Origin of the sequence: Actinomycetospora callitridis (assembly GCF_028737265.1) — a bacterium.
GTDB lineage: Bacteria > Actinomycetota > Actinomycetes > Mycobacteriales > Pseudonocardiaceae > Actinomycetospora > Actinomycetospora callitridis.
The window spans coordinates 501,572-558,405 of the sequence record NZ_JAQZAK010000004.1; the positions used below are offsets into that span (position 1 = coordinate 501,572).

Consider the following 56,834-nt stretch of genomic DNA (forward strand, 5'->3'; position numbering starts at 1 on the left):
GTTCTTGCGCCCGACGACGTCCGAGGCCGACGACCAGATGAACCGGCCGAGCATGTTGGACAGCGAGAGGATCGACACGAACGCCCCGGCCGCCGCGGCGATGACCGGCGCCGGGCCGGAGGTGGCGAAGAAGTCCTGGTAGATCGGCTGGGCCTTCTCCAGGATGCCGATGCCCGCGGTGACGTTGAAGCACAACACGACCCACAGCAACCAGAACTGCGGGAGCTTGATCGCCTGCGCGGCCGAGACGGCGGGACCGGAGCCGGTGGCGCCGGGCGAGGCCTGCGGCGGGTTCGGGGGCTGCCAGTCGTCGGCCGGGACGCGCACGAGCAGCCAGCCGACCGACATGAAGATCGCGTAGCCGATCCCCATCACGAGGAACGTCTGCGACAGGCCCATCTGGGTCGTGCCGAAGGCCGCGAGGAGCGCCTTCTCGATCGGCTGCGCGATGAGCGCGCCGCCGCCGAAGCCCATGATCGCGATGCCGGTGGCCATGCCCGGGCGGTCGGCGAACCACTTGATCAGCGTCGAGACCGGCGAGATGTAGCCGATGCCCAGCCCGATGCCGCCGACGAAGCCGTAGCCCACGACGACCAGCCAGAACTGACCGATCGCGATGCCGCCCGCGGAGATCAGGAAGCCCGCGGAGAAGCACACGGTGGACACGAACATGGCCCAGCGCGGCCCGCGCCGCTCGACCATCGTGCCGCCGAACGCCGCCGAGAGACCGAGCATCACGATCGCGAGCTGGAAGGGCAGCGCCGTGGCGGTGCCCGAGAGGCCCAGCCCCGTACCCAGCCCCGCCTTGAGCACGCTCCACGCGTACGCCTGCCCGATCGCGAGGTGGACCGCGAGGGCGGCGGGGGGAACGAGCCAGCGACTCCATCCCGGTGGTGCGACGATGGAGGAGCGGTCGAAGAATCCGCCGGCCATGGGTGGCTCCTTTTCAACGACACCGTCCGGTCACGGGCCGATACCCGATCGGGCGATGAGCCACACACCGAACACACACAGCCACGAAGTGGGAGGATCCGGGCATGGGACGCGTGACGGTGCGACGCCCGGTGATGCGGATCGTGGACGGGGAGACCCGTCGCCGTCCTGACGTGCTGGCCGCCGAGGAGCCGCTGGAGATCCGGGTCGACGGGCAGTCGCTGGCGGTGACCATGCGGACCCCGGGCCACGACGTCGAGCTCGCCCACGGCTTCCTGCTCACCGAGGGCGTGATCGGCGCCCGCGAGGACATCTCGACCGCCCGCTACTGCGACTCGGTGGACGACAGCGGACGCAACACCTACAACGTCCTCGACATGGCGCTCGCCCCCGGCGTGCCGCCACCCGACGACTCGGTGGAGCGGCGCTTCTACACCACGTCCTCCTGCGGGGTGTGCGGCAAGGCGTCGTTGGACGCCGTGCGCACCCGCACCCGCTTCGCGCCCGCCGACGACACGCTGCGCCTCACCACCGAGGTCCTCGCCGGTCTCCCGGACACCCTGCGCGCCGCCCAGGCCGTCTTCGACAGCACCGGCGGGCTGCACGCCGCGGGCCTCTTCCGTGCCGACGGGACGCTGCTGGTGGCCCGCGAGGACGTCGGGCGCCACAACGCCGTCGACAAGGTCGTCGGGCACATGCTGCTCGAGGGCGGGGTGCCCGCGCGCGGCACCGTCCTCATGGTCTCGGGGCGCGCGTCGTTCGAGCTGACCCAGAAGGCCGTCATGGCCGGCATCCCTGCCCTCGCCGCCGTGTCGGCCCCGTCGTCGCTGGCCGTCGAGATGGCCCGCGAGTCCGGGATGACGCTCGTGGGCTTCCTGCGCGGCACCTCGATGAACGTCTACGCCGGCACCGAGCGGATCGTCACGCCGGACGCCTCGCCCGTGCCGGGCTGACGTTCCCACCCTCCCCCGGCACCGGCCCGTACCGTGGCTCTGCGCAGCCGCCGTCCGAGTCCCGCTGAGCCGAGCCGAGGGGAGAACGCCCGACCATGCCGACCCGACGGCAGTTCCTCGTCGGCGCCGCGGGAGCCGCCGGGGTCGCCGGCGCCGTCGGGCTGGGTGGGCTGCTCGTCAACCAGGACAGCCCGGCCCCGCCGCCCCAGCGCATCCCGGACCCACCGCGCCTGCCCGCGCCGACCGACGCCGTCGCCACCGTCGACTGGGTCTTCTCCCCCGCCCGCGGGCGCAGGGTCCGGCTGGTCACCGTCCTCCCGCCGGGCGCCGACAGGGTGGGTCTGCCGATCTGCGTGGGGCTGCACGGGCTGCGGGGCAACGCGCTGTGGTGGTCCGAGGCCGGCAACCGCGGCCTGCTCGGCGATGCCTGGGCGCGCGGCGTGCCGACGTTCGGGCTGGTCGGCGTCGACGGCGGGGACAACTACTGGCACGCCTACAACGACGGCGACGACCCCCTGCGCATGCTGCTCGAGGAGCTCCCCGGCTGGCTGCGGCAGCGGGAGCTCGCCACCCGGCCCGCGCCCGGCGACCTGCCCGGCGAGCCGGCGCTGGTCACGGGCATCTCGATGGGCGGGGCCGGCGCGTTCGTCTACGCCCGCGAGCGGATGCGCCTGCTCCGGCCGGTGCGCGCGGTGTCGGCGGTCAGCCCCGGCCTGTTCACCGACTGGCGGGTGGCCTCGCGCCGCCCGTTCGCGGGACGGCGCGACTGGGAGGCCCACGACCCGCTGCGCTTCTTCCCCGAGCTCGCGGGCGTGCCCACCGGTGTGTGGTGCGGCGACCGCGACCCGTTCGTCGACGCGACCCGCCGCTACATCGCGCTCGCCCGGCCCGAGGTCGGGGCGGTGAGCCCGGGACGGCACGACGGCGTCTACTACGCCCGCGTGCTGCCGGACATGGCGACGTTCCTGGGCCGCCACGCCCGCGACAGGGTCGCCGGCGCGGCCGATCGCGGCGTGGGCTAGACCGGCCTGTCAGGCCGACTTGTCGCGGCGCTCCCGGCGCGAGGGCTGGCGCGGGACGATCGTGGGGTTCACGTTCTCCTTGACCGTCTGCTCGGTCACCACGACCTTGGCGACGTCGTCACGACCCGGGATGTCGTACATGACCGGGTTGAGGACCTCTTCCATGATCGCGCGGAGCCCACGGGCGCCCGTGCCGCGCAGGATCGCGAGATCGGCGATGGCCTCGAGCGCCTCGGGGGCGAACTCGAGCTCGACGCCGTCCATCTCGAAGAGCTTCTGGTATTGCTTCACCAACGCGTTGCGCGGCTCGGTGAGGATCTGGACGAGGCTCGGCTGGTCGAGGTTCGACACCGACGCCACGATCGGCACGCGGCCGATGAACTCGGGGATGAGCCCGAACTTGATGAGGTCCTCGGGCAGCGTGTCACCGAACGACTCCGCCGACTCCATCTCGGCCTTCGAGCGGATGTCGGCGCCGAAGCCGAGGCCGCCCTTGCCGACGCGCTCGGCGATGATCTTCTCGAGACCCGCGAACGCGCCCGCCACGATGAACAGCACGTTCGTCGTGTCGATCTGGATGAACTCCTGGTGCGGGTGCTTGCGCCCGCCCTGCGGCGGCACCGAGGCGGTGGTGCCCTCGAGGATCTTCAGCAGGGCCTGCTGGACGCCCTCGCCGGAGACGTCGCGCGTGATCGACGGGTTCTCCGACTTCCGCGCGATCTTGTCGACCTCGTCGATGTAGATGATGCCGGTCTCGGCGCGCTTCACGTCGTAGTCGGCGGCCTGGATCAGCTTGAGGAGGATGTTCTCGACGTCCTCGCCGACGTAGCCGGCCTCCGTCAGTGCAGTGGCGTCGGCGATGGCGAACGGGACGTTCAGCAGCTTCGCCAGCGTCTGCGCGAGGTAGGTCTTGCCACAGCCGGTGGGGCCGAGCATGAGGATGTTCGACTTCGCGAGCTCGACGACGTCCTCGTTGCGGGAGCCCTCGCGGTTCTTCTCGCCGGCCTGCACGCGCTTGTAGTGGTTGTAGACCGCGACGGAGAGCGTCTTCTTGGTGTCGTCCTGGCCGATCACGTACTGATCGAGGAACTCGTGGATCTCGGTCGGCTTCGGCAGCTCGTCGAGCTTGACCTCACCGGCCTCGGCGAGCTCCTCCTCGATGATCTCGTTGCAGAGGTCGATGCACTCATCGCAGATGTACACACCGGGGCCGGCGATGAGCTTCTTGACCTGCTTCTGGCTCTTCCCGCAGAAGGAGCACTTCAGCAGGTCCCCGCCGTCACCGATGCGTGCCATCGCAGCAGACCTGTTCCCTCCGGCACACCCGGTCGGTGCGCTCCGTCGTGGTTGACCGTACCTGCCCGCCCGGTCGGACGGGGAGGTTCGGGCCCGGTGGATCGTGCTGGTCGCGGGCCCGGATCCCGGTCCGCGGCTCGCGCCACGCGACGCTCCCGCGACGGGCGGTCGGCCCGCTGCGCTCGCGTGCGTCGGGGGCCGCCGGACCGCCCCGGGCGCCCCGCCGCCGAGGCGGCGGGACGGGCCCGGGAGGGGCGTCGTGCCGGCGGCCTACGAGCGGGTCGCGGAGAGCTTCCGGCTCGCGACGACGTCGTCGATGAGCCCGTAGTCCTTGGCCTCGGGGGCCGTGAGGATCTTGTCGCGCTCGACGTCGGTGCGGACCTGCTCGGCACTCCGGTTGGTGTGCCGGGCCAGCGTCTCCTCCATGAGGCGACGCATGCGGGAGATCTCGTTGGCCTGGATCTCGAGGTCGGACACCTGGCCGTAGAAGCCCTCGGTGGCCGGCTGGTGGATCATCACCCGCGCGTTCGGCACCGCGAGGCGCTTGCCCGGTGCGCCGGCGGCGAGGATGACCGCCGCCGCCGAGGCGGCCTGGCCGAGGCACACCGTCTGGATGTCGGGGCGCACGTACTGCATCGTGTCGTAGATCGCCATCAGCGCGGTGAACGAGCCACCGGGCGAGTTGATGTACATCGTGATGTCGCGGTCCGGGTCGTTCGACTCCAGGAACAGCAGCTGCGCCATCACGTCGTTCGCCGACGCGTCGTCGATCTGCACCCCGAGGAAGATGATCCTTTCCTCGAAGAGCTTGTTGTAGGGGTTCGACTCCTTGACGCCGTAGCTCGTGCGCTCGACGAAGGAGGGGAGGATGTAGCGCGCCTGCGGCGAGGCCGGAGCCGTACCGCCGGGCACGTGGAGCTCACTCATCTGCGTCTCCTTCAGGACTGACCGTTGCCGTTGGTGCTCGGCTGGTCTGCCGACCGGGTCACCACGTGGTCGATGAAGCCGTACTCGAGGGCCTCGGCCGCGGAGAACCAGCGGTCGCGGTCGGAGTCCTCGGTGATGCGCTCGAAGCTCTGTCCGGTGTGCTCGGCGATCAGCTCCGCCATCTCACGCTTGAGCTTGCGCATCGACTCCGCGCGGATCGTGATGTCCGATTCCGTGCCGCCGAGGCCGCCGGAGGGCTGGTGCATCATGATCTGCGCGTGCGGCAGCGCGAGGCGCTTGCCGCGCTGGCCGGCCGAGAGCAGGAACTGCCCCATCGACGCGGCGAGGCCCATCGCGACCGTCGACACGTCGGGCTCGATCCACTGCATCGTGTCGAAGATCGCCATCCCCGCGGACACCGACCCGCCGGGCGAGTTGATGTACAGCGTGATGTCGGACTTCGGGTCCTCGGCCGAGAGCAGCAGGAGCTGCGCCGAGATCTGGTTGGCGATCGTGTCGTTGACTTCCTGACCCAGGACGACGATGCGCTCCCGCAGGAGGCGCTCGTAGACCGAGTCGTTCAGCGTCATCGACCCGCCGGCGGAACGCATGACCGCCCCGGCCGGGTCGGAGAGGTGCTGGCTCACCTGTGTCCCTGCTTTCTCGTACTGAGGTATCGGTCTGGCGTCGGTCGGGCCCACCGACCTCGACAGTAACCATCGCGACCGGCCGGACAGTCCGTGGAAGGCCCGTGTTCGCTCCTGGCCGATGGATGGCCCGGGCGACGCGTGCTGATCAGGCCCGCGTCGTGGAGTCGGGCGCGCCGACGACCTCGGTGTCGGCGTCCGCGTCGGCCTCCACCTGCGAGGACGGCGACGCGGGGTCGCTGGCGTCGCTGTCGGCGTCGGCCACCTGGCTCGCGTCGTCGGTCGGACCGGCGGCCGCGTCGGCACCCTCGGCCTCGGGGGCCTCCTCGTCGCCGGCGCCGCCGGTGCCGAAGAGCTCGGAGAGGTCGACCGGGTCGCCGTCGGGGCCGGTGATCGTGGCCGCCTGGACGACCGTGGCGAGCGCCTTGCCGCGACGGACGTCGGCGAAGACCGCCCCCAGCTGGTTGGCCTGCTGCGCCTGCTGGATGTACTCCTCGGGGCTCACCCCGAAGCGCTGGGCCTGCATCATGATGCGTTCCATGAGCTCGTTCTGCTCCACCTGGACGTTCGCCTCGTCGGCGATCTTGTCCAGGAGCAGCTGCGTCTTCACCGCCTGCTCGGCGTTGGTGCGCAGCTCGGTGTCGAACTCCTCGCGGGTCTGACCCTGCGACTCGACGTACGAGTTGAGGCGCGCCTCGTCGTGGTCGAACTCGTGCACGGCCTCGTGGGCGCGGACGTCGACCTCGGACTGCACGACGGACTCGGGCAGCGGCACGTCGGCCTGCTCGAGGAGGGCGTCGAGCACGCGGTCGCGCGCCTGGCTGCCCTGCTCCATCTTCTTCACCCGGGCGAAGCGGCTGCGCAGGTCGTCCTTGAGCTCGTCGAGCGTGTCGAACTCGCTGGCGAGCTGGGCGAACTCGTCGTCGGCCTCGGGGAGCTGGCGCTCCTTGACCTGCGAGACGGTGACCGTGACCTCGGACTCCTTGCCGGCGTGCTCACCGGCCACGAGCGTCGTCGTGAACTGCTTCGTGTCGCCGGAGCTCATGCCCTCGAGCGCCTCGTCGAGGCCCTCGATGAGCTGGCCGGAGCCGACCTCGTGGGACATGCCCGTGGTCTGCGCCTCCTCGACGGGCTCGCCGTCGACGGTGGCGGAGAGGTCGATGACGACGAAGTCGCCGCTCTTCGCGGGCCGCTCGACGCCGGTGAGCGTGCCGAAGCGCGCCTGCAGGCCCGTCAGCTGCTCGTCGACGTCGTCGTCGGTGACCTCGGCCGCGTCGACCGACACGGAGATGGACGAGTAGTCCGGCACCGTGATCTCGGGACGGATGTCGACCTCGGCCGTGAAGGCGAGCTTGTCGCCGTCCCCGATCTCGGTGACCTCGATGTCGGGCTGGCCCAGCGGCTGGACCTCGGCCTCCTCGACGGCCTCGCCGTACTTGGCGGGCACGGCCTCGTTGACGACCTCTTCGAGCACGACCCCACGACCGAGGCGCTGGTCGAGGATGCGGGCGGGCGCCTTCCCGGGCCGGAAGCCCGGGATGCGCACCTGCTGCGCGATCTTCTTGTAGGCCCGGTCGAAGTTGGGCTTGAGCTCGTCGAAGGGCACCTCGACGGCGAGTTTGACGCGCGTCGGCGACAGGTGCTCGACGGTGGACTTCACTGGTCGGTCTCCTCGGGGCAGGGCATCGTGCTGGTGTCCGGCCCGTACGGCAGGCGTACGGACCGGTCGGGTCCGTGGCGTGACGCGGGAGGCCGCCCTCACCGCTCACGGTCGAGGAGCACCGGAGAACCGGAGCCTGTACCTGCTTTGCGCGCCCGCCCGGGCGTGGCGGCGAGTCTAGACGTGACCCCCGACCGCGCGCCGTGGCGCCCGGTCCGCGGCGTGTGGCGGACCACGTCCACCGCCGATCTCCGCGCGGCGACCGCCGATCTCACGATCCCTCACCGGCGCCTCCGGCGCCTCCGCGACGCGCGGACCGCCCGTCTCCCGCACCCGCCGACGCGTCGCTCGTCCGGAGGGCGACACGCCCGGAGATACCACCGTTCGGACCACAACGACCCTCCCCGACGCAGCGTCCGGTCCCCGCGGTCCGGGCTGGCACGGTGGTGAGGCCGGCCCCCGCCGGGGCCCACCAGGAGGAGGAGCAGTGAGCCGGATGAAGAAGATCCGCGGCAGCATCGAGCGCGCGCTCGAGACCTTCGAGGTGCTCGCCGGCTACGGCACCAAGCGCCGCAAGCGCACCCGGCGATGACGGGGTGAGCGGCGCGCCCGCGGGGTCTGCTCCGGAGTCGGCGGCACCGAGATCGGCGGACTGCTCCCGGTGCCTGGCGCTGTGCTGCGTCGGGCCGGCGTTCGCCGCCTCGGCCGACTTCGCGATCGACAAGCCGGCGGGCACGCCCTGCCCGCACCTGGGCGCCGACCACGCGTGCGGCATCCACGCCCAGCTGCAGGAGCGCGGCTTCCCGGGGTGCGTGACGTTCGACTGCTTCGGCGCCGGGCAGCAGGTCGTCGAGGTGACGTTCGGCGGCGCGTCCCGACGTGAGCCCGCGATGTTCGCGGCGCTCGAGGTGCTGCGCCCGCTGCACGAGGTGCTCGCCCTGCTCGACGAGGCCGCCGGCCACCCAGCCTCCCCCACCCACGGCCCCGCGGCCGCCGATCTGCGCGCCCGTGTCGAGGAGATGGTCACCCGCGACGCCGACGCGCTCGCCGCCGTCGACGTGGGCGCCGTGCGGCGCGAGGCGGGCGCGGTGTTCGACGGCGTGGTGGCCGAGGCCCACGCGGGACTGCAGGGTCGCGACCTGCGCGGCGCCGACCTCGTCGGCCAGGACCTGCGCCGGCGCGACCTGCGCGCCGCCCGGCTGCGCGGCGCCCTGCTCCTGGGCGCCGACCTCCGCGGCGTCGACCTCGACCGTGCCGAGCTGCTCGGTGCCGACCTCCGCGGGGCCGACGTCCGGGGCGCGCGGCTCGCCGGCGCGCTGCTGCTCACCGGTCCCCAGCTCGTCGCGGCCCGGGGCGACGCCGCGACGACGGTCCCGGCGCACCTGCGACGCCCGCCGCACTGGATACCGTCCGCGCCGTGACGCTCCGGTCGATCGGGCTCTTCCTGCTCGCGGCGGTCCTCGAGATCGGCGGGGCCTGGCTCGTCTGGCAGGCCCTGCGCGAGGGGCGGGCGTGGTGGTTCGCGGCGGTCGGCGTGCTCGCCCTCGGCCTCTACGGCTTCGTCGCCGCCTTCCAGCCCGACGCCGCGTTCGGCCGGGTGCTCGCCGCATACGGCGGCGTCTTCGTCGCCGGGTCACTGGCCTGGGGCGTGGTCCTCGACGGCTACCGGCCCGACCGCTACGACGTCCTCGGCGCCCTGATCTGCCTCGCCGGGGTCGGCGTGATCATGTACGCGCCCCGCTGAGGCGGCGGTCCAGCTCCTCGAGGTCGTCGACGAACCACAGCTCGCGACCCTCGTTCGCCTCGCGCACCCAGTCGGCCACGGGACCCGACGACTCGCCGTGGTGGTCGAGGGGCCCCACCACGACGAGGCGCACGCGGTAGTTCACGAACTTCTGCACCACCGCCCCGGCGACCCCGCTCGCCAGACGCGTGAACGCGGGGTCGAGCCGCGCGACCGGCACGGCGACGAGCTCGGCCTCCTCGCCGAAGGCGTCCCCGATGACGTCGAGGGCGCTCTGCTCGTCGCCGATCACCGGGCCGGTCTCGGGGAGGACGAGGACCCGCACACCGTGGCGCACGGACGTCGTGTTCGGGGTCATGCCCCGACCCCACCAGGACCGGGCCCGGCGGGCGAGCGGATTACATCGTCGGGGCGTCCGGGTCCGAGCCGTCGCCGACGAAGTGGATGTCGAACGGCTTGTTCGTGATGAACAGGAACGTGACGTCCTGGTCCTGCGTCGCCCCGTGCTGCATCACGCCGCCCTCGGGGAACCAGACGAAACTGCCCGCCGGGTAGTCGCCCTGGTGGGTGTTCAGCACGCCCTCGAGGACGTACACGCCGTGCGCGCACGAGTGGCTGTGCCAGGGGTTGGTGAAGCCGGCCCGGTAGACCATCTTCAGCACCATCATCCCGGTCTCCGGGTCGTCCACGAGCGGGACGTGCTCCAGGTTCGCCCCGATGAACTCCACCGGGAAGCCCTGCCAGGAGGCGGACGTGGTGTCGACGACGGTCAGCTCGACGGGCGTGCTCGGGGTGCTCACGGGGCCTCCTGGCGGGGTGCGGGGGTCCGCCCGCCTCGCCGCGAGCAGAGGGCTCACGGTGGTGGCTCCGGCTCGGGTCCACAAGGTCCGGTCGGCGCAGCAGGAGTTCCGTACCCCGGCGGCGGCCTGTCCGGCGAGGCCGTGACATCGACCCGGTGGAGCACCGGGAGCGATCATGAGCTGTGGAGGCGCCGGGAAGGATCGTTCCGGGGAGCTCCCGCGGGCCCCGCTCTGAAGGGGTGACCGCCGGGTTCGTGCAGGTCGCACTCGGTCGGGGTGGCGGGATTCGAACCCACGGCCCCTCGCTCCCAAAGCGAGTGCGCTACCAAGCTGCGCTACACCCCGTGCGAGGGAGTCTAGGGGCGTGGCGCGGGCCGCGGAGGCGACGGTGCCTCCCGGCCGCGTGCCGTGCGCGTCGCTGCAGCGACGCGCCCGGTACCGAACGTCGTGACGGCTAGTCCAGACCGCGGACGATGTGCTCGTCGTCGATGCTGTCGGCGTCCCTGATCTCCGTGTTCATCTCCGGCTCCTCTCCCGATCGCGTGCCGGTCTTCTCATCGTGACGAGGAGTAGAGCCCTACCGGGGGGTATCGGTAAGAGGTCACGTTCTACTGATCGGTCAAGTCGATCGGTCAAGACCTGACCGTGGGACACCGGGCAACCTCCGGGTCCGCCGCCGCCGAGATCGCTGTTCCGGTGACGAACCACCGCAGATCTGCGAGGTCCCGTCACCGACATCGTGATCATGGAAGCCGCCCGCAGCACTCCCCACCGATCGGGGTGGCGCGGGGGCGTCCGCTACGGTGGTCTCGGGCCGGTTGGCCCGCCGCGGGCGTAGCTCAATGGTAGAGCCCCAGTCTTCCAAACTGGCTACGCGGGTTCGATTCCCGTCGCCCGCTCCGTGGTCGCGCTCCGGCGCCCTCCTCGTCCTCTGCGCCATTCGAGTCGTCTGGTTGAGGCCGGGCTGTCCGGAGTGTCACCCTTCGTGATTGGCGACGGAGTCCCTCTCACTCGCGCGGAGTGGGTGGCGACGTCGTGGACCCGGAGGTCCGACCATGACGCTCTACCTGACCCGGTTCAGCTACACACCGGAGACCTGGGCGAGGTTGTCGCAGCAGCCGGAGGATCGACGCGAGGCTGCTCGCACGTACATCGAGGCGGCGGGCGGGAAGCTCCACGGCTTCTGGTACGCCCTCGGCGAGTACGACGGCTACAACCTCTGGGAGGCGCCGGACAACGTGTCGATGGCCGCTGTCGCCCTGGCGATCTCGGGTGGCGGGGCGCTCAGCAAGTACGAGACGACCGTGTTGCTGACGGTCGAGGAGACGATGCAGGCGATGGAGCGCGCCCAGGAGATCCGGTACCGCCCGCCGGGGACGTGACGGGGGCGAGGAGCGAGCCGCGCGATCGTGTCACCGCTGCCTCTCACCGAGGTCCTGCCGCCGCGCGGCACGCCGGCTGTCGACCGTGGAGAGAACGATCATGAGCGCGGTGAGGGCGAGGGCCCCGAGGGCGGTCGCCGACAGCGCCGTGTCGAGCGGGAGCACGGCCGTGAGGACCCCGACCAGCAGGGTCGGGAGTCCGGCGCCCAGGTAGAAGGCGGAGTAGACGGCGGCGGCCGTGCCGCTCGCCCGCCCGGGTGGCGCCATCGTGGCGACGATGGTGGTCGCCCCGCTGTAGAGCAGCCCGTTGGCCAGGCCCGCGACGACGCAGGCCACCAGGACCGCGACGAGGGAGTTCACGCCGGGCGCGAGGACCACGAGCGAGACGGCCAGGGCGACCAGGCCCACGAGCTGGGCGCGACGGGGGCCCAGCCGGGTGAGCGCGGGGACGGTCAGCGTCGAACAGAGCAGGAGCGCCGCGGTGAGACCTCCGGCCGCGAGCGGGTCACCCAGGCCGAGGAAGCGCTCGGCGACCGAGGAGATCAGCCCGAGGAAGAGCCCGACCACGGCCCAGCCGAGGAAGCCGTTCACGGCCGCGACGACGAGGGCCCGCCGGACGGTGGGGGTCATGCCGGGGGCGCCGTCGGGGTCCGCGGCGGCCACCCCGTCGTCGGTCGAGGGCCCGGGCCCACGGACGCTGCGGAGCCCGAGGAAGACGACGGCGAGCAGCACCAGGTTCACGCCGAAGGGCAGGACGCCGGGACCCGGGCCGTACCCGGTGAGCGCGCCCCCGAGGACGGGGCCCAGGCCCGTGCCGAGGATGAACACCGTCGCCGACACCAGGCCTGCGCGCACCTTGTCCGCGCCGCTGGTGGCGACCGCGACCCCGGCGCCGGTGATGACGGCGAGCGCGATGCCGTAGGCGACACGACCGACGATCAGCCAGGCGGTGCTCGTCGCGAGGGCCAGGGCGATCGATCCGACGGCAGCGATGGCGATGCCGCAGCGCATGACCCGGCGGGGGGACAGCCGGTCGCCCAGGGGACCCAGCAGATACACCGCGGGAACGCTGACGAGGGGATAGACCGCGTAGATGGCCGTCAACGTGACGTCGCTGAAGCCGAGCTGTGCCTGGTAGCCGGGGTAGAGAGGGCTCGGGATGCCGGCGCCGGCGGCGCCCAGGGCGAGCAGCGCGAGCGCCCACGCCCGTGCGGACCGTGACGGGGTCCGGGACGGGCTCCGCACGGCCGCTGTCGTGGCCGGCGAGGATGCGGAGGCGCTCATGACCACGACGATCCGTGGGTGCGGGCGTTAGCACCAGCGCACGTTTCTACACCGAGCGCGTAGCATCGCTACATGATCGATCCTCGGTTGAGGACGCTTCAGCTCGTGGCCCACCACGGCTCGGTGAGTGCGGCGGCCAGGGCGTTGCACTTCACCTCGTCCGCGGTGTCCCAGCAGTTGCGCGGGCTCTCCGACGAGCTCGGGGTGGCGCTGGTGCGGCAGGTCGGGCGTCGGATGGAGCCCACGGCGGCCGGGCACGTCCTGCTGCGTCACGCCGAGGCGTTGCACGCCCGCGCCGAGGTCGCGCGCGCGGAGCTGGCCGGCGCCGAGGACGCGCCGGGCACGATCGGCCTGTGCGGGTTCTCCACCGCGGCGACGAGGTTCCTCGTCCCCACGGCCGCCGCGCTGCGCGAGCGCTTCCCCGAGCTGGTGATCCAGGTCGTCGAGGCGGAACCGGCGCGCTGCATCGATCTGTTGCTCGCCGGTGACTGCGACCTCGCGCTGCTCGTGGTCGACGACCGTGTCCCGCCCGAGACCGACCAGCGCTTCGAGCAGCACGCCGTGCTCGACGACCCGATCGACCTCGCCGTCCCGGTCGGGCACCACCTCACCACCCGGTCCGAGGTGACGCTGCGCGACGCCGCCGCCGAGTCGTGGATCACCTGCCGTCCCGACAGCGCCTATCACCGCCTCACCCTCGCCGCGTGCCAGGCGGCCGGCTTCCGCCCGACCGTCGCCCACTACGCCGACGAGTGGGACACCGGGACGGCACTGGTCGCCCACGGCTTCGGGATCTTCATGCTGCCCCGGCTGGCCCCGGTGCACCCCGGCACCGACGTGGTGCGTCTGCGCCTGAGCGGGACGGCGGCCCCCGTCCGGCGGATCGTGGCCGTGACCCGCGCGGGCGGCGCCGCCCAGCCCGTGATCGGGCACGCGTTGACGTCGATCACGAGGGCGGCCGAGTCGATCTCGGCATGAACCCGCGGGCCCCGTCCGGAACCCCGCCCGGGTCCCCGCGCGACCATGGCCCGGTGATCGGTCTCGGAGCGTTCGTCCTGGGCACGCCGGACCCGGCGCGGCTCGCCGCGTTCTACCGCGAGCTCCTGGGCTGGACCACCGTCGAGGGGGGCGACCCCACGTTCCTCCGCCTCCGCGCGCCCGAGCAGGAGCGCCCGGGCCTGAGCTTCCAGCTCGAGCCCGACCACGTCGCGCCCACCTGGCCGCCGCGGGCGGGCACGCAGCAGATGCAGGCGCACCTGGACCTGCTCGTCGACGACCTCGGGCACGAGGCTGCGCGCGCCGAGTCCCTCGGCGCCACCCGCGAGGAGCACCAACCGGCGGACGGGGTGGTCGTCATGCGCGACCCCCACGGGCACCCGTTCTGCCTCTTCCTCCCCGGTCACTGAGCGGGACACCGAGGGGCACACCTCCACGAACGGGTGCACGCCGCCGGGACGAGGGCGGGGCGACTTCCCCGGTCCCGTACGCTCGGTGACCGGGCGACGGGACAGGAGACGATCTCATGACCACCTCCCGGTCGGCAGGGACGGCCGTCGTGGACGTCCCCGGCGCGCTCGGCTGCAGCGACCTCGCCGATCCCGCCCGGCTCGAGGCCCTCGCCGACGCGGGCCTGTCGGCCGCCCCGGACCCCGACATGGAGCTGTTCGCGGGCCGGGTCCGGCGCTGGCTCGGGGTGCCCATCGGCCTCGTCACCCTGGTGACGCCCGACGAGCAGGTCTTCCCGGGAGCGGCCGGGCTCCCGCCGGACCTCACCGAGCGGCGCCGCACCCCGCTGACCCACTCGTTCTGCAAGCACGTCGTGATGACGGCGCAGCCCCTGGTGGTCGACGACGCCCGCGAGCACGAGCTCGTCGCCGACAACCCCGCGATCCGCGACCTCGGCGTGATCGCCTACGCCGGGATGCCGCTGACCGACGGCGCGGGCAACGTCCTCGGCTCGCTGTGCGCCATCGACGTCGTGCCGCGCCGGTGGGACCCGGGACAGCTCGACGCGCTCGAGGACCTCGCCCGCATGTGCTCGGTCGCCCTGCGGCTGCGCCTGGCCACCGTCGACGCCGACCGCGAACGCCACCGGCGCGACGAGCTCGACGTCCGCCTGCGCGAGCAGCTGCAGCACCGCACGACCGTGAACCACGTGCTGCAGCGGGCGATGCTCTCGACCCTGCCGCGGATCGAGGGCCTCGCGATGTCCGCGCACTACGCGCCGGCCGACAGCCGCGAGGACGTCGGCGGCGACTGGTACGACGTCACCCGCCTTCCGGCGACCTCCGGGACCACCACCGACGTCGTCCTGTCGGTCGGCGACATCGCCGGGCACAGCCTCTCGGCGGCCACCGAGATGGGTCAGGTGCGCTCGATGCTGCGCCAGGCCGCCTGGGACCGGCGCGGCGAGCCGCCGTCGGTCGTCGTCGCCGCCTTCGAGGACGCGAACGCCGCCGTCGGTCCCCGGGCACGCGGGACGCTGGTGGTCGCCCACCTGCGCCGGGAGCCCGACGGCACCTGGTCGATGGCATGGAGCAACGCCGGTCACCCGCCGCCGGTGCTGGTCGTGCCCGGGGGCGTCCCGCAGGCGCTCGGCGGGCCCGATCCGATGTTCGGGTTCCCCCACCTGCTCCCCGGCCACCGCGTGGACGACTGCGTGGCCGTCCCGGCGGGCTCGCTGGTGGTCCTGCACACCGACGGGCTCATCGAGCGCCGCGGCGAGGACCTCGACGTCGGGTCCGCCCGCCTGCTCGACGCCCTGCACCGGATGCGCGACGACGACGTCGCGACGATGCCGGAGCGGCTCGTCGCCGACCTCTCGCCCGGCGAGGACGACGTCGTGGCCCTCGCGGTCCGGGTGGGCGACGCGGGCTGACGCCGGGCTGTCGGGGTCGTCTCCTAGCGTGCGGGGTGCCGACCGCGGGGAGGGTCCGATGGCACTGGAGTGGAACGCGCTGCTGCGCGATCAGGTCGACTGGCTCTGGACCCACCAGTGGCGGGCGCGCCTGGACGGGCTCACCGACGAGCAGTACTTCTGGGAGCCCGCGCCGGGCGCCTGGAACGTGCGACCCCGCGCGGAGGCGACCACCGCGATGGCCGCCGGCACGGGCGACCTCGTGATCGACTTCGAGTTCCCCGCCCCCGAGCCGCCGCCGGTCACCACCATCGCCTGGCGGCTCGGCCACATCGTCGTCGGCGTCCTCGCGATGCGGGTCGCCGGCCACTTCGGGGGCCCGCCCGTCGACTACGGCAGCCACCGGTACGCCCCCACCGCGCAGGAGGCCGTCGCGCAGCTCGACGAGGCCTACGCCGCGTGGACGGCCGGGGTGCGCGGGCTCGGGGAGGCCGGGCTGGCCGAGCCGTGCGGACCCACCGAGGGCCCGTTCGCCGCCGAGCCGATGGGCGTGCTGGTGTTGCACATCAACCGCGAGCTGCTCCACCACGGTGCCGAGATCGCGCTGCTCATGGACCTCCACGACGCCCGCTCCGGCTGAGGCGCGGCACTCCGGCATCATGGCGTCGATGGCCACCGGGACGGCGGACGCGACCGACACCCTGCCGCCGCCCGGGCCCACGTCGGCTCCGCGGCCCTCGGGTCGCGTACCGCTCGGCGTCGGTGCCGGGCTCGCGGCGACGCTGCTCGTCGTGCTCGCCCTGCGGCTGTTCTCGGGTCGCCCGCTGGGCGTCGAGGACAACGGCGACGGCTACCGCCTCTTCTGCGGCGCGGGGCTCACCCCGCTGACGGCGGACGGCTACGCGAGCTGGCGCGGCGGCTGGACCACCGACTTCGCCGTCGGCGCGCCGACCTGCCCCGACCCGGTGCCCTCGTCGGCCCTGGTCATCGCGCGGGCGACCACCCTCGTCAGCGGCGGGACCTGGTCGCCGACGGCGCTCGGCTGGGCCTACGCCGTGCTCGTCGGGCTCGTGGTGGGGCTCGCGGCGTGGGCGGCGTCGGCGGGGGGACGCCGGCGCGCCCTCGCGGTGGCCGTCCCGGTGCTCCCCCTCGCGGCCGCGACCTTCCCCCGGTTCTTCGTCTCCACCTACAGCGAGCCCGCCGGCCTGCTCGGTTGCGTCACCACGGCCGTCGGCGTCGCCGCCCTGCTCGTCACCCGCCGCGAGCACCGCGCGGAGCGGGTGGTGGCGCTCGTGCTCACCGCGGGCGGCGGGCTGGTGGCCACCACCGCGAAGGTCGCCTACATCCCGGTGCTCGGCGCCGCGATCCTGGTCTGCGCGCTCGTCGCGGTCGGGGTCCGCCGCCCGCGCCGGGTCGGCCCCGCGATCGCCGTGGTCACGGCGTTGCTCGCCGTCGCCCCGGTGCTCGCCGCCCTCGAGCGCCAGGCCCAGTTCTACGCGCCGGTCAACGCCCACAACCTGGTGTTCACGACCACCCTGCTCGAGATGGGACCGACGGCGACGAGCGCGCTGGGCCTGCCGCCCGAGGCCGCGGCGCTCACCGGCAACGGGTACTTCAACGGCCCCCCGCGCCCCGACGGCGTCGCGTGGTGGGAGGGCGCGATCCTGCAGCGACCGTCCGAGACCCGCAACGCGGCCCTGCTGCTGCTCGCCGAGCACCCCGCGACCGCGGCCCGGGCGGTGGGCGTGGGCCTGCAGGCCACGACGCTCGCCGACCTCCCGTACCTCGACTCGCTGCCGGCCCCGTTCGACGCCCCGTCCTCGCCCGACGGGCACCCCGGCTGGTCGGGCGCACGCCAGCCCGACCTCGCGCAGGTCCTCGACGACACGCGCCGGCCCCCGTGGCTGCCCTCGGCGCTCGTCCTGCTGGCCCTGGTCGCGGCGGCCACCGCGCGGTGGCAGGGACGCGCGGCGCGCTGGTCCCTCGCGGCCGGTCTCGCCGCCGGCACGGCTCTCGCGCTGATCGTGGTGGCGGTCGCGGGCGACGGCTACTTCGAGGTGTTCAAGCACGCGTGGCTCGCGGCCTACCTGCTCGCGGTCTCCGGGCTCTGTCTGGCGGGCGCCGCCGTGACCGCCGTCGTCCGTCGGGGGCGCGGACGAGGGTAGAACGGTACCGTGCGCGCCTACGGATTCCTCGGTGTCGGTGGTCCTGACCAGGAGGCGTTCCTCGACGTCCCGGTGCCCGACCCCGGTCCCGGTGAGCTGCGGGTGCGCGTCCGGACGGCCGGGGTGAACCCGGGCGACTTCCGGATGCGCCGCGGCGAGTACGGCACCACCGGGCCCGCGGTGCTCGGGCGGGAGGTCGCCGGCACGGTCACGGCGATCGGTGAGGGCGTCACCGGGTTCGCGGTCGGCGACGAGGTCTTCGGCGGTTGCCCCGGGATGGTCGGCGGCTGGGCCGAACAGGCCCTCGTCACCGCCTCGTTCGCCGCGCACCGGCCGCCGACGGTGTCACCGGAGGACGCCGCCGCGCTGCCGGTGGCCGCCGGCACCGCCTACGACGCGCTCACCACCCTCGCGCTGCCCCCGGGCGCCACGCTGCTCGTCAACGGCGCGGGCGGCGGCGTCGGCATCCCGACCGTCCAGCTCGCACGAGCACGCGGGTTGCGGGTCATCGGCACCGCGAGCGCCGGCAAGCGCGACCTGCTCACCGAGCTCGGCGCGGTGCCCGTCACCGGCGGCGAGGGCGTCGCCGACCGCGTCCGGGCGGTCGCCCCCGACGGCGTCGACGGCGTGTTCGACCTCGTCGGCGGGGACGCCATGCGCGCCGTGGGCCCGCTGGTCGACCCCGCGCGGCTGGCCTCGGTGGCCGACAAGCCGCTGGTGGCCGAGCTCGGCGGCGGCGACGTGCCCCGCGATCGCAGCACGGCCGTGCTCGACGCCCTCGCCGCGCTGGTGGCGGGCGGCGACCTCGACCCCTGGGTGCGCACGACACTGCCGTTCGCACGCACCGGCGAGGCGCTCGCGCGCGTCGAGGACGGGCACGTCCTCGGCAAGGTCGTGGTCACGATGGACCCCGCCTGACCTCTCCGAGAAGGAGATGTCACGCACCGCGAACGACACGCGTGCAGTTTCACCCCAACGAGTGGCGCATCACCCCGTCGAGCGCCTCGTGACTCCGATCGGCACGCGCGCCTGCTCCGTTCGGCCGCCGTCCGAGGGCTGATCGTTTGACTGAGTTGCCATTCAGTGAACGTACCCTCGATGAATCGCCGCTCATCGGCTCGGGAGACTCCTGTCGATCCGCGATCACCGCGGACCGATCGAGAGGGGATCCACCATGACCCGACTGCAGCGCCTCGTCGCCGCGACGGCCCTGGCCGGCGCCGGCAGCCTCGCCCTGTCCGGCGTGGCGAGCGCGAGCGAGTCGCACCACGGGGACGAGGGGCACTCCACCCGGAGCGACCACAAGGGCCTCGTCGGCGGCCTCGTCGGCGCGGGCGGCGAGCTCGCCGAGGGCGTCGGCGGCCTCGTGGGCGGCGTCAACGGCGCCGTCGGCAGCGTGCTGGGGAGCGACGCCGTCGGCGACGTCGTGGACGGCCTGGTCTAGGTCAGAAGATCTAGGTCAGTAGATCTAGGTCAGTACATCGAGGTCTGGCCCGTCCGCTGCCGGTCCCCCGCTCGGGGGAGCGGGACGGGCAGCGACGAACCGGGGCGGGTCCCGGTGGCGCTGGAACCGCCACCGGGGCCCGCCCCGTCGGTCGTCCCGGACGCTCAGCCGCGCGGGCGACCCTCGTCGGAGGGCGACTCCTCCACCGGGCCTGGCGCGCTCCACGGCTCGGCCTCGTCGGCGCGGCCCGGGGCCAGGCGCCGCAACAGGTGGTAGCCCGCGACAACGACGATCGTGCCCAGCGCGATCCCCGACAGGGACCCGCCGCCGACGGTCAGGGCGACGTCCCCGATGCCGATGACGATCCCGGCGGCGAGCGGCACGAGGACCTCGGGGCGGGCGAAGTCGACCTTGTTCTCCACCCAGATCCGCGCCCCGAGCAGGCCGATCATCCCGTAGAGCACCACGGTGATGCCGCCGAGCACCCCGCCGGGCGTCGCCGCGACGACGGCCCCGAACTTCGGGCAGAAGCCGATCGCGATCGCGACGAGCGCGGCGACCCCGTACGCCGCGGTGGAGTAGACGCGGGTCGCGGCCATGACGCCGATGTTCTCGGCGTAGGTGGTGGTCGGCGAGCCGCCGACCCCGCCGGCGACGGCCGTCGCGATGCCGTCGGCGGCGAGCGCCCGGCCGAGGTAGGGGTCGAGGTCCTCGCGGGTCATGCTCGCGACGGCCTTGACGTGCCCGGTGTTCTCCGCGATCAGCGCGATGGCCACCGGGACGATCAGCAGGATCGCCGAGGCGCTGAACGCGGGCAGGTGCAGCCCGGGCGCCTCGGGCGTCCCGAGCGGGAGGCCGATCCAGGACGCGTCGGCGACGCCGGAGAGGTCGACGCGCGGGTGCGTGGAGACCACACCGGACGCGTCGGGCGCGGTGATCGGCCCGAGCACCGCGTCGAGCAGCAGCGACAGGACGAACCCGACGACGAGGCCGACCAGGACGCCGAGCCGCCCGAACATGCCCCGCCCGGCCACCGCCGTGATCATCACGACGAGCATGGTGATCAGGGCGACGAGCTCGTCCTGCGGCCAGTACGTGCCGGCGACGACCGGGGCGAGGTTGAAGCCGATGAGCATGACCACCGCGCCGGTGACGGCGGGCGGCAGGATCGCCGACACCGTCCGCGCGCCACCGAGGTGCACCGCGAGCCCGACCAGGGCCACGACGACGCCGCACACCGCGATCGCCCCGGTGACCTCGGCACTGGTACCCCCGTCCGCGCGCACCGCGGCGACGACGCCGACGAAGGAGGCGCTCGTCCCGAGGTAGCTCGGCACCCGCCCGCGCGTCATCAGCAGGAACAGGATCGTCGCGAGCCCCGAGAGCAGGATCGCCAGGTTGGGGTCGAGCCCCATGAGCACGGGGAAGACGAACGTCGCCCCGAACATGGCCAGGACGTGCTGCGCGCCCAGGCCGACCGTGCGCCCCCACGACAGCCGCTCCTCCGGCCGCACCACCTCACCGGGCGCGGGCGCCCGCCCGTCACCGTGGACCGTCCATCCCCTGATCACGGGCGACAGGCTAGGGCGTTGCCACGTGGGTGATCCGGGTCGTTACGGCGACCCGGATCACTCACGTGCGCGGCACGCGCATCCCGTCCAGCAGGAGGCCGAGATAGCGGGGCCAGCGGCCCTCGCCGGCCTCGGCGGTGAGGACGGCCATGTGCACGACCGTCGGCAGGTCCTCGGCCACGAGGTCGCCGCGCACCACCCCCGCGGCCTGTCCGCGGCCCAGCAGGTCACCGAGCGGGGCCAGCGTGCGGGCGGCGAGCTCGGGGGTGAACGCGCCGGTGGCCTTGGCGGCCGCGAGCAGCGCGCGGTGGCGGGTGACCCCGTCGACCAGACCCTCGAGCACCCCGACCAGCGCCGCCCACGGGTCGGCGACCTCGACGGCCCGGGCGAGCAGGGGCTCGACGAACTCGGCGACGTAGTCCTCGAGCACCGCGGCCACCAGCTCGTCCCGTCCGGCGAAGCGGCGGTAGAGCGTCGACGGCGCCACGCCCGCCCGGCGCGCGACCTCCTCGAGCGCCACGTCCGGGCCGCCGACCTCGATGGCCGTCCGGGCGGCGGCGAGGATCGCGGCGTGGTTGCGCGCCGCGTCGGCGCGCAGGGGCCGATCCACGCGGACGAGCGGATCGGACGGTGCGGACATCGGCGACACCGTATCGGCCGCGATCAGTCGTCGACGAGCTTCAGCGCGCCCGACGGGCACTGGGCGACGGCGTTGCGGACCTCGCCGACCTGGTCCGCCGACGGCTCCTCCTCGAGCACGAGCACGACGGCGTCGTCGTCCTGGTCGAAGACGTCCTCGGCGGCGAGCACGCAGTTGCCCGCGCCGATGCACGCCTCACGGTCGGCCTGGATGTGCATGGGTTCTCCCTCGGTGGTGGTGGGTCACCAGGTGACGGGCAGGGCACGGAGTCCGTGCACGATGGTGGCCGAGCGGAACTCGATCTCCTCGAACGGGATGCCCGGTGCGAGCGTCGGGAAGCGCCGGAACAGGGCGGGGAACGCCACGGCCATCTCGGCGCGGGCCAGCGGCGCGCCCAGACAGTGGTGCACGCCGTGCCCGAACGCCACGTGCGGGGCGATCGTGCGGGTGACGTCGAGGTCGTCGGGGTGCTCCACCGCCGCGGGGTCGCGGTTGGCGGCGGGCAGCGACAGCACGAGGACCTCACCCGCGGCCACCGGCACGTCGCCGACCGTCGTGTCGTGCCGGACGGTGCGCGGGATGCCGGAGTGCACCACCGACAGGAAGCGCAGCAGCTCCTCGATCGCCGGGGCGACGGCGCCCGGCTCGTCGCGCACGAGGGCGAGCTGCTCCGGCGCGCGCAGCAGGGCGAGGGTGCCGAGCCCGAGCATGTTCGCGGTCGTCTCGTGCCCGGCGATGAGCAGCAGGGACGCGATGCCGATCAGCTCGGAGCGCGCGAGGTCGTCGCCGTGCTCGCGCACGAGCATGCCGAGCATGTCGTCGCCGGGCTCGGTCCGCGCTCGGTCGACGAGCTCGCCCATGTAGGTGCGCGACTCGGCGGCCACCCGCCCGCGCTCCTCGAGCGGCAGGCTGAGGTCGACCTGGCGGGCCGCGCGGCCCTGGAACTCGGCGCGGTCGTCGTACGGGACGCCGAGCAGCTCGCAGATGACGAGGCTCGGCACCGGCAGCGCGAAGACGCTCACCAGGTCGGCGGGCGGGCCCGCGGCGGCCATCGCGTCGAGGTGGTCGTCGACGATCTCGACGATGCGCGGCTCGAGACGGCGGATGCGCTTGACGGTGAACTCGCCGGTGAGCAGCCGGCGCAGCCGCGTGTGCTCGGGCGGGTCGGTGGCGAGCAGGTTCCCGGCGCGCGGATCGATCCCGTCCTCGGGCATCGGGAGGCGGGGCAGGCCGGTGTTGGTGAAGCGCTCGGCGTCGCCGAGCACCTCGCGCACGTCGGCGTAGCGCGTCACGAGGCGGGCGGGGGTGCCGAACCCCGTCCGGATCGCGATCAGCCCCGCCTCGTCGCGCGCCGCCTGCGTCTCCGGCACCGGCGCGAACCGGTCGCGCTGCATGTGGCGGGGGACCGGAGGGGCCCCGTCGGTGCTCGTGCTCATCGTCGGGACCGTACGCCAAGTGGGAGTGTGCTGCCGGTTTGGCCACGGACCCCGCGAGGCACACGAACGACATGAGCGAGAGCACCGAGCGGGTCGTCCTGGTCACCGGCGCGGGCCGGGGGCTCGGCGTGGAGATCGCCCGCCAGCTGGTCGACGCCGGGCACGTCGTGGTGGTCGGGGCGCGTGACGTCGAGGCGGGCGCCGCGGTGGCGAAGCAGCTGGGCGAGAACGCGTGGGCGCTGCACCTCGACGTCACCGACCCGGAGTCCGTGCAGGCCGCGGTCGAGGCGGTCGACCGTCGCCACGGGCGCCTCGACGCGCTGGTGAACAACGCGGCGGTGCACTTCGACCCCGGCGCCGACCCCGTGACCGAGGATCTCGACATCGCCGACGGCGCCTGGCGCACCAACGTCCTCGCGCCCTGGCGCCTCACGCAGGCGTTCGTGCCGCTGCTGCGCGCCGGGAACGACGCGGTGATCGTCAACGTGACCAGTGGGCTTGGCTCGCTGGCCCGCATGGGCGCGCACTCGCCCGCCTACAGCGTCTCGAAGGCCGGGATCAACGCGCTGACCCGCGTGTTCGCCGACGCCCTGACCCGCGACGGCATCGCCGTGCACGCGGTGTCCCCGGGCTGGACCGCCACCGACATGGGCGGCAGGGGTGGGCGGCCGGTCGCCGAGGGCGCGACCGGGATCGTCGACGTCGTCCGCTCCCCCGGCGCCGCCCCCTCCGGCTCGTTCCTCCAGGACGGCGAGCACGTGCCCTGGTGACCCGTGAGCGATGTTCCCGGCCATAGCCGGGAACATCGCTCACGTACCGAGGCTGCGCGCGACCTCGACGAAGTGGGCGACGGCGGGCGAGCGGTCGGCGCGGCGCCAGGCCACCTGCAGCGCGACCATCGGCACCGGCCCCGAGAGCGGGCGGAACACCACGCCCGGCGGCCGCAGGTTCGCGTAGTACGCCGGCTGCAGCGACACCCCGAGCCCCGCGGCGACGAGCCCGAGCTGGGTCTCGATGTCGGCGCCCTCGGCGACGATGCGCGGGCTGAAGCCGTGCTCGCGGCAGTAGCTCGTGATGATGTCGAAGAACGCCGTGCCCAGCGAGCGCGGCCACAGCACGAACGGCTCGTCGGTCAGCAGCGCCGGGTCGATCTCCTCCTGCTCGGCCAGCGGGTGGTCCCCGGGCAGCGCCGACACCAGGGGCTCCGAGACGAGGTGCTCGACCTCCACGGCCGCCGTCGCCGAGGCGGCCCGCACCAGCCCCACGTCGAGACGGTGGTCGGCGAGGGCGACGAGCTGCGCGGCGGTGTCCTGCTGGGAGACCTCCAGCTGCAGGTCGGGGAACGACGCCCGCATCGCCCGCAGGATCTGCGGCGTGATCGAGGCCAGCGCGGTGCCGACCGACCCGACGACCAGCAGCCCCACCGCCCCGTCCGCCGCCTGCGTGACCAGCGACTGCGCCCGCTCGGCCTCGAAGAGCACGCGCGGCGCCGCGTCGAGCAGCACCCGCCCGGCCGGGGTCAGCTCGGTGGCGCGGCTGGACCGGTCGAAGAGCGCGGCGCCGAGCGTCTTCTCCAGCGCGCGGATCTGCTGCGAGAGCGCGGGCTGGCTGACGTGCAGGCGCCGGGCCGCGCGGCTGAAGTGCAGCTCGGAGGCCACGGTGAGGAACACCCGCAGCTGCCGGAGCTCGATGTCCATGACCTTGATACTGCCCCGCGCGAGCGGCATAAGTCCGCCCTGATGACAGCAGTGGCAGGGGTGATCGCGGATCCGGACCGCGCGACCGGGTGATCGTCGACGCTGGGGACACATCCGAGAACCGACCCGGAGTGATCACCGTGCACAGCTCACGAACCCGGCCCGACCGCCGCCTCGTCGTCATCGGCTGCGGTGGCCTCGGCTCCGCCGCCGCCTACTGGCTCTCCCGGGCCGCCGGGGGTCGCGTCCTCGCCCTCGAGCGGCACGGCCTCGGGCACGACCACGGCGCGAGCCAGGACCACTCGCGGATCATCCGCTACGCCCAGCACCAGGACGCCTACGCCGCCCTCGCCCCCGCCGCCTACGCCGCCTGGCGCGACGTCGAGCGGGTCTCCGCCCAGACGCTCGTCACCGAGACCGGCGGGCTCGTCATCGAGGACGTCGACGCGCGCTCGGGCCTCGCCACCGGCGGGCGCAACCTCGGCGGGTACGCCGCGGTGGCCGACCGGCACGGCGTCGACTTCGACCTCCTCGACGCGCGCGGCATCGAGGCGCGCTGGCCGCAGTTCCGTCTCGCCGGCACCGAGCAGGCGATGTACCAGCGGCGCACCGGCATCGTCGACGCGGCGCGCGCCAACGCCACCCACGTCGCGCTGGCCCGCGGGCACGGCGCGGAGATCCGCGAGCACTCCCCCGTGCGCGCCCTGCACCCCACCCGCGACGGCGTCGAGGTGGTGCTCGACGACGAGGTGGTGCGCGCCGAGCACGTCGTCGTCACCGCCGACGCACGCACCAACGAGGTGCTCGACGGGCTGGTCGAGATCCCGCTGACCGTGCTGCAGGAGCAGGTGACCTACTACGCGACGCCGAACCTGCTCGACTTCTCGCCCGCGCGGTTCCCGGTGTTCATGTGGCACGGCGCGGACAACTTCTACGGCTTCCCCGTGTACGGCGAGGTCGCCACGAAGCTGGGCCAGCACATGGGTGGGAACGAGATCACCGCCGACTCCCGGACGTTCGAGCCGGACCCGCTGCGCCAGAAGCGCCAGGAGGCGTTCCTCGCCGAGCACCTGCCCGGCTTCGGCGGCCCCGAGCTGTACACGAAGACCTGCCTGTACACGATCCCGCCCGACCAGCACTACGTGATCGACAGCGTGCCGGGCGAGCCCCGGGTCAGCGTCGGGGTCGGGGCCGGGCACGCGTTCAAGTTCGCCTCGCTGATCGGCAAGATCCTCGCCGATCTCGCGACGACGGGCGGCACGCGGCACCCCATCGGCGCGTTCGGTCTCGACCGCCCCGCCCTCACCGACCCGACCTGGGGGCGATCGTTCCATGTCTGACCTCGTCGAGCGCTCCCCCGGGTGGTCGCTCCCGCAGGCGGCCTACACCGACGCGGACGTCTTCGCCGCCGACCTCGACCGCGTCTTCGCCGCGCACTGGCTCTTCGCCGGGCACACCGCGGAGCTCGACGCCACCGGCCGCTACCTCACCGTCGACGTCGGCCGCGACCGCGTGATCGTCGTCCGCGGCGAGGACGGCGTCCTGCACGCCCACCACGACGTCTGCGCCCACCGCGGCTCCCGGGTGACCTCGGAGACCCGGGGCCAGGTCAAGGCGTTCGTGTGCCCCTACCACCAGTGGGTCTACGCCCTCGACGGCTCGCTGCGCGCGGCCCGGCTGATGGGCGACTGCTTCGCCACCGCGTCCCACCGGCTCGCCCCGGTCGCGGTCCGCGAGGTCGCCGGACTGGTGTTCGTCTGCCTCGCCGACGAGCCGCCGCACTTCGACGCCTTCGCCGGCGCCCTCGAGCCGCGGCTCGGCCCGCACGGGCTCGCCGACGCGCGGGTCGCCGTGCGCCAGCACTACCACGTGGCCGCGAACTGGAAGACGCTCGTGGAGAACAACCGCGAGTGCTACCACTGCGCGGGCAGCCACCCCGAGTTCTCGCTGTCGAACTTCGACGTCGGCATGAACGGTGACGTGCGCACCAACCCCCGTTACGACCGCGCACTCACCGCCGCCCGCGCCCGCTGGAGCGCGCAGGGCCTGCCCGGCGAGGACGTCAACTTCCCCGACGGCGCCTGGTACCGCGTCGCCCGCCTCCCGCTGCGCGACGGCTTCGTCTCGGAGACCCTCGACGGCCGCCCGCTCGCCCCGCCGATGGGCCGGCTCACCGACCCCGACGTCGGCAGCCTGCGCGTGGTGTCGCTGCCCAACCTCTGGGCCCACGCCAACGGCGACTACGCGATGACCACGCGCCTCACGCCGGTCGACGCCGGGACCACGGACGTCGAGCTCTGCTTCCTCGTCGCCCGCGACGCGACCGTCGACGAGGACGCGATGACCGCCGTGTGGCGGGCGACCTCGGAGCAGGACTGGGCGCTCTGCGAGGCGAACTACGCCGGCATCGCGTCGCGGGGCTACCGTCCCGGGCCGCTCTCCCCGGTGGTCGAGGCCTCGGTCGAGGGGTTCCTCGATTGGTACGTCGACGCCCTCGCCGATCCCCCACACGCCCGCTCCGCCTGATCTCCGGAGTCCCCATCGGGTGGTCGTCGCTGCTCGATGGCGTGACGTCCCTCCCTCCTGTGGGCGTCGAGACCGACACTCGGCGGCGTCATCGGGGTGGGACGACGTGTCGGGGGTGCGGCGATGGGTTGTCGATCGGTGGTGGTGGCGGCGCTCGTCGGGGCCGCGCTGGTCCTCGGGTCCGCGTCGGCGACCGGAGCGCCGGGCAGCAGCCCCGCGAGCGGCGGCGACGGGACGCGACGGGTCGCGCTCGGCGACTCCTGGGCGGCCGGGACCGCGGCCGGCGAGGTCGAGGCGGCGTCCGGGACGTGCCGGCGCAGCCCGCGCGCCTACCCCGCGGTCGTCGCCCGGGCCGCCGGCGAGACCTCGTGGACCTCGCGGGCGTGCGCGTCCGCGACGGGCGGGGGGAACGGCCAGTTCACCTCGCTCGGCCCGGCGACCGAGGTCGTGACGGCCACCGTCGGCGCCGACGCGACGGGGCTCGGCGCGCTGGCGTCCGCCTGCTCGGCACAGGGCACCGCGGCGCGCTGCGACGACGCGATGACCCGCTTCGACCGGGCGCTGACCACGCTGCCGCGGGCGCTCGACGCGTCGCTCGCCGACATCCGGAGGCGCGCGCCGCGCGCCGCGGGGACCGTCACCGGTTACCCCCTGCTCGCCGAGGGACGGGCGTGCCCGAGCGGCCCCGCGGACGCGACCCGGGCCGCCCGTCTCGACGACGCCGTCACGCGCCTGGACACCGCGCTCGCCGACCGCGCGACCGCCGCCGGGATGCGGTTCGTCGACGTCCGGTCCGCGTTCGCCGGGCACGGGGTGTGCGCTCCCGACCCCTGGCTCGCCCCGCTGACCGGCCCCGACGCGCTCCTGGCCGGCGGCGCCACCGCGACCGGGCACGCGCTCGGCGTCCTGCCCGCCCTCGCCGCGCCCGCCCCGACGACGCCCGCTCCCACGCGGCCGGCGACGCCTCCGTCCGACGGCCGCCGCGACGCCCCGCCGGCCCCGCTCTTCCCCGGCTGAGCCCGTCCTGCGCAGGCGTCAGCCGAACACCTCGAACGGCACCCGCGCCGGCCCGTCCTCGCCGCCGGTGGTCATCAGGACGACCTCGCGGGCCTGCTCGACGACCGGCCGCGGGTCGAGGGCCGTCAGGTAGGCGCGGTGCTCGGCCAGCGACGTGATCGCGACGTCGCGCCACCCGGTCACGTCCACGGCGTGCGTGGGCTGTGGGGAGGCGGCCACGACGACGTGCCGCACGCCGGACCAGGTCTCGAAGCCCTCGTCGATCAGCTCGCGGAAGACCCACTCGTTGCCGGCGTCGCCCACCGCGTCGAGGGTCGCCCGGCCGACCGCGCGGTGGTCGGCGCTGTTCCACGTGCCGGGGCCGAAGGTGTCGCGGTGGTTGCTGACCACCACCAGCTGCGGGCGGGCCCGCCGGATCTCGCGGGCGAGGTCGCGCCGCAGGTCGAGCCCCTCGGTGACCACACCGTCGCGATGGCCGAGGAACCGGACGTCGTGCACCCCGACCGCCGCGGCGCTCGCCCGCTCCTCGGCCTCGCGCAGCGGGCCGGCGACCTCCGGCGGCGTGCCGGCGATGCCCGCCTCGCCGCGGGTGGCGAGCACGTACGACACCGAGCGCCCCGCGGCGGTCCAGGCGGCGACGGCGGCGTTCGTGCCGTACTCGAGGTCGTCCGGGTGGGCCGCGATCGCGAGGGCGCGTGACCAGTCGTCGGGCAGGGGCGGCAGGTCGGTGGTCATGACCTGCAGCCTGGGACCTCGACCTTGCTCCAGGTCAAGAGGGCTCACGCCAGGAGGGCGGCGAGCCGCCGGGGCGCCACCTGCCGGTAGGCGTCGGTGACCACCTCGCGGACCTCGCCCCAGTCCGGCCCCTCGGGCTCGACGTCGAGCCGCAGCCCGAGCCAGCCGCGGTGACCGACGTAGGGCGGGACGAAGAACCGGTCGGGCTCCGCCGTCACCATCTCCTCCTGCGCGCCCTCGGGGGCGGCGACCCAGAGGCAGAGGTACTCGTCGCCGTGGTGGCGGCCGACGTAGCTGGCGAACATCTTGCGCACGAACCAGCTCGGCGTCCCGTGGCTGATCTTCTCCGTGACCTCGGGCAGGGCGACGCACACGCCCCGCAACCCGTCGATCAGCTCGTCGGCGTCCACGCGGGCATCGTGGCCCGCGGCGGGCCGGCTACGCCAGCAGCGAGCCGACCAGGATCGACAGGACGAACACGGCGAGGATGATCACCGTCGCCACCCGCACCCAGGGCCGGTGCGGAGTGGGCGTCGAGGGCTCGGAGACGCCCTCGGTGGGGTCGCTGCGCTCGTCGGGCCGCGTCATCGGCGTTCCTCACGGAAGGGGACGGATCGGACACCGACGAGGCTACCGGCCGGTCGCGGCCCGCCTCGGGGCCACGGGGACCTCGCTGCTCGCGTGACGGCCCGACGGCGGCTCGGCACGGTGCCGTCGGGGCGTGTCGGGGTCCTCGTCGGCCGAGCGGTGCCGCGCTCGGCGCGGCACCGGGACGTCGCCGGTGGCGGCGTGCCGGCTGCGGGTGACCGGGAGCGGGCCGGACACGGGCGACGGCGCCCGCGGGGCAGGGGCGGCCTCGGCGAGCGCGGCGGCCGCCGCCGCCTCGGCGCGGACGCGCCGCAGGTCGTCGAGCGAGGCGATGGAGGTCGGGGCGGCCGGCTCGTCGTCCTCGGCGTCCTGGGCCGCGGGCACGCGCGCCGGGGCGGGGCGAGCACCGGGAGCGGGCCGCGACGAGCCGAACGACAGCGCCGAGGCGAAGCCGGCGGCGGGGACGGGAGTTGACCCGGGCTTCGGCGACGGGCTCGCCGCGGCGCGGACCGTGAAGGCGTCGGTGGTCTCCTCGGGCGCCGGGGTCGGGACGGGCTTCGGGGCCGGCTTCGGGGAGGGCTTCGGTGCCGGCGTCGGGGAGGGCTTCGCGGTGGGCGTCGGGGACGGCTTCGGGGCCGGCGCTGCCGCGGGCCTCGCGACGGGACCTGCGGGCGCCGCCGAAGAGGCCGGGGCAGGGGCCGGGGCAGGGGCCGGGGCGGTGCCGGTCGCCGCCGCCGGGGTCGCCCGGGGCGCCGGCCGGCGGGCGCGGATCGACACCCGCGAGGTCTCGGTCGCGACGGGCGCGGGACGGGCGGGCCGGACGGCCTCGGTCGCCGCTGCGGGCCGGAGGGCCTCGGTCGCCGGCGCGGGGCGCACGGTCGCGGTCGCCGGAGCCGGAGCCGGAGTCGCCGGAGCCGGAGCCGGAGTCGCCGGAGCCGGAGTTGCTGGAGCCGGAGCCGGAGCCGGAGTTGCTGGAGCCGGAGCCGGAGTTGCTGGGGACGTCCGGCGCCCGGCCCGGGCGGCCGGAGCGCCCGCAGCCGCCGCCGTGGCGGGCTCGACCGCCTCGGTGCGGTCGGCCACCCGGTCCGCCACCGTGCCGGCTTCCTTGTCGCCTCCCATGTCGCCCGCCGTGCCGACCACCTCGTCGGCCGCCCGCTGCGCCGTCGGGCGGGGCCGGGCGGGCCGCACGGGGACCGGCACGATCTCCTCGATCGGCGCGGGCACCGCCGCCGGGGCGGGCGCGGGCGTCCTGCGGCCGCGGATCACCTGGCCGGCCGCGGAGATGAGGTAGGCGACGCCGACGAGGCTCCAGAACGAGAGCACGAGGAGCTGCACGACCGTCGGCGGGTCACTGATCATCGCCAGCTGCACGCCGGCGACGCCGAGCCCGGCCACGCCGAGCACGAGGGCGAACCGCGAGCGCGTCGTCATCTGCCAGCGGGGCCGCGGGCGGGCGACCGACGGCGACGCGCCCCGCTTCGTCTCCCGGCCCACACGTACCTCCTCGACGGATCGGACGACCCGCACCCTACGGACAGGACGGACACGGGAGGTCGACGCGGTGTCCGTGCGCCGTCCGAGGACCCCGCCACGGACGGGGCACGTGTCACCCTCCCGGGTGAGGCATCGAACGCGGAGGGCGAAACGTAACGGTCAGGTCGCGGCCTGACAGGTCGCGCACCAGAAGAGATTCCGGGCTGCGTGCGTACGGCGGCTGACCTCCGTCCCACACACTCGACAGGGCTCGCCCGTCCGGCGGTACACGTAGACCTCCCGGCCGCAGCCCCGGCCGTGCGGCTCGTCGGGGGCGTGACCACAACCACGGTGGACCGGGCGCACGGTGTCGATGGCGCCCCGGCGGACGCCGTCGGCGAGCAGGTCGGCGAGATCGGCCCAGACGGCGTCGAAGCGTTCCCGCCCGAGCTCCCGCCCGGGCAGCAGCGGATCCAGGCCGTGCCGGAAGAGGACCTCGGCCCGGTAGACGTTGCCCACGCCCGCGATCACCGACTGGTCCATGAGCAGGGTGGCCAGCGGGGCCTTCGACCGGCCGATCCGGCGCCAGGCCGCCTCGGGGTCGGCGTCGTCGCGCAACGGGTCGGGGCCGAGGCGGGCCCGCACGCCGTCGACCTCGCCCTCGGTGAGCACCTCGCAGGCGATCGGGCCGCGCAGGTCCGCCCAGTGCGTCGGCCCCACCAGGCGCATCCGCACCTGGCCGCGGGGCGGCGTCACGTCGCCGGTGTGCATCGTGAACTTGCCGTAGAGCCCGAGGTGGACGTGCACGACGAGGTCGTCGGCGTAGACGTGGAAGAGGTGCTTGCCGTGCGCGTCCACGGCGCGCAGCTCGCGGCCGTCGACGAGCTCGGCGTCCCGGCTGAAGCGGCCCTGCGGGGACGACACGGCCACCTCGTGGCCCACGAACCGGCGGGTGTGGGTGCGCGCGAGGCGACGGATGGTGTGGCCTTCGGGCACCGCGCCTGCCTACCCCGCCACGCGGCCGGTCACTCCTGGGGAAGGGCCGGGGGCTCGCCGGTCTGCTCGTAGGCGGTCAGCATGTCGATGCGCCGCTGGTGACGCCCGCCCTCGAAGGCCGTCGCGAGGAACGCCGTGACGATCTCGGTCGCCTCCTCGGAGGTGTGCATCCGCGCGCCGAGCGAGACGACCTGGGCGTCGTTGTGCTTGCGTGCGAGCTGCGCGGTCTCGACGTTCCAGGCCAGGGCGGCACGGCATCCCGGCACCTTGTTGGCCGCGATCTGCTCGCCGTTGCCCGAGCCGCCGATGACGACGCCGAGGGCCTCGGGGGTCGCGACGGTGCGGCGCCCGGTCTCCACGCAGTACGGGGGGTAGTCGTCGACGGGATCGAACTCCTCGGGCCCGACGTCGACGACGTCGTGACCCGCCTTCGCGAGGTCGCGCAGCAGATGGCCCTTGAGCTCGAACCCAGCGTGGTCCGATCCGACGAAGACGCGCACGGGGCGCAGTCTGTCAGGTGTGAGACATACCGCCGCAGGGGTAGTGGACGGCGGCTCGGAAACATCCCCGTGACACACCGATCGTAGGTTGACCCGTTATGGGAGCGCGACCGCAGGACCGCCGCCCGACCCCCGCGGGCGAGGTCGTGATGGGCGTCGAGGAGGAGTTCCACCTCGTCGACCTCGAGTCACGATCGGCGGTGCCGCGCGTCCCGGAGATGCTCGACGAGCTGCAGGCCCTGGACGGCGAGGCGTTCGCCCCGGAGCTCAAGCCCTCGATCATCGAGACGAACTCCCAGCCGACGTCGGACCTCGCCGACCTGCGCACCGACCTCGTGCGGCTGCGCGGGATGCTCGCGCACATCGCCGACACCCACGGTCTCGGCGTGGTCGGGGCGGGCAGCGTCCCCCTGATCGACGGCTCCGCCGAGGGCATCACCCCGTCGCCCCGCTACGAGCGGATGCGCGACGAGTACCAGATGCTCGCCTTCGAGCAGCAGATCTGCGGCACCCAGGTGCACGTCGACGTCCCCGACCGCGACGCCGCGGTCGCGGTGATGCAGCACAGCGCGCCGTGGCTGCCGGTCCTGCTCGCGCTCTCGTCGAGCTCGCCGTTCTGGAAGAGCGAGGACACCGGCTACGCCAGCTCCCGCACGCTGGCGTGGCACCGCTGGCCGACCGCCGGTCCCCCGGCCCCGCTGCGCGACGCCGCCGACTACGACGCCCTGATCGCCGACCTGCTCGCCTCGGGGACGATGTCCGACCCGGGGATGGTCTATTTCGACATGCGGCCGTCGGCGCACCAGGCCACCGTCGAGGTGCGCATCTGCGACGCCAGCCCGAGCGTCGACGGCGTGGTGCTGATCGCCGGTCTCTCCCGGGCGCTCGTGCGCCACGGGGTGCGCGCGCACGTCGAGGGCCGGCCGATGCCGCAGTACCGCCCCGAGCTGTTGCGCGCCGCGAGCTGGCGGGCGGCGCGCTCCGGCCTCGAGGGCGACCTCGTCGACGTCCCCGGCCGCGAGCTCGTGCCGCCGTCGCGGGCGGTGCGGCTCATGCTCGAGCACCTCGCCGACGACCTGGACGAGGCCGGCGACCGCGCCGTCGTCGAGGAGCTGGCCCTCGAGGCCCTCGCGCGCGGCAGCTCCGCGGCCCGCCAGCGCCAGCGCGCCAACCGCAACGGCAACCTCGAGGCCGTCGTCGACATGCTCCTCGCCGAGACCCGGGGCGCGCCGGACTCGCCGGTGGACGCGCCGATCTCGGAGACGGTCGCGCCGGTCCTGCTGGCCGACTACGCACCGCCCGCCTACGACGAGGCCGTCGCCGAGGACGGCACCGTCCGCCCCGCGTACTCGTGGCTGGTCTCGACGCTCGAGCGGATCGGCCCGTCCGGGCTGCTGGTGCACGAGAAGAGCCGCGACGCCGAGCAGCGCGCCCGCGGCATGTTCTTCCCCCAGGCCGACGACGACGAGCGGCTCTTCCCCCTCGACCTCGTGCCCCGCCTCATCACCCCCGGCGAGTGGGAGACGCTCACCGAGGGGCTGATCCAGCGGGCGCGCACGTGCGAGGCACTGCTGCAGGACCTGCACGGCGAGCGCGCCTGCCTGCACGACGGCGTGCTCGCCGAGGACGCGCTGCGCTGGCTGCCCCAGCCGCACGAGACCGCGATGAACCTGCACCCCGGGGCCGTCCGTGCCCTGGTCAGCGGCCTCGACCTCGTCCGCGACGCCGCCGGCGAGTGGAAGATCCTCGAGGACAACCTGCGCATACCCTCGGGCATCGGCTTCGCGATGGCCGACCGCCGCGTCGTGCGCAGCGTCCTGCCGGAGCTCCAGGCCCCGAACGGCGTGCTCGACGCCGACGAGGGCCCGGCGATGCTGCGCGAGGCACTCCTGGCGTGCGCCCCGCCGGCGGCCGGCCACGACCCGGTCCTCGCCCTGGTCACCGAGGGGACGACGGACTCGGCGCACTTCGAGCACCGCATGCTCGCCGAGGAGATGGGCGTGCCGCTGCTCACCCCGGGGGAGCTCCGCGCGGTCGCCGGGATGATCACCGTGGCCGCCACCGGGCGCCCGATCGACGTGATCTACCGGCGCATCGACGAGGAGGTGCTGTTCACCGCGGAGGACTCCGAGGGGGTCCCCCTGGGGGACCCCATCCGCGAGGCCGTCCGCACGGGGCGTCTGACCCTGGCCAACGCCCCCGGCAACGGCCTCGTCGACGACAAGGGCGTCTACCCCTTCATCTCGGCGCTCACCGAGTACTACTTCGGCGAGAAGGCGACGCTCGCGGCCGTCCCGACCTGGTCGTGCGCCGATCCCGAGCAGCGCGAGTACGTCCTGTCCCACCTCGACCAGCTCGTCACCAAGCCCGTCGACGGATACGGCGGGACGGGCATCGTGGTCGGGCCCCACGCCAGCAGCCACGAGCTCGACGAGGTCGCGGCGGCGGTGCGCGCGCACCCCGCGTCGTTCGTGGCGCAGGAGACCATCCGGATCTCCACCCACCCGACCTTCACCGGCACGACGCTGGAGCCGCGCGTCGTCGACCTGCGGGCGTTCGTCGTCCTCGCCCCCACCCCGACCATCCTCCCGACCCCGCTCACCCGGGTCGCGCCCGCCGACTCGCTCGTGGTCAACTCCTCGCGCGGCGGGGGTTCGAAGGACACCTGGATCCTGCGCTGACCAGCGCGTTCCCCGACCGACCGTGACCGAGGAGGCCACACGTGTGCGGCATCGCCGGTGAGTTCCGCTTCGACGGCCGGGCGGCCGAGGTCGCCACCGTGCTGGACATGGCCCGGGTCCTCGAGCCCCGCGGGCCCGACGGCTGGGGGGTCGTCGGCCACGGCCCGCTCGCGCTGGCCCACCAGCGCCTGAAGATCATCGACCTGTCGGAGACCGGCGCCCAGCCGATGGTCGACTCCGACCTCGGCCTGACCGCGGTCTTCAACGGGATCATCTACAACTACAAGCAGCTGCGCGACGAGCTGCACGCCGACGGCTACCGCTTCTTCTCCACCTCCGACACCGAGGTGCTGCTCAAGGCCTTCCACCGCTGGGGCCCGTCGTGCGTCGAGCACTTCAAGGGCATGTTCGCGTTCGCGGTCTCCGACCGGCGCACCGGCGAGCTGGTGCTCGGCCGGGACCGCCTGGGGATCAAGCCCCTCTACGTCGCCCAGGTGCCGGGAGCGGTCCGGTTCGCGTCGTCGCTGCCCGCGCTGCTGGCCGGCGGCGGGCTCAACACCGACGTCGACCGCGTCGCGCTGCACCACTACATGAGCTTCCACTCCGTGGTCCCCGCGCCGCGCACGATCCTGCAGGGCGTGCGGAAGCTCCCGCCGGCGACGATCCGCACGATCTCCCCCGACGGCGGCACCACCGACCGGACCTACTGGGAGCCCGAGTTCACGCGCGACGGCGACCGCTCGGCCGAGGAGTGGGCGCAGACGGCGCTCGACTCGCTGCGCACCGCGGTGGAGCGGCGCATGGTCGCCGACGTGCCGGTCGGGGTGCTGCTCTCGGGCGGCATCGACTCCTCGATCGTCGTCGCCCTGCTCGCCGAGATGGGCCAGAAGGACCTCAAGACCTTCTCGATCGGCTTCGAGTCCGAGGGCGGCGAGTCGGGCGACGAGTTCGACTACTCCGACCTCGTCGCGAAGACCTACGGCACCGACCACGTGAAGTTCACGGTGCCCAAGCACGAGACCGACGACGCCCTGGCGGGGGCGGTCGCGGCGATGGCCGAGCCGATGGTCAGCCACGACGTCGTCGCCTTCTACCTGCTCTCCCGCGAGGTCTCGAAGTCGATCAAGGTGGTGCAGTCGGGCCAGGGCGCGGACGAGATCCTCGGCGGCTACGACTGGTACCCGCCGCTGGCCGGGATCGCCCGCGACGCCGCCCTCGACTCGTACCAGAAGGCGTTCTTCGACCGCCCGCACTCCGAGGTCGCGCAGCTGCTCACGCCCGAGGCCCTCGTCGACGACGACGTCAGCCGCGCGTTCGTCGCCGAGCACTTCGGCCGGCCCGGGGCCGACTCCGCGGTGGACGCCGCGCTGCGCCTCGACACCACGATCATGCTCGTCGACGACCCCGTGAAGCGCGTCGACAACATGACGATGGCGTGGGGCCTCGAGGCCCGCGTGCCGTTCCTCGACCACGAGTTCGTCGAGACCATGGGCGCCTGCCCGCCGGAGTACAAGCTCGCCGACGGCGGCAAGGGCGTGCTCAAGGCCGCCGCGCGCGGCGTGCTGCCCGACGAGATCATCGACCGCAAGAAGGGCTACTTCCCGGTGCCGGCGATCCGCCAGCTCTCGGGTCCGGTCCTGGAGCGGGTGCGGGGCGCGCTGACCGACCCGGCCGCCACGTCGCGGGGCCTGTTCCGGGCCGACGCGGTGGCGACGATGCTCGACGACCCGAACTCGGGCCGCACCAACCTCGGCGCCAACGCGTTGTGGCAGGTGGCCCTGCTCGAGATGTGGCTGCAGGAGCACGGCATCACGTAGCCACCGGCTGGGTACCGTGCCCTCGAAGGTGAATCGTGGTCGACCGAAGGAGGACGCGGGCCGGTGGACGAGTGGATCAGCGCCACACGCTGCTGGTCGCCCAGCCCCTCCCCGGACGGCACCACGATCGCCTTCGTCTGGGACGGGGACGGCCGGCCGCAGGTGCGCATGCACCGCCGGGCCACCGGTGAGGAGTGGTCGCTCGACACGGGTGACGAGCTCGTCTCGACCGTGCGTTGGTCGCCGGACGGGCTGTGGCTGGCGGTCGAGACCGCGCCCGACGGCGGCGAGCGCAGCAACGTGTCGATCGTCCGCCCGGACGGCAGCGACCTGCGGCCGGTCCGCGGGGTCGGCGACGCCGACCGCGGCGCGGTGACCCTCGACCGCTTCACCCACACCGGCTCGGTGCTGGCGATCACCGAATCCGACTACGACACCACCACCGCCTGGCTGGTCGACGCCGAGTCCTCCCAGCGCCAGCGGGTCGGCTCCGGGCACGCCCTGCAGATCCTCGACGTGAGCCGCGACCGGCGCCGGGTGCTGCTGCGCCGCGGGCGCCGCGGGTCACGCCACGTCGGCATCGTCGACCTCGACGGCACCGAGGGCTGGCACGAGATCGACTCCGGGCGCGGCCCGGGCGGCCCGCCGGGTGCCGTCGAGCACCCGGTGGCGATCACCCGGGACTCCAGCGTGGCCGCCGGCCGGTTCTGCCCCGACGGCACCCAGATGTACCTGCTCACCGACGGCGGGCGCGAGCGCGCGGCGCTGGTGCGCGTCGACGTCGCGACGGACGCCCGGCCGATGACGCCCGAGGTGCTGGCCGAGCGTCTCGACGCCGAGCTCGAGCGCTTCGCGCTCACCGAGGACGCGGCGCTCGCCGCGCTCGTGTGGAACGCCGAGGGGCGCAGCGAGGTCGACCTGCTCGACATCGCCTCCGGCAAGTGCAGCGCCTACGCCCCGCCCGGCGACGTCGTCACCAGCGCGGTCTTCAGTCACGACGGCGACTCGCTGGTCATGGGCATCCAGGCCCCCGAGGTGCCCGCCGCCGTGTGGTGCCACGAGCTCTCGTCGGACACCACCGCGCTGATCTGCCCGCAGGAGGAGCCGTCCTGGTCGCCGGGGCAGCTCGTGCACCCGTCGCTCGAGGTCGTCACCACCCCCGACGGCCTGCGCCTGCCCGGGTGGCTCTACCGGCCGCGGGGTCAGTCGGGGCCGCTACCCACGGTGATCTACCTGCACGGGGGGCCCGAGGCGCAGGAACGCCCCGTCTTCACCCCGCTCTACCAGCACCTGCTCGCCCGGGGCATCGCCGTCTACGCGGCCAACGTGCGCGGCTCCTCGGGGTTCGGGCGCTCGTTCGTCAACGCCGACAACGGCGCGGGGCGCTTCGCGGCGATCCGCGACGTCGCGACGTGCGTCGAGCACCTCGTCGACACCGGCGTCTCCGATCCCGGGCGGGTCGGCGTCATGGGCCGCTCCTACGGCGGCTACCTGACCCTCGCCGCGCTGGTGAACCACCCCGAGCTCTTCGCGGTCGGCATCGACGTCTGCGGCATGGCGGACTTCGAGACGTTCTTCGCGCGCACCGAGCCGTGGATCGCCGACGCCGCCGTCGGCGAGTACGGCCACCCGATCCACGACCGCAACCTGCTGCGCGAGCTCTCCCCCGTGCACCGCATGGAGCACCTGCGCGCTCCCCTGCTGGTGGTCCACGGGAAGTTCGACACCAACGTCCCGGTGCACGAGGCCGAGCTCGCCGTCCACGGCGCCAAGGCCGCCGGCGTGCCGATGAAGTACCTGCTCTTCGACGACGAGGGCCACGAGATCCAGCGCACCGAGAACCGCGTGCGCTTCATCCACGAGTGCGTGGACTGGCTGGAGGAGCACTTCGGCTCCGCCTCGTGAGCGCCCGGCTCGTCAGAGCTGGATGGACTTGACCTCGAGGAACTCCTCGAGCCCGTAGCGGCCCAGCTCGCGGCCGGTGCCCGACTGCTTGTAGCCACCGAAGGGCGCCAGCGGGTTGAACGCGCCGCCGTTGACGTCGACCTGCCCGGTGCGCATGCGCTTCGCGACCTCGACCCCGCGCTCCTGCGACCCGGCGAACACCGCGCCCGCGAGCCCGTAGACCGTGGCGTTGGCGATCTCGACGGCCTCGTCCTCGGTGTCGTAGGGCATGACCGACAGCACCGGCCCGAAGATCTCCTCCTGGGCGATGGTCATGTCCGGGCGGACACCGGAGAAGATCGTCGGCCGGACGTAGGCGCCGCGCTCGAGCCCGTCGGGACGACCCGGGCCGCCGGCGGCGAGCTCGGCACCCTCGGACACCCCGGTGGTGATGTAGCCCTCGACGCGCTCGCGCTGGCGCTCCGAGGACATCGGCCCGATGCGGGTGGACTCCTCGGTCGGGTCGCCGACCGTGTACTTCGCCGACTGCTCCACGGCCATCTCGACGACCTGGTCGTGCAGCGACGCGGGCACGAGCAGCCGGGTCCACGCCGTGCAGGTCTGGCCGCCGTTGATGAAGCAGTTGCCCAGCCCGAGCTTGACGGCCTGGGTGAGGTCGGCGTCGTCGAGGACGATGTTGGCGGACTTGCCGCCGAGCTCCAGGGCCACGCGCTTGACCGTGGCCGCCGCGACCTCCTGCACACGGCGCCCGGCGGGCACCGAGCCGGTGAACGACACCATGTCGACGCCCGGGTGCTTCGCCAGGGCCTCGCCGGCCTCGGGCCCGGTGCCGTGCACGACGTTGAAGACGCCGGCGGGCAGGCCGGCCTCGGCGGTGATCTGGGCGAGGATGCTCGCGGTCAGCGGCGCGACCTCGCTGGGCTTGAGCACGATCGTGCAGCCCGCGACCAGCGCCGGCGCGACCTTGGCGACCACCTGGTGCAGCGGGTAGTTCCAGGGCGTCACGGCCCCGACGACGCCGATCGGCTCGCGCACGACCAGCGAGTTGCCGATCTCCTCGGTCCACGGGAACGACTCGGCCAGCCCGGCGACGCCCTTGGACGTCGCCATCGGCATGCCGACCTGCACCGAGCTGGCGAACTTCGTCGGCGATCCCATCTCCGCGGTGATCGATGCGGCGATCTCGGCGCTGCGAGCCTTGATGCCCTCGCGGATCGCGGTCACGGCCGCCACCCGGTCGGCGAGCGGCCGGGCCGCCCAGGCCGGGAAGGCGTGCCGGGCGGCGAGCACGGCGGCATCGATCTCGGCGGTGCCGCCCGCCGGGACCTCGGCGAGGGTCTCGCCGGTCGCCGGGTTCACCACCGCGATCGACCCGGAGCCCCCCTGCCAGGCCCCGTCGATCCAGTGCCGCGCGAGGGTATCCGTACCGGTCGTCATCTCGTGCCTCCGAGTCGGTGGGGTGCGCCCTCCACCCTGCCCGACGGGGCGACGTGGCCCCTGGTCTGCCCTACCGTGTGATGACGGACACAGGTGGAGGTTCCCCCATGCTCATCGACGAGATCCGACGGACGCCCGCGAAGGTCGTCACCGAGGAGCAGCGCGAGTCGTACTGGGAGAACGGCTACCTGCTGCTCGAACGGCTCATCCCCGAGGAGTGGCTGGTGCGCCTGCGGGCGGCCACCGACGAGATGGTCGAGCGCAGCCGCGCCCTGACCGCCTCGGACCGCGTCTTCGACCTCGAGCCCGACCACACCGCCGACGCGCCGCGGCTGCGCCGGGTCACCAGCCCCGTCGACCAGCACCCCGACTACTGGGCCTACGCCCGGGACTCGCTGCTCGCCGACGTCGCGGCCGACCTCGTCGGACCCGACGTCGCCTTCCACCACTCGAAGCTCAACTTCAAGTGGGCCCGGGGCGGCGCGGAGGTCAAGTGGCACCAGGACATCCAGTACTGGCCGCACACCAACTACACGCCGCTGACCTTCGGGACCTACCTGTACGACTGCGGCATGGAGCAGGGTCCGCTCGGCGCCCTGCCCGGCAGCCACGACGGCCCGCTCTACGACCTCTACGGCGCCGACGGCGCGTGGGCGGGAGCGCTCTCGGCACACGATGCCGCCGGCCTCGACACCGCGCGGACCGCCTACCTGCCCGGCCCCGCCGGCTCGGTGACGATCCACAACTGCCGCACCGCGCACCACTCGGCGGCGAACGACTCACCCATCGGCCGCCCGCTGCTGCTCAACGTCTACAAGGCGGCCGACGCCATGCCGTACACCGCGAACCCCCTGCCCTCGAGCCACGCCGAGGAGATCGTCCGCGGGCAGCGGGCCCGCTGGGCACACCACGACCCCAGGCCCTGCCTCATCCCGCCGGACTGGTCCGGCGGCTACACGAGCCTGTTCGCGCTGCAGCAGAACGAGGCACCGGCCTCGATGTGACCCGGGGGGTCAGTCGAACTGCAGCTCGGTGTCGCGCGTGCGCTTGAGCTCGTAGAAGTACTCGTAGCCCGCCAGGAGCTTGGCGCCGTCGAAGATCTGGCCGGCCTGCTCGCCCTTCGGGATGCGGGTCATGACCGGGCCGAAGTAGGCCGAGCCGTCGACGTGGATCACCGGGGTGCCGACGTCCATGCCCACCGGGTCCATGCCCTCGTGGTGCGACGTCTTCAGCGCGTCGTCGTACTCGTCGGTGTGCGCGGCCTCGGCGAGCGAGGCGTCGAGCCCGACCTCGGAGAGCGCCTTCGCGATGACGTCGTCGAAGTCCTTGTTGCCGTTGTTGTGGATCTCCGAACCCATCGCGGTGTAGAGCGGCGCGAGGACGTCGTCGCCCTTCTGCTGCGCCGCGGCGATGCACACGCGGACGGGGCCCCACGCCTTCTTCATCATCTCGGCGTACTCCTCGGGCAGGTCCCGGCCCTCGTTCAGCACGGCGAGGCTCATGACGTGCCAATGCGTCTCGACGTCACGCACCTTCTCGACCTCGAGCATCCAGCGCGACGTGATCCACGCGAAGGGGCACAGCGGGTCGAACCAGAAGTCGACGCGGGTCTTCTCAGCCATGGCGATCGGGTTCCCCTCTCAGAAGGTCTCACCCGCGCAACCCCGGCGAGGGGCCGTGATGTTCCCGGTCGGTCGTAGGGTGGCGCCGTGGCTGCCCCGAACCTGACCCGCGACGACGCCATCACGCGCGCCGAGCTGCTCGACGTCGAGTCCTACGCCATCGACCTCGACCTCACCGACGGCGCCGGCGGGCCCGGCGAGTCGACGTTCCGGACGACGACGACCGTGCGCTTCACGGCCGCCCAGCCCGGCGCCTCGACCTGGATCGACATCGTGGCTGCCGGCGTGCGCTCGGCGACGCTCAACGGCCGCGAGCTCGACGTCGCCGACTACGACGAGGAGAAGGGCATCACGCTGCCCGACCTCGCCGCCGAGAACGAGCTCGTCGTCGACGCCGACGGCCGCTACATGAACACCGGCGAGGGCCTGCACCGCTTCGTCGACCAGGTCGACGGCGGCGTCTACCTCTACAGCCAGTTCGAGACCGCGGACGCCAAGCGGATGTTCGCCTGCTTCGACCAGCCCGACCTCAAGGCGACGATCACGGCGACGGTGACCGCGGCGCCGAGCTGGCAGGTGATCTCCAACGGCGCAGGAGAGACCGTCACCGACGCCGACCACGGCGCCAAGCGGCACGCCTTCGCCACCACGGCGCCGATCTCGACCTACCTCGTCGCGCTGATCGCCGGGCCCTACGCCCGCTGGGACGACACCTACACCGACGAGCACGGCACCATCCCGCTCGGCATCTTCTGCCGCGCGAGCCTCGCCGAGCACATGGACGCCGAGCGGCTGTTCACCGAGACCAAGCAGGGCTTCGGCTTCTACCACCGCAACTTCGGGGTGCCCTACCCCTTCGGGAAGTACGACCAGCTCTTCGTCCCCGAGTTCAACGCCGGCGCGATGGAGAACGTCGGCGCCGTGACGTTCCTCGAGGACTACGTCTTCCGCAGCCGCGTCACCCGCTACCTCTACGAGCGCCGCGCCGAGACCGTGCTGCACGAGATGGCGCACATGTGGTTCGGCGACCTCGTGACCATGCGCTGGTGGGACGACCTGTGGCTCAACGAGTCGTTCGCCACCTGGGCCAGCGTCGTCAGCCAGGCCGAGGCCACCGAGTACCGCAACGCGTGGACGACGTTCGCCAACGTCGAGAAGTCGTGGGCCTACCGCCAGGACCAGCTGCCCTCGACCCACCCCGTGGCCGCGGACATCCCCGACCTGCAGGCCGTCGAGGTCAACTTCGACGGCATCACCTACGCCAAGGGCGCGAGCGTCCTCAAGCAGCTGGTCAGCTACGTCGGGCAGGAGGAGTTCCTGTCGGGGCTGCGGCTCTACTTCTCGCGCCACGCCTACGGCAACGCGACGTTCGACGACCTGCTCGGCGCCCTCACCGAGGCCTCCGGCCGCGACCTGTCGGGCTGGAGCGCGCAGTGGCTGCGCACGACGGGCCTCAACTCGCTCTCGCCGTCGTTCTCCGTCGGCGAATCAGAGGAGCACGCCGATAGGGGGCGCTACACCGCGTTCGAGGTCGTCCAGGGCGGCGCCCGGCCCGGCGCGGGCGAGCTGCGCACCCACCGGCTCGCGGTGGGGATCTACGGCGACGACGGCAGCGGCAAGCTCGTCCGGCAGCACCGCGTGGAGCTCGACGTCTCCGGCGACCGCACGGAGGTGCCCGAGCTGGTCGGTGTCGACGCGGGCGCGCTGGTGCTGGTCAACGACGACGACCTCACCTACTGCACGATGCGGCTCGACGAGCGCTCGCTGACCACCCTGATCGACCGCATCGGCGACATCGCCGAGCCGCTGCCCCGCACCCTGTGCTGGTCGGCGGCCTGGGAGATGACCCGCGAGGCCGAGCTGCGCGCCCGCGACTTCGTCGCCCTCGTCACCGCGGGGCTCGCCGCCGAGTCCGAGGTCGGCGTGGTCCAGCGCCTCCTGCTCCAGGCCCAGACCGCGCTCGCCTCCTACGCCGAGCCGGGCTGGGCGGTCACCGAGGGGTGGCCGACGTTCGTGGCGCGCCTGCTGGAGCTGGCGCACGCCGACCCGGGCTCCGACCACCAGCTGGCGATCGTCAACGCGCTCGCCGGGTCGGTGCTCACGGGCGAGGCGATCGACACCATCGCCGGGTGGCGCTCGGGCGAGAAGCCGCTCGAGGGCCTCACCGTCGACACCGACCTGCGCTGGCGTCTCCTGCACGCGCTCGTCGCGCACGGTGCTGCGGGCGAGGCCGAGATCGAGGCCGAGTACGCGCTCGACAACACCGCCACCGGACGGCGGATGACCGAGCGCGCCCGCGCGCTGATCCCCACCCCGGAGGCCAAGGCCGAGGCGTGGCGCCGGGCCGTCGAGGACGACTCGCTCCCGAACGCCATCAACTCCGCGATCATCATGGGCTTCTCGCACCCGGCGCAGCAGGCGCTGCTCGTCGACTACGTGCCGCGCTACTTCGCGGCCGTCGACGACGTCTGGGCCCGCCGGTCCTCGGAGCAGGCGCAGCCCATGGTGCAGGGGCTCTTCCCGTCCTGGGCCGTCGAGCAGGCGACGGTCGAGCAGGCGGACGCCTGGCTCGAGGGCGACCACCCGTCGGCCCTGCGCCGTCTGGTCACGGAGGGACGCGCGGGCGTCGTGCGGGCCCTCGCCGCCCGGGAGTTCGACCGCGGCTGAGGCCGCACCCGAACGGAACGAACGGGCTGTTCGCTGCTCCTGTCGCAGCGAACAGCCCGTTCGCGTCAGGAGTGCTGGTGGTGCGCGGCGCCCGCCTGGTCGGCGAGCATGGTGACACCTTCGACGATGCCGCCGACGAGGTCGGACTCCTTGAACGACGCGACCATGCTCATCACGGCGAGCTTGGCGCCGCGGTCGTCGATGCGGCGGCTGGACTCGGCGCCGGTGACGACCTCGACGACGCGCTCGCCCGGGGACACCGCGACGACGACCGCCTCGGCCGCGCTGTCGCCGAGCGAGGCGTGGAGCTCCTCGGCCCGCTCGCGGGAGCGGGGACCCAGGGCCCCGATCCAGAGCGTGAACAGCAGCCCGGTCTCGCGACCGGCGAGCGTGAGCGCCTCGTCGAGCCGCGAGAGCTGGGACGGCGAGAACGGGGTGCGCGAGTCCTCGGCGAGCACGTCGGTCGCCTCGGAGATGCGGCCGGACAGCGTCGCGACGCGCGCCTCCCCGTAGACGGGGTCCTCGAGCATCCCGGGCGTACCGCTGTACCGGGTGGTCTCGCCCGGCGCGTCCTGCCTGGTGGGGACGACCTCACCACGTGCCACGAGCGCCTCCTCGGGCGGTGTGCTCGGCGGCCGCGCCGGCGGGCACGGCCTCGACGGTCGGTGCGGGGACCCCGGAACCGCGGGGGTTGCCCATCCACCACAGCGGCTCGTGGTCCCACGCGTCGCCGGAGCGGTAGCGGGCGCCGCGCGCGGGACGGCGGACGAGCGTCAGGGCGGAGATCAGGCCGATCCCCCCGAGCGAGGTCACCCCGTAGAGCAGGAAGGTGGTCAGCGGGCTCACGCGGAGCACCGTAGTGGATCCGGCCCACGACGTCCCGTCGTAGGAGGCCCCGGGTCGCCTCACATCCCGGGCGGACGTCGGCGAGCCCACGGCCGCGCCGCCTCGAGCTCGGCGCCGAGGGCGAGCAGCACCGCCTCCTCGCTGCGCCGCCCGCGCAGCGAGATGCCGATCGGCAGGCCGTCCGACCAGGACAGCGGCAGGGAGATCGCGGGCTCGCCGGTGAGGTTGGCGATCGCGGTCCAGGGGGTGAACGCGATCTGGCGCGCGAAGTCGTCGGCCGGGTCGCCGCCGGCGGTGAACCACCCGACCGGGCGGGGCGGCAGCGCGACGGTCGGGGTCAGGACGGCGTCGAACGCCGCGCGCTCGGCGACCAGCGCGCGGGCCGACACCTGGAGGGTGTGCAGCGCCGCCATCGCCTCCCACCCGCCGACCTCACGGCCGCGGGCGCGGAGGTGGCGGGTCAGGGGCTGCAGGCGGGGTTCGTCGGTGGGTTCGACGGGGTCGCCGAGCGAGAGCACCGTCCACAGCGTCAGGAACGCGGCGACCGCGTCGTCGGGCAGGCGCAGCGTCACCGGCTCGACGTGGTGGCCGAGCTCGGCGAGCAGGGCGGCCGTGTCCTCCGCGGCGCGGCGGCAGGCGGGGTCGACCACGGCACCGTCCAGCGGTGCGTCGACGACCAGCGCGATCCGCAGTCGCTGCGGGGGTCGGGCGACGGCGGCCAGGAAACCGCCGTCGGGCGGGGGCGCGGGGACGAAGGGCTCCCCGGGTGCGGGCGTCGTCATCGCGTCGAGGAACGCGGCCGCGTCGGCCACCGTGCGGGCGAGCGGGCCGTGCACCGACAGACCCGCCGGGTCGCCGCCCGCCGGGCCGGCCGGGACACGCCCGCGGGTGGTCTTGAGCCCGACCAGCCCGCACACGGACGCCGGGATGCGCACCGAGCCGCCGCCGTCGGTGCCGTGCGCGACGGGCAGGATCCCCGCCGCCACCGCCGCGGCCGCCCCGCCGGACGACCCGCCCGCCGACCGCGTGGTGTCCCACGGCGTCACGGCCGGCAGCCTGCCGGCGGGCTCGGTGTAGCAGGGCAGGCCGAACTCGGGGACCGCCGTCTTCCCGATGCTGATCGTGCCCGCGGCGCGCAGGAGGCCGACGACGTCGTCGTCGTGCGCCGGGACGTACCCGTCGTAGATCACCGACCCCCGGGCCGTGCGCACACCGGCGGTCGCGGTGAGGTCCTTGATCGCCGTCGGCACCCCGGCGAGCGGTCCGCCGCCGGCGACACCGGCCCGGTCGAGCGCCCGCGCGGCGTCCCGGGCCCACTCGGGTGTCAGCACCGCGAACGCCCCGAGCTCGGGGCCCAGGCGTTCGGCACGGGCGAGGGCCGCGTCGACGACGTCGAGCGCGGTGACGTCACCGCTGCGCACCGCCGCCGCGGTCTCGAGGGCGGTCAGCTCGTGGAGGTCGCTCACGGGTGCACCATCGTGCACGCAGGAGTCCACGAGGTGTCAGGCGGCCGTCTCCCCCAGGTACGGCAGCCAGAGCGGGTCGGCGTCGACGACGCTCGCGAGCAGGCGCCAGTGCCGGCCCCGCGGCGCGGTGGGCATTGTGCGCAGCGGCCACCCGAGCTCGGCGAGCAGCTTGTCCGCCTTGCGGTGGTTGCACCGGGCGCAGCACGCGACGCAGTTCTCCCACGTGTGCGTCCCGCCCCGGCTGCGCGGGACGACGTGGTCGATGGTCTCCGCGCGCCCTCCGCAGTAGGCGCACCGGAAACGGTCGCGGTGCATGAGCGCGGCGCGGGTCAGGGGCACCCGCGCGCGGTAGGGCACGCGCACGTAGGTACGGAGCCGGATCACCGACGGGACGTCGACCGAGCCGGTGGCCGAGTGCAGGACGAGCCCGGCGGCGTCGCCGTGGACCACCTCGGCCTTGCCGCAGACCAGCAGCACGATCGCGCGCCGCAGCGGCAGCGCGGTGAGGGGTTCGAAGGTGGCGTTGAGGAGGAGGACCCGGCGGCGGCCCCAGGACGGCGCGGCGGGCGCGGGCGGCGTCGGGGAGAGCGGGGCCGGGAACGAGGGAGCGAGGGAGAGCTCGGGGACGGGATCGGGAGGGTCGAACGCGCCGTACGGCGGCGTGGTGGGCGGGACCTCGCTGACCAGCGGAGTCACGCTGCCGGGTTGTCGTTCGTGCACACGACCACCTCCCGGGGAGTTGGTCCTATACGACCACACAACCCGCGCGATCGCACGCGTGTTCTGATCGCCCGCGCGCGGCGATCGGGGAGGGTCGGGGCTTGGTGGGGCACGGCGGGGCGTGCTCTAGCGTCGGGGAACGTGACCGTGCCGCCGCCGACACCGCCACCGGCCCCGAGCAGCACCGCGCCGGCGCCGTCGGGCCTCCTGGACAACCCGCTCTCGAGCGTGATCCCGCCCGAGGCCCCCGCGTGCGCGGCGGACCAGGGCTCGCTGTGTGCGCGGGTCTACCGGCTCACGCAGACCGACTGGCTGTCCCGGTCCGCCGACGAGCTGTTCGCGCACGCCGTCGTCGTCCTCCTGATCATCGTCGTCGCGGTGATCCTGCGCCTCGCGGTGCACCGCGCGATCCACCGCCTGACCAGTGGTGCCGGCGAGGGCCGGGTCCCGACGCTGCTGCGTCCCCTGCGCGACCGCGCGGTGCGCACACTGCGCGACGCCGCCCCGCTGATGGTCGAGCGCCGCACACAGCGCGCCCAGGCCATCGGCTCGGTGCTGCGGTCGTTCTCGACGATCCTCATCTACGGCGTCGCGTTCGTGCTCATCCTGGGCGAGTTCGGGGTGAACCTCGCCCCGATCATCGCGTCGGCGGGAATCGTCGGTGTGGCCATCGGTTTCGGCGCCCAGAACCTCGTGCGCGACTTCCTGTCCGGCATCTTCATGATGCTCGAGGACCAGTACGGCGTCGGCGACGTCGTCGACCTGGGCGAGGCCACCGGCACCGTCGAGGCCGTCGGCCTGCGCGTCACGACGCTGCGGGACATCGCCGGCACCGTCTGGTACGTCCGCAACGGCGAGGTGCTCCGCGTCGGCAACTCCAGCCAGGGCTTCTCCGTCGCCGTCGTCGACATCCCCGTCGGGCACTCCGCGGACGTCGACGACGCCCTCGAGATCGCCGAGCGGGCCGCCAACGCCGAGTGCGCCGAGCCGAAGATCGCGAGCAAGGTGATCGCGCCGCCCGAGATGCTGGGCGTACAGTCGGTCACCGCCGAGGGCGTCCTCATGCGCCTGACCATCCGCACCCGCCCCGGCGAGCAGTGGGCGGTGCAGCGCGCCGTGGCCGCCGAGGTCAAGAGCGCCCTCGACGACGCCGGGGTGCCGGCCCCGTACCCGTTCGGCGGCCGGCCCGGCGTCGCCGGCCCCGGGACCCCGGCGGTCTGACGGGCCGGGGCGGGATCTGGGACCGTGGTGGGGTGAGTGCACCGCAGGCCGGACGGCCCGAGACCTTCTACGACGCCGTGGGCGGGCACGAGACCTTCGTGGCGATCGTGCACCGCTTCTACGAGCAGGTCGCCGACGACCCTGTCCTGCGTCCCCTCTACCCCGAGGAGGACCTGGGCCCGGCCGAGGTGCGCCTGCTGATGTTCCTCGAGCAGTACTGGGGCGGGCCGCAGACCTACTCCCACCAGCGCGGACACCCGCGGCTGCGGATGCGGCACGGCCCGTTCGCCATCGGCCCCCTCGAGCGGGACGCGTGGCTGCGCTGCATGCGCGTCGCCGTGGACGAGGCGAACCTCCCCGAGGAGCGCCGCCGGCAGATGTGGGAGTACTTCGAGATGGCCGCCACGAGCATGATGAACAAGACCTGGTGAGCGTCCGGGCCTGACGCCTGGTGGGATGGCCCGCATGGCCGACAACCCGCTCCAGAACGTCTCCTTCCCGAGCAACGGACGGACCGCCCACGGGTACCTGGCCCTCCCCGAGTCCGGCTCCGGGCCCGGTGTCGTGGTCATCCAGGAGTGGTGGGGCCTGACCAGCCACATCGCCGACGTGACCAACCGCCTCGCGGCCGAGGGCTTCGTCGCGCTGGCTCCCGACCTCTACGGCGGCACGACCACCCACGACTCCGACGAGGCGGGGCGGCTCATGCAGGAGCTGCCCGTCGACCAGGCCGCGACCGACCTGGGCGGCGCCGTCGACCACCTGCTCGAGCACGAGGCCGTCACCGGCGACAAGGTCGGCGCGGTCGGCTTCTGCATGGGCGGCGGGTTCGTGCTGGTCCTCGCCGCGCAGCAGGGCGACAAGATCGGTGCGGCGGTGCCGTTCTACGGCGTGCTGGGCGAGGACTACCCCAGCTTCGAGAACCTCTCCGCCCCGCTCCTCGGGCACTTCGGCGAGGAGGACGAGATGGCGCCGCCGGAGGCCGTCGAGGACCTCGCCGAGCGGATCGAGAAGGAGTCGGGCATCCGGCCGGACTTCCGCCTCTACCCGTCCGACCACGCCTTCTTCAACGACGAGAACCTGCTCGGCACCTACGACCCCGAACAGGCCCTCAAGGCCTGGAGCGCCACGCGCGACTTCCTGCGCGCGAACCTCGGCTGACGTCAGGTCAGCAGGGCCAGGCGGGGTCGGCGGCGGCGCACGATGGCGCTGTCACCGACCTCGACCCGCATCCACGCGTCGTCCTCGGAGAGCGCGACGGTCAGCGCCGCGGGGTCCTCCGGCCAGCCCATCCCCGCCACCGCGACGAGGCAGCGCGCGGGCACCCGCACCCCGCCGCCCTCCCACGCGGTGTCGTCGAGGCCCGCCTCGGTGATGCGGGCGACCAGGGCGTCGACCTCCTCCGCGGGGATCGACCCCACCGCCCGCCACGGCCCGTCGCCCGGCAGGTCGCCGCGCCAGCGGTCGTCGACCGCCGCCCCGGGATCGACCTCCGGGGCGTCGACGACGCTCAGCGCGGCGAGCAGGTCCGACCCCGTCACCGTGACGTCGCGCGGCTCCACCGACCCGCGCGTCCGGGCCGCGACGAGCACGTCGAACGGCGTGCCCGCCCACAGCGCCACCCCGCCGCCGGTGTCCCGCAGCCGCACCACGGCCGCCGGGTCGAGCCGCACCACGCGACCGACGACGTCGGCGAGCGCCGCCCGGTCCGCCGCCTCGGGGACCGCCAGGCTCACGAGTAGCTCGCGAGGAACTCCCGCTCCACCGAGGTCAGGCGCCGCGGCCGCTCGCTGGCGAGGTCGTAGGGCACGAGCTGGGTGGTCGCGGTGACCGCGGGCTTCGCGGCGTCCCAGCCGCCGTCGCCGTCGGGCAGCAGGAGCCGGTAGGCGACGCGGAACGACGCGGCGCGCACGTCCTGCGCGGTCATCTCGACGCGCACGCCGGACGGGGACCACGTGATCGGGCGCTTGTAGGCCACGTCCAGGGCGGAGACGAGCAGGCCGCCCTCGAAGTCCCCCACCCCGGCCTCGGTCGCGGCGTCGAACAACATGCCGGTACGGGCGTCCTCGAGCAGCGTGACCACGCGGGCGTGGTTGACGTGCCCGTAGGCGTCCTGGTCGGACCAGCGGACGGCCACGTCGTTGACGTACGGAGCCACGCGGTTGCTTCCTCCTGCGCTCGGACGGATCTTCTCAGCGGACCATGCTGCGCAGCTGGCGGGCGGCCACCGAGACCGTGGCCAGGTCGGCCCGGCGCTCCTTCGCGATCTCGGCGAGCGCGGTGCGCGCGCGCACCAGCCGCGAGGCGTTGGCCTGCTCCCAGTGCTCGATCTTCTCGTCCACCGACTCCTCGGGGCCGGTGTCGGCCAGCACGTCGAGGGTGATCGCGCGCAACGACGCGTACAGCTCGTCGCGCAGGGAGAGCCTCGCCAGCGCGTTCCAGCGGTCGGAGCGGTCGAGCCCGGCGACGGCCGTGAGCAGCGCGTCCAGCCCGAGGTGCTCGGAGAGCGCGTAGTACAGCTCGGCGACGGCGAGCACCTCGTCGTCGGTGACCTCGCCGTCGGCGGCGAGCACCCCGCCCTGCTCCGTCTCGGCGATCTCGGTGATCTCGACGACGTCGAGCAGCCCGAACGCGGACAGCCCGCCGAGGGCCCGCCGGGCGAGCTCGACCGGGGTGCCGGCGACGACGAAGTCCTGGGTGCGGGCGAACAGGCTGTCGGCCTCGCCCCCGCGCAGGAGGTCGGGGACGCGCGGCGCGAGCGTCGCGATCCACGGCTTGAACCGCTGGATCTCGGCGCCGACCGCGAGCGGCTGGGGTCGCTGGGTGAGGAACCAGCGCGCCGCGCGGTCGAGCTGACGACGTGCGGCGAGGGTGATCCGGTCGGCGACGAAGGTCGGGAGCACGTGCTCGCCCGCGGCGAGGTCGGCGGCCAGGTCGTCGAGCCCGAACACCGAGGTGGCCACGTGGTAGGCGCGCACGGCATCACCCGGGGAGGCCGCGACCTCCTGGACGAGGCGGTGGACGTAGGTCAGTCCCCCGCCGTCGACGACGGTGTTCGCGAGCATGGTGGTGACGATCTGGCGGCGCAGCGGGTGCGCGGCGACGGCGTCCGGGTAGCGCTCGGCGAGCACCGTCGGGAAGTACGCCGGCAGCCGGCGGGCGAACACCTCGAGGTCGGGGAGCTCGGAGGCGGCGAGCGCGTCGGTGAGGTCGAGCTTCACGTGCGCCATCAGCGTGGACAGCTCGGGGCTGGTCAGCCCCTGGTCGTCGTTCCAGCGGGCCTCGAACTCCTCCTCGGAGGGGAGCACGTCCAGCTCGCGGTCCAGCCGCCCGCGGGCCTCCAGGTCGGCGACGAGGTCCCGGTGCACGTGGAGCATGCCGACCGCGTGCGCGCGCGACACCCCCAGCACCTCGTTCTGGGCGACGTTGTCGGCCAGCACGAGCCCGGCCACGTCCTCGGTCGTCGCGGCGATCTGCTCGTCACGGTCCGCCGGGGCGAGCTCACCGCGCTCGACGAGCGAGTCCAGCAGGATCTTGATGTTGACCTCGTGGTCGGAGCAGTCGACGCCAGCGCTGTTGTCGATCGCATCGGTGTTGACCTTGCCGCCGGCGCGGGCGTACTCGATGCGACCGCGCTGGGTCAGGCCCAGGTTGCCGCCCTCGCCGACCACCGCGACCTGCAACTCGTCCCCGTCGACGCGCACGGCGTCGTTGCTCTTGTCGCCCACGTCGGCGTGCGTCTCGGTGGAGGCCTTGACGTAGGTGCCGATCCCGCCGTTCCACAGCAGGTCGGCGGGGGCTCGCAGGATCGCGCGGACCAGCGTCGGCGGGTCGAGGTTCCCCGGCTCGACGTCCAGGACCTCGGCCGCGCGGGCCGACACCGGGATCGCCTTCATGGTGCGCGGGAAGACCCCGCCGCCCTCGCTGATCAGCGATGCGTCGTAGTCGGCCCACGACGAGCGCGGCAGCTCGAAGAGCCGGCGACGCTCGGCGAACGAGACCGCCGGGTCCGGGTCGGGGTCGAGGAAGACGTGACGGTGGTCGAACGCGGCGACGATCTTCAGGTGCTCGGAGAGCAGCATGCCGTTGCCGAACACGTCGCCGGACATGTCGCCGACGCCGACCACGGTGATCTCGTCGCTCGCGACGTCGATGCCGAGCTCGCGGAAGTGCCGCCGCACGCTCTCCCACGCGCCGCGGGCCGTGATGCCCATGGCCTTGTGGTCGTAGCCCACCGAGCCGCCCGAGGCGAACGCGTCGCCCAGCCAGAACCCGTAGTCGGTGGCCACGGCGTTCGCGAGGTCGGAGAACGTGGCGGTGCCCTTGTCGGCGGCGACCACCAGGTAGGAGTCGTCGCCGTCGTAGCGCACGACGTCCTCCGGGGTGCGGATCGGCGACTGCGCCGCGTGCCCCTCCCGGTCGTCGACGAGGTCGAGCAGCCCCGAGACGAACATGCGGTAGCAGGCGACGCCCTCGGCGCGGGCGGCGTCGCGGTCGGTGGCCGCGTCGCCGGTCGGTGCGGGCGGCCGCTTGACCACGAACCCGCCCTTGGCGCCCACCGGGACGATCACCGCGTTCTTCACGGCCTGCGCCTTGACCAGGCCCAGGATCTCGGTGCGGTAGTCCTGCAGGCGATCCGACCAGCGCAGGCCCCCGCGCGCGATCGCGCCGAACCGCAGGTGCACGCCCTCGACGCGGTTGGAGTGCACGAACGTCTCGATGGCCGGCACCGGCTCGGGCACCCCCGGCACCTGCGCGGGGTCGAGCTTGAGGGCGAGGAACGGCCGTGGCGCGCCGGCCTCCATCCCGTCCTGGCCGGCGTTCCGCCGGAAGTAGTTGGTGCGCAGCGTCGCGCGCACGACGCCCAGCAGCGAGCGCAGGATGCGGTCGGCGTCGAGGCTCGTGACCTCGGCGATCGCGTCGGTGACCCGCCCGTCGACCTCGGCCACGCGCCGCTCGCGCTCGTCGTCGGACAGCGCCGGGTCGAACCGGGCCTCGAACAGCTCGACGAGCCCGACGGCGACGTCGCGGTGGGCACCGACGACGTCGGTGATGTAGCTCTGCCCGTAGGCGCTGCCGACCTGGCGCAGGTACCGCGAGAACGCGCGCAGCACCGCTGCCTGGCGCCAGGAGAGCCCGGCGCGCAGCACCAGCGCGTTGAAGGCGTCGGCGCCGGCGTGCCCGCTCCACACCGCCTCGAACGCCTCCGCGAAGCGCTCGGTGAGGTCGTGCTCGGTGCCCGGCGGCACGGTGTCGGTGTCGCCGAGGCGCAGGCCGAAGTCGTTGATCCAGCAGCTCACGCCGTCGCTGCGGGTGACGCCGTAGGGCCGTTCGTCGACGACGACGACACCCAGCGACTGCAGCGCCGGCAGCACCGAGGAGAGCGTCGCGCGCCGGCCCGCGAGGTAGAGCTTGAGGCGGCGGTCGCCGGCGTCGGGGTTCGTGGGGCGGTAGAGGCGCACGGCGGTGTGGTGACCGTCCCCCTCGGCGCCCTCCGGGGTGAGGCCGTCGAGGATCCGCAGGTCGAGGAGCCCGCGCTCGGGGCCGAAGTCCTCCTTGTAGGACTCCGCGAACGGCTCGCCGATGCTCGCCAGCACCGCGCGCTCCTCGCCGGTCGCGAGCTCGCGCAGACGGTCCGACCACGTGCGCGCGGCCTCGGCGAGCTGGTTCGTCAGCGCCTCGAGGTCGGGCGACACCGGCTCCTCGCGCCCGGTGTGCACCGTGACGTGCAGCAGCGCGAGCTGGTCCTCGGTGACCCGGGCGGTGTGCTCGAGGTCGGTGCCGCGGAGCTCGCGCATGAGCACGTCCTGCATCCGCAGGCGCGTCGCCGTCGTGTACCGGTCGCGCGGCAGGTAGATCATGCACGAGAAGTAGCGGCCGTACGGGTCGCGGCGCAGGAACAGCCGGACACGCCGCCGTTCGGCGAGGTCGAGCACACCGGTGGCCGTGGACTCCAGCGAGTCGCGGTCGGTGCACAGCAGCTCGGCGCGCGGGTAGGTCTGCAGCACCTCGAGCAGTCGCTGGCCCGACCACGAGTCGACCGGGAGCCCCGCCTCGGCCACGACCTCCTGCACGCGCCGCGACACCACGGGGATGCCGAGCACGTCGGCGTGCCGGGCGGCGACGGTGAGGATCCCGAGGAAGCGGTGCTCCCCGACGAGCCGGCCCTCCTCGTCGTGGATGCTCACGCCCACGTAGAGCGGGTGCTCCGGGCGGTGCACGGTCGACCGGGCGCTGGCCCGGGTGAGCACGAGCAGCTTGCGCGGCGCGGCGTCGGCGGCGACGCCCGCGGGGCGCACGCTGTCCGGGCTGGCGGTCAGCGTGCGCGCGACGAGGCTGTCGCGACGCAGCACGCCCAGCCCCGTGGCGAGGACGCCCCGCAGGGCCGGCCCCTCCGGGGTGTCGATCAGCTCCTGGCGCCGGTAGCCGAGCAGGATCAGGTTGCCCTGCGCGAACCAGCGCAGGAGGGCGACGGTGTCGGCCGTGTCCGCGCCGCCGCCGGCCGCGGCCAGCGAGTCGGCCAGGGCGCGCGCGGTGGACACCATCCGCTCGCCGTCCTCGACGACCTCGCGCACGTCGGTGAGCACGCCCGAGAGGCGCGCGTGCAGGTCGGCTGCCAGGTCGCGCGCCGGGTCCGAGCCGGGCAGGTCGCCGAGCTCGATGTTCATCCACGACTCGGCGACCGTGCCCGGCGGCGGCGCCGCGGGGTCGGCGAGCGGGAGGATGTCCAGCAGCTCGCCGCGCACGTCGCGGCGCACCACGATCACGGGGTGCACGACGCGGTGCACACTCGCGCCGGTGCGGTCGATCTCGGCGAGCACCGAGTCGATGAGGAACGGCATGTCGTCGGTGACGACGAGCACCGAGATGCGCCCCGCGGCGCCCGGGGTGTCGAGCACCGCGGTCACCGGCTTGCCCGGCACCCGCAGACGGGCGAGGCTCCGGTGGGCGCGCACGGTCGCCAGGGCGTCCGCCGGCTCGGGGACGAGCTCGCTGTCGGGCACCCGGGCGAAGTACGTGATCGCGAGCTCGCCGAGCTCGCTGTCCGGCGGGTCCTGGTCGGCGGCGACCGTCCGCAGCACCTCCCGCACGCCGGGCCAGGAGCTCGCCGCCCCGTCCCGGGCGGCGTCACGGCTGGTGGTCGTCGTCATGGCGTGCTCACACACCTCGCACGTCGGTGGGCGGAGGTTCCCCCGGTGCGCCGCTCGCGGCACGACCGAGGGGTCACGCGAGCCACCCTAACGACGTCCCGGGGCGGCGAGCCGTGGCTCGGGGAAGGCCCGGAGTGCGCCCGGTGGCCGGTCACCGGCGCGCCCGCCGGTCGTCGGCGGCGTCCGGCCCGGGGCCGGCGGAGTGGTAGGCGTCCATGGCGTCGGCGAGCAGATCGGCCAGACGCGGGCCGGCGTCGTCCGCGCCGCGCGCCGAGGGCACGCCGGTGCGCGGGCCCCGTGGCCCGGCGTTCCGGGACGGGGTGGCCGAGGTCGGGGTGGCGTGCGTGGCGTCGGTGCCCGTGAAGGTCCGGGGTGCGGCGGCGGGCGCGGCCGGCCGGGCACCGGGGGCGCTCGGCGTGACGGCCCTGTGGCCGTTGGTCCCGTTCAGCGGTGTCGGCGTGCCGTTTGTGAGGCCGCCCCCGAGCGGCACCCCGGCGTCCTCGTACTCACTGAGGAGGTCGACCAGGGTGAGCGCCAGCTCCCGCGCCAGCTCGTCGTCGGCACCTCCCGGCCCGGCGCCGGGCCCGGTGGTGACGCCCTGACCGAGAGCGCTCCCACCCAGGGCGCTCCGACCCAGAGCGCTCCGACTGTCCGCACCGCGGGCGCCCTGGCCGTTCTGGCCGTTCGTGCCTGTGTGGGCGACACCCGGGTGCGCGGTGGTGGTCACCGGGTCCGGGTCGTCGAGGGCGTCACGCCGCCGGCGCCCGGACCGCTCGCGGTCCTCGTCCCGCGCCCCGGCGGTGAGCCGTTCGAGGCCGAGCGGGTCGCTGTCGTAGGGGCTCGCCGTCCCCCGGCCGGTGTCTCCGTGTCCACGATCCGCGAGGGGATCGGTCCCGTCCTCGTCGGCGCGCCGGCGGGCCGACCCGTGCTCGTCGTCCCAGGAGCCGAGGGGGCCGTCGCTCCGGTCGTCGGAGCGGGAGGACCAGGGCACGTCGTCGCGACGGGGCA

Annotated in this window: 53 protein-coding genes and 2 tRNA genes (2 of these 55 running past the window's edge); 25 read left to right on the forward strand and 30 right to left on the reverse strand. The window is 74.0% G+C overall.

The features are described from left to right. Window positions 1–933, reverse strand: partial view of an OFA family MFS transporter gene (locus PH191_RS16940; RefSeq protein WP_274195783.1) — the 5' portion only. 459 nt of this gene lie to the left of the window's left edge; only the first 933 of its 1,392 coding nucleotides appear in the window; the start codon lies at window positions 931–933; its stop codon lies off the left edge, out of view. Window positions 934–1,037: 104 nt separating this feature from the next. Here PH191_RS16940 and fdhD point away from each other — a divergent pair, with 104 nt between their 5' ends. Both fdhD and PH191_RS16950 read left to right on the forward strand, forming a co-directional pair. After that, window positions 1,038–1,886 carry a formate dehydrogenase accessory sulfurtransferase FdhD gene (fdhD, locus tag PH191_RS16945; RefSeq protein ID WP_274195784.1) on the forward strand — a complete coding sequence of 283 codons (849 nt, stop codon included), beginning with the start codon at window positions 1,038–1,040 and terminating at the stop codon, window positions 1,884–1,886. 95 nt (window positions 1,887–1,981) lie between these two features. Next, window positions 1,982–2,908, forward strand: a complete 927-nt coding sequence (locus PH191_RS16950; RefSeq protein WP_274195785.1) for an alpha/beta hydrolase — start codon at window positions 1,982–1,984, stop codon at window positions 2,906–2,908. A gap of 9 nt (window positions 2,909–2,917) precedes the next feature. Here PH191_RS16950 and clpX read toward each other — a convergent pair whose 3' ends face one another. The 4 genes from clpX to tig form a co-directional block, all read right to left on the reverse strand. After that, window positions 2,918–4,204: an ATP-dependent Clp protease ATP-binding subunit ClpX gene (gene clpX / locus PH191_RS16955; RefSeq protein WP_133828291.1), complete on the reverse strand. Its 1,287-nt coding sequence runs from the start codon at window positions 4,202–4,204 to the stop codon at window positions 2,918–2,920. A 270-nt stretch (window positions 4,205–4,474) separates the two neighbouring features. Next, window positions 4,475–5,131, reverse strand: a complete 657-nt coding sequence (locus PH191_RS16960) for an ATP-dependent Clp protease proteolytic subunit (protein WP_274195786.1) — start codon at window positions 5,129–5,131, stop codon at window positions 4,475–4,477. A gap of 11 nt (window positions 5,132–5,142) precedes the next feature. Then, a complete protein-coding gene (locus PH191_RS16965; protein ID WP_274195851.1) occupies window positions 5,143–5,742 on the reverse strand; it encodes an ATP-dependent Clp protease proteolytic subunit in 600 nt (199 codons plus the stop codon). A gap of 184 nt (window positions 5,743–5,926) precedes the next feature. Then, entirely contained in the window at window positions 5,927–7,438 is a 1,512-nt protein-coding gene (gene tig / locus PH191_RS16970) for a trigger factor (RefSeq protein WP_274195787.1), read from the reverse strand. A 596-nt stretch (window positions 7,439–8,034) separates the two neighbouring features. Between tig and PH191_RS16975 the strand changes: the two genes are divergently transcribed. Both PH191_RS16975 and PH191_RS16980 read left to right on the forward strand, forming a co-directional pair. Further along, a complete protein-coding gene (locus PH191_RS16975; protein WP_274195788.1) occupies window positions 8,035–8,859 on the forward strand; it encodes a pentapeptide repeat-containing protein in 825 nt (274 codons plus the stop codon). Then, window positions 8,856–9,182 carry a YnfA family protein gene (locus tag PH191_RS16980; RefSeq protein WP_274195789.1) on the forward strand — a complete coding sequence of 109 codons (327 nt, stop codon included), beginning with the start codon at window positions 8,856–8,858 and terminating at the stop codon, window positions 9,180–9,182. Before PH191_RS16975 ends, PH191_RS16980 begins: the two co-directional genes overlap by 4 nt. On the opposite strand, the gene PH191_RS16985 is transcribed toward PH191_RS16980, so the two are convergent. The 3 genes from PH191_RS16985 to PH191_RS16995 form a co-directional block, all read right to left on the reverse strand. Further along, on the reverse strand, window positions 9,163–9,540 hold the full coding sequence (locus tag PH191_RS16985; RefSeq protein ID WP_274195790.1) for a DUF4180 domain-containing protein: 378 nt from the start codon (window positions 9,538–9,540) through the stop codon (window positions 9,163–9,165). The two genes, PH191_RS16980 and PH191_RS16985, sit on opposite strands and share 20 nt — an antisense overlap. Before the next feature lie 40 nt (window positions 9,541–9,580). Further along, window positions 9,581–9,982: a cupin domain-containing protein gene (locus PH191_RS16990; protein ID WP_274195791.1), complete on the reverse strand. Its 402-nt coding sequence runs from the start codon at window positions 9,980–9,982 to the stop codon at window positions 9,581–9,583. 271 nt (window positions 9,983–10,253) lie between these two features. After that, window positions 10,254–10,327, reverse strand: a tRNA-Pro gene (locus PH191_RS16995). 483 nt (window positions 10,328–10,810) lie between these two features. On the opposite strand from PH191_RS16995, the gene PH191_RS17000 reads away from it, so the two are divergent. Continuing rightward, window positions 10,811–10,881: transfer RNA gene (locus PH191_RS17000), tRNA-Gly, on the forward strand. Window positions 10,882–11,037: 156 nt separating this feature from the next. Continuing rightward, window positions 11,038–11,364 (forward strand): GYD domain-containing protein, encoded by a 327-nt coding sequence (locus PH191_RS17005; protein WP_274195792.1) that lies wholly within the window; start codon window positions 11,038–11,040, stop codon window positions 11,362–11,364. 30 nt (window positions 11,365–11,394) lie between these two features. Here the strand turns inward: PH191_RS17005 and PH191_RS17010 are convergent, their stop codons facing one another. Next, window positions 11,395–12,648: an MFS transporter gene (locus PH191_RS17010; protein ID WP_274195793.1), complete on the reverse strand. Its 1,254-nt coding sequence runs from the start codon at window positions 12,646–12,648 to the stop codon at window positions 11,395–11,397. Between the two features lie 87 nt (window positions 12,649–12,735). On the opposite strand from PH191_RS17010, the gene PH191_RS17015 reads away from it, so the two are divergent. The 7 genes from PH191_RS17015 to PH191_RS17045 all read left to right on the forward strand — a co-directional run bounded on the left by PH191_RS17015 (window position 12,736) and on the right by PH191_RS17045 (window position 19,114). Then, on the forward strand, window positions 12,736–13,626 hold the full coding sequence (locus PH191_RS17015; RefSeq protein WP_274195794.1) for a LysR family transcriptional regulator: 891 nt from the start codon (window positions 12,736–12,738) through the stop codon (window positions 13,624–13,626). Between the two features lie 53 nt (window positions 13,627–13,679). Then, window positions 13,680–14,054, forward strand: coding sequence for a VOC family protein (locus PH191_RS17020; protein WP_337994067.1), 375 nt, complete (start codon window positions 13,680–13,682; stop codon window positions 14,052–14,054). 116 nt (window positions 14,055–14,170) lie between these two features. Continuing rightward, window positions 14,171–15,526 (forward strand): PP2C family protein-serine/threonine phosphatase, encoded by a 1,356-nt coding sequence (locus PH191_RS17025; RefSeq protein ID WP_274195795.1) that lies wholly within the window; start codon window positions 14,171–14,173, stop codon window positions 15,524–15,526. A gap of 58 nt (window positions 15,527–15,584) precedes the next feature. After that, window positions 15,585–16,145 carry a DinB family protein gene (locus PH191_RS17030; protein ID WP_274195796.1) on the forward strand — a complete coding sequence of 187 codons (561 nt, stop codon included), beginning with the start codon at window positions 15,585–15,587 and terminating at the stop codon, window positions 16,143–16,145. Between the two features lie 28 nt (window positions 16,146–16,173). Beyond that, a complete protein-coding gene (gene wsfD, locus PH191_RS17035) occupies window positions 16,174–17,670 on the forward strand; it encodes a glycan biosynthesis hexose transferase WsfD (protein ID WP_274195797.1) in 1,497 nt (498 codons plus the stop codon). Window positions 17,671–17,679: 9 nt separating this feature from the next. After that, window positions 17,680–18,588 (forward strand): NADP-dependent oxidoreductase, encoded by a 909-nt coding sequence (locus PH191_RS17040; RefSeq protein ID WP_274195798.1) that lies wholly within the window; start codon window positions 17,680–17,682, stop codon window positions 18,586–18,588. Between the two features lie 256 nt (window positions 18,589–18,844). Continuing rightward, a complete protein-coding gene (locus tag PH191_RS17045; protein WP_274195799.1) occupies window positions 18,845–19,114 on the forward strand; it encodes a hypothetical protein in 270 nt (89 codons plus the stop codon). Between the two features lie 164 nt (window positions 19,115–19,278). On the opposite strand, the gene PH191_RS17050 is transcribed toward PH191_RS17045, so the two are convergent. From PH191_RS17050 to PH191_RS17065, 4 genes are all read right to left on the reverse strand, one after another. Beyond that, on the reverse strand, window positions 19,279–20,685 hold the full coding sequence (locus PH191_RS17050) for a uracil-xanthine permease family protein (RefSeq protein ID WP_420791812.1): 1,407 nt from the start codon (window positions 20,683–20,685) through the stop codon (window positions 19,279–19,281). A 61-nt stretch (window positions 20,686–20,746) separates the two neighbouring features. Beyond that, window positions 20,747–21,325: a TetR/AcrR family transcriptional regulator gene (locus PH191_RS17055; protein WP_274195800.1), complete on the reverse strand. Its 579-nt coding sequence runs from the start codon at window positions 21,323–21,325 to the stop codon at window positions 20,747–20,749. Window positions 21,326–21,348: 23 nt separating this feature from the next. Continuing rightward, window positions 21,349–21,543, reverse strand: a complete 195-nt coding sequence (locus tag PH191_RS17060) for a ferredoxin (RefSeq protein ID WP_274195801.1) — start codon at window positions 21,541–21,543, stop codon at window positions 21,349–21,351. A gap of 24 nt (window positions 21,544–21,567) precedes the next feature. Further along, on the reverse strand, window positions 21,568–22,761 hold the full coding sequence (locus PH191_RS17065; RefSeq protein ID WP_274195802.1) for a cytochrome P450: 1,194 nt from the start codon (window positions 22,759–22,761) through the stop codon (window positions 21,568–21,570). 71 nt (window positions 22,762–22,832) lie between these two features. On the opposite strand from PH191_RS17065, the gene PH191_RS17070 reads away from it, so the two are divergent. Further along, a complete protein-coding gene (locus tag PH191_RS17070) occupies window positions 22,833–23,531 on the forward strand; it encodes an SDR family NAD(P)-dependent oxidoreductase (RefSeq protein ID WP_274195803.1) in 699 nt (232 codons plus the stop codon). 39 nt (window positions 23,532–23,570) lie between these two features. On the opposite strand, the gene PH191_RS17075 is transcribed toward PH191_RS17070, so the two are convergent. Beyond that, window positions 23,571–24,458, reverse strand: a complete 888-nt coding sequence (locus tag PH191_RS17075) for a LysR family transcriptional regulator (RefSeq protein ID WP_274195804.1) — start codon at window positions 24,456–24,458, stop codon at window positions 23,571–23,573. A 140-nt stretch (window positions 24,459–24,598) separates the two neighbouring features. Here PH191_RS17075 and solA point away from each other — a divergent pair, with 140 nt between their 5' ends. The 3 genes from solA to PH191_RS17090 all read left to right on the forward strand — a co-directional run bounded on the left by solA (window position 24,599) and on the right by PH191_RS17090 (window position 28,001). Beyond that, complete coding sequence (gene solA, locus PH191_RS17080) at window positions 24,599–25,798, forward strand: N-methyl-L-tryptophan oxidase (RefSeq protein ID WP_274195805.1); 1,200 nt, start codon at window positions 24,599–24,601, stop codon at window positions 25,796–25,798. Continuing rightward, window positions 25,791–26,984: an aromatic ring-hydroxylating oxygenase subunit alpha gene (locus PH191_RS17085; RefSeq protein ID WP_274195806.1), complete on the forward strand. Its 1,194-nt coding sequence runs from the start codon at window positions 25,791–25,793 to the stop codon at window positions 26,982–26,984. Before solA ends, PH191_RS17085 begins: the two co-directional genes overlap by 8 nt. Before the next feature lie 123 nt (window positions 26,985–27,107). After that, the gene (locus tag PH191_RS17090) at window positions 27,108–28,001 is read left to right on the forward strand and encodes an SGNH/GDSL hydrolase family protein (RefSeq protein ID WP_274195807.1); all 894 of its coding nucleotides are present in this window, start codon (window positions 27,108–27,110) and stop codon (window positions 27,999–28,001) included. 18 nt (window positions 28,002–28,019) lie between these two features. Here the strand turns inward: PH191_RS17090 and PH191_RS17095 are convergent, their stop codons facing one another. The 6 genes from PH191_RS17095 to PH191_RS17120 all read right to left on the reverse strand — a co-directional run bounded on the left by PH191_RS17095 (window position 28,020) and on the right by PH191_RS17120 (window position 32,293). Further along, window positions 28,020–28,736, reverse strand: a complete 717-nt coding sequence (locus PH191_RS17095; RefSeq protein ID WP_274195808.1) for a PIG-L deacetylase family protein — start codon at window positions 28,734–28,736, stop codon at window positions 28,020–28,022. A 44-nt stretch (window positions 28,737–28,780) separates the two neighbouring features. Next, a complete protein-coding gene (locus tag PH191_RS17100; protein ID WP_274195809.1) occupies window positions 28,781–29,146 on the reverse strand; it encodes an MmcQ/YjbR family DNA-binding protein in 366 nt (121 codons plus the stop codon). 28 nt (window positions 29,147–29,174) lie between these two features. Next, window positions 29,175–29,324 (reverse strand): hypothetical protein, encoded by a 150-nt coding sequence (locus tag PH191_RS17105; protein WP_274187620.1) that lies wholly within the window; start codon window positions 29,322–29,324, stop codon window positions 29,175–29,177. A gap of 42 nt (window positions 29,325–29,366) precedes the next feature. Then, complete coding sequence (locus PH191_RS17110) at window positions 29,367–30,818, reverse strand: hypothetical protein (protein ID WP_274195810.1); 1,452 nt, start codon at window positions 30,816–30,818, stop codon at window positions 29,367–29,369. 159 nt (window positions 30,819–30,977) lie between these two features. Further along, window positions 30,978–31,793, reverse strand: a complete 816-nt coding sequence (locus tag PH191_RS17115; RefSeq protein ID WP_274195811.1) for an Fpg/Nei family DNA glycosylase — start codon at window positions 31,791–31,793, stop codon at window positions 30,978–30,980. Between the two features lie 29 nt (window positions 31,794–31,822). Further along, the gene (locus tag PH191_RS17120; RefSeq protein ID WP_274195812.1) at window positions 31,823–32,293 is read right to left on the reverse strand and encodes a ribose-5-phosphate isomerase; all 471 of its coding nucleotides are present in this window, start codon (window positions 32,291–32,293) and stop codon (window positions 31,823–31,825) included. 98 nt (window positions 32,294–32,391) lie between these two features. Between PH191_RS17120 and PH191_RS17125 the strand changes: the two genes are divergently transcribed. The 3 genes from PH191_RS17125 to PH191_RS17135 all read left to right on the forward strand — a co-directional run bounded on the left by PH191_RS17125 (window position 32,392) and on the right by PH191_RS17135 (window position 38,696). Continuing rightward, window positions 32,392–34,974 carry a glutamate--cysteine ligase gene (locus PH191_RS17125; protein WP_274195813.1) on the forward strand — a complete coding sequence of 861 codons (2,583 nt, stop codon included), beginning with the start codon at window positions 32,392–32,394 and terminating at the stop codon, window positions 34,972–34,974. Window positions 34,975–35,015: 41 nt separating this feature from the next. After that, a complete protein-coding gene (locus tag PH191_RS17130; protein WP_274195814.1) occupies window positions 35,016–36,791 on the forward strand; it encodes an N-acetylglutaminylglutamine amidotransferase in 1,776 nt (591 codons plus the stop codon). 63 nt (window positions 36,792–36,854) lie between these two features. Further along, complete coding sequence (locus PH191_RS17135) at window positions 36,855–38,696, forward strand: S9 family peptidase (RefSeq protein ID WP_274195815.1); 1,842 nt, start codon at window positions 36,855–36,857, stop codon at window positions 38,694–38,696. Between the two features lie 12 nt (window positions 38,697–38,708). On the opposite strand, the gene PH191_RS17140 is transcribed toward PH191_RS17135, so the two are convergent. After that, a complete protein-coding gene (locus PH191_RS17140) occupies window positions 38,709–40,133 on the reverse strand; it encodes an aldehyde dehydrogenase family protein (protein WP_274195816.1) in 1,425 nt (474 codons plus the stop codon). A 107-nt stretch (window positions 40,134–40,240) separates the two neighbouring features. Between PH191_RS17140 and PH191_RS17145 the strand changes: the two genes are divergently transcribed. Next, a complete protein-coding gene (locus PH191_RS17145) occupies window positions 40,241–41,137 on the forward strand; it encodes a phytanoyl-CoA dioxygenase family protein (RefSeq protein ID WP_274195817.1) in 897 nt (298 codons plus the stop codon). 9 nt (window positions 41,138–41,146) lie between these two features. Here the strand turns inward: PH191_RS17145 and PH191_RS17150 are convergent, their stop codons facing one another. Then, window positions 41,147–41,755 (reverse strand): mycothiol-dependent nitroreductase Rv2466c family protein, encoded by a 609-nt coding sequence (locus PH191_RS17150; protein ID WP_274195818.1) that lies wholly within the window; start codon window positions 41,753–41,755, stop codon window positions 41,147–41,149. Window positions 41,756–41,842: 87 nt separating this feature from the next. On the opposite strand from PH191_RS17150, the gene pepN reads away from it, so the two are divergent. Then, a complete protein-coding gene (pepN, locus tag PH191_RS17155) occupies window positions 41,843–44,422 on the forward strand; it encodes an aminopeptidase N (RefSeq protein WP_274195819.1) in 2,580 nt (859 codons plus the stop codon). 65 nt (window positions 44,423–44,487) lie between these two features. Here pepN and PH191_RS17160 read toward each other — a convergent pair whose 3' ends face one another. From PH191_RS17160 to PH191_RS17175, 4 genes are read right to left on the reverse strand one after another with little or no spacing between them, the layout of a single operon-like run. Beyond that, a complete protein-coding gene (locus PH191_RS17160) occupies window positions 44,488–45,027 on the reverse strand; it encodes a DUF5130 family protein (protein ID WP_420791813.1) in 540 nt (179 codons plus the stop codon). Continuing rightward, the gene (gene ctaJ / locus PH191_RS17165) at window positions 45,014–45,268 is read right to left on the reverse strand and encodes an aa3-type cytochrome oxidase subunit CtaJ (RefSeq protein ID WP_274195820.1); all 255 of its coding nucleotides are present in this window, start codon (window positions 45,266–45,268) and stop codon (window positions 45,014–45,016) included. Before ctaJ ends, PH191_RS17160 begins: the two co-directional genes overlap by 14 nt. Before the next feature lie 59 nt (window positions 45,269–45,327). Further along, window positions 45,328–46,734 (reverse strand): amidase, encoded by a 1,407-nt coding sequence (locus PH191_RS17170; protein ID WP_274195821.1) that lies wholly within the window; start codon window positions 46,732–46,734, stop codon window positions 45,328–45,330. Between the two features lie 36 nt (window positions 46,735–46,770). Then, window positions 46,771–47,430 (reverse strand): HNH endonuclease, encoded by a 660-nt coding sequence (locus tag PH191_RS17175; RefSeq protein WP_274195822.1) that lies wholly within the window; start codon window positions 47,428–47,430, stop codon window positions 46,771–46,773. A gap of 231 nt (window positions 47,431–47,661) precedes the next feature. On the opposite strand from PH191_RS17175, the gene PH191_RS17180 reads away from it, so the two are divergent. Genes PH191_RS17180 through PH191_RS17190 form a run of 3 tightly spaced genes read left to right on the forward strand, consistent with a single transcriptional unit; the run spans window position 47,662 to window position 49,836 of the window. Then, window positions 47,662–48,675, forward strand: a complete 1,014-nt coding sequence (locus PH191_RS17180; protein ID WP_420791818.1) for a mechanosensitive ion channel family protein — start codon at window positions 47,662–47,664, stop codon at window positions 48,673–48,675. Window positions 48,676–48,707: 32 nt separating this feature from the next. Next, entirely contained in the window at window positions 48,708–49,106 is a 399-nt protein-coding gene (locus PH191_RS17185; protein WP_274187604.1) for a globin, read from the forward strand. Between the two features lie 34 nt (window positions 49,107–49,140). Beyond that, window positions 49,141–49,836, forward strand: coding sequence for a dienelactone hydrolase family protein (locus tag PH191_RS17190; protein WP_274195823.1), 696 nt, complete (start codon window positions 49,141–49,143; stop codon window positions 49,834–49,836). 2 nt (window positions 49,837–49,838) lie between these two features. Here PH191_RS17190 and PH191_RS17195 read toward each other — a convergent pair whose 3' ends face one another. The 4 genes from PH191_RS17195 to PH191_RS17210 all read right to left on the reverse strand — a co-directional run. After that, on the reverse strand, window positions 49,839–50,411 hold the full coding sequence (locus PH191_RS17195; protein ID WP_274195824.1) for a DUF8010 domain-containing protein: 573 nt from the start codon (window positions 50,409–50,411) through the stop codon (window positions 49,839–49,841). Then, window positions 50,408–50,833 (reverse strand): acyl-CoA thioesterase, encoded by a 426-nt coding sequence (locus PH191_RS17200; RefSeq protein ID WP_274195825.1) that lies wholly within the window; start codon window positions 50,831–50,833, stop codon window positions 50,408–50,410. The genes PH191_RS17195 and PH191_RS17200 overlap by 4 nt, the downstream gene beginning before the upstream one ends. A 34-nt stretch (window positions 50,834–50,867) precedes the next feature. Further along, complete coding sequence (locus PH191_RS17205; protein ID WP_274195826.1) at window positions 50,868–55,826, reverse strand: NAD-glutamate dehydrogenase; 4,959 nt, start codon at window positions 55,824–55,826, stop codon at window positions 50,868–50,870. A gap of 151 nt (window positions 55,827–55,977) precedes the next feature. Further along, a protein-coding gene (locus PH191_RS17210; protein WP_274195827.1) for a tetratricopeptide repeat protein crosses the window boundary here: on the reverse strand, window positions 55,978–56,834 show its final stretch. Its footprint extends 1,606 nt past the window's final position; 857 of the gene's 2,463 nt are visible here — the last part of the coding sequence; the start codon falls outside the window, past its right edge; it ends in the stop codon at window positions 55,978–55,980.

Coding starts and splice junctions, on each gene's coding strand:
- PH191_RS17055 (WP_274195800.1), bottom strand. CDS start 21,325: ATGTCCGCACCGTCCGATCCGCTCGTCCGCGTGGATCGGCCCCTGCGC.
- PH191_RS17065 (WP_274195802.1), bottom strand. CDS start 22,761: ATGAGCACGAGCACCGACGGGGCCCCTCCGGTCCCCCGCCACATGCAG.
- PH191_RS17060 (WP_274195801.1), bottom strand. CDS start 21,543: ATGCACATCCAGGCCGACCGTGAGGCGTGCATCGGCGCGGGCAACTGC.
- PH191_RS17090 (WP_274195807.1), top strand. CDS start 27,108: ATGGGTTGTCGATCGGTGGTGGTGGCGGCGCTCGTCGGGGCCGCGCTG.
- PH191_RS17125 (WP_274195813.1), top strand. CDS start 32,392: ATGGGAGCGCGACCGCAGGACCGCCGCCCGACCCCCGCGGGCGAGGTC.
- PH191_RS17005 (WP_274195792.1), top strand. CDS start 11,038: ATGACGCTCTACCTGACCCGGTTCAGCTACACACCGGAGACCTGGGCG.
- PH191_RS17085 (WP_274195806.1), top strand. CDS start 25,791: ATGTCTGACCTCGTCGAGCGCTCCCCCGGGTGGTCGCTCCCGCAGGCG.
- fdhD (WP_274195784.1), top strand. CDS start 1,038: ATGGGACGCGTGACGGTGCGACGCCCGGTGATGCGGATCGTGGACGGG.
- PH191_RS17025 (WP_274195795.1), top strand. CDS start 14,171: ATGACCACCTCCCGGTCGGCAGGGACGGCCGTCGTGGACGTCCCCGGC.
- PH191_RS17105 (WP_274187620.1), bottom strand. CDS start 29,324: ATGACGCGGCCCGACGAGCGCAGCGACCCCACCGAGGGCGTCTCCGAG.
- PH191_RS16960 (WP_274195786.1), bottom strand. CDS start 5,131: ATGAGTGAGCTCCACGTGCCCGGCGGTACGGCTCCGGCCTCGCCGCAG.
- PH191_RS17070 (WP_274195803.1), top strand. CDS start 22,833: ATGAGCGAGAGCACCGAGCGGGTCGTCCTGGTCACCGGCGCGGGCCGG.
- PH191_RS16950 (WP_274195785.1), top strand. CDS start 1,982: ATGCCGACCCGACGGCAGTTCCTCGTCGGCGCCGCGGGAGCCGCCGGG.
- PH191_RS17145 (WP_274195817.1), top strand. CDS start 40,241: ATGCTCATCGACGAGATCCGACGGACGCCCGCGAAGGTCGTCACCGAG.
- clpX (WP_133828291.1), bottom strand. CDS start 4,204: ATGGCACGCATCGGTGACGGCGGGGACCTGCTGAAGTGCTCCTTCTGC.
- PH191_RS17140 (WP_274195816.1), bottom strand. CDS start 40,133: ATGACGACCGGTACGGATACCCTCGCGCGGCACTGGATCGACGGGGCC.
- wsfD (WP_274195797.1), top strand. CDS start 16,174: ATGGCCACCGGGACGGCGGACGCGACCGACACCCTGCCGCCGCCCGGG.
- PH191_RS17150 (WP_274195818.1), bottom strand. CDS start 41,755: ATGGCTGAGAAGACCCGCGTCGACTTCTGGTTCGACCCGCTGTGCCCC.
- PH191_RS17030 (WP_274195796.1), top strand. CDS start 15,585: ATGGCACTGGAGTGGAACGCGCTGCTGCGCGATCAGGTCGACTGGCTC.
- PH191_RS16965 (WP_274195851.1), bottom strand. CDS start 5,742: ATGCGTTCCGCCGGCGGGTCGATGACGCTGAACGACTCGGTCTACGAG.
- PH191_RS17010 (WP_274195793.1), bottom strand. CDS start 12,648: ATGAGCGCCTCCGCATCCTCGCCGGCCACGACAGCGGCCGTGCGGAGC.
- PH191_RS17190 (WP_274195823.1), top strand. CDS start 49,141: ATGGCCGACAACCCGCTCCAGAACGTCTCCTTCCCGAGCAACGGACGG.
- PH191_RS16985 (WP_274195790.1), bottom strand. CDS start 9,540: ATGACCCCGAACACGACGTCCGTGCGCCACGGTGTGCGGGTCCTCGTC.
- PH191_RS17045 (WP_274195799.1), top strand. CDS start 18,845: ATGACCCGACTGCAGCGCCTCGTCGCCGCGACGGCCCTGGCCGGCGCC.
- PH191_RS17075 (WP_274195804.1), bottom strand. CDS start 24,458: ATGGACATCGAGCTCCGGCAGCTGCGGGTGTTCCTCACCGTGGCCTCC.
- PH191_RS17095 (WP_274195808.1), bottom strand. CDS start 28,736: ATGACCACCGACCTGCCGCCCCTGCCCGACGACTGGTCACGCGCCCTC.
- PH191_RS17205 (WP_274195826.1), bottom strand. CDS start 55,826: ATGACGACGACCACCAGCCGTGACGCCGCCCGGGACGGGGCGGCGAGC.